The sequence below is a fragment of the Delftia sp. RIT313 genome (genome assembly GCF_000632165.1).
In the GTDB taxonomy this organism is placed as follows: Bacteria; Pseudomonadota; Gammaproteobacteria; order Burkholderiales; family Burkholderiaceae_C; genus Comamonas; species Comamonas acidovorans.
The window spans coordinates 1-56,483 of sequence record NZ_JFYT01000047.1; the positions used below are offsets into that span (position 1 = coordinate 1).

The following is a 56,483-nucleotide window of genomic DNA, read 5'->3' on the forward strand; positions in this document are numbered from 1 at the left end:
GATCGATGTGCATGGAGGGCCGCGAGGAAGGAGGCGGAGGATTCCGCAGGTTTCGGGGCCCATTCAGGCAATGCATCAAGAGATTTGCGGATTTGTTTAGGAAAGACCCTCTACAACAAAGGTTTAATGCATCGGCAAGTGACGGAATCGCGGGGTGTAAGACCGTTTCCCGCCCTGGCGTCATTCGATGGCAGATGAGGGCTTTGGATAACCGTGCGTGGTTAAACTCTTCCGCCTGAAGATCCGCTGTAACGCCCAACCCGGGCGGGCAGCGCCCCCAGTACACAGCACGGTCAAAGAGTCCACCCATGCAAATCAAGAAATGCATTTCCGTCCTGCTGGCCAGCAGCTTCATCCTGCCGGTTCTGCCTGCGCATGCAGGCGAAGAGACGGTGCAGCTCATGTCCAATGGCCGCTACCAGACCTACAGCCTGCCCGACGATGCGCAGCAGGTGCAACTGGTCGAGACCTTGGCTGGCAACTGCAGCTACAACCAGAACTGGGGCTATGACCTGGGCCGCCGGGAGATGTGGGTCAAGGGCGGCTGCGGCGGGCGTTTTCGCATCCTGACCGGCCTGCCCCAGGGCGCGCAGGGCCAGGAAGGCGGGAGCGACAACACGGGCGCATGGATCGCCGGTGCCGCCGTGGCAGCCATTGCCGGCGCCGCCATTTTGGCGAACAAGCGCGACAAGGACCGCGAACGTGACCGCGACGAGCAATGGAACGATGACCGCTATCCGGGCCAGCAGCCCGGCTATCCCTCGTGGGGAGGGCGGGAGGTGCGGGGCCAGAACGGCCTGTGCCTGGATATATCCGGAGGCCTTCGCCCAGGCAATGGGCTCATCGTCTACCACTGCAGCGGCGGTGAGAATCAGCGCTTCACGTTGACGCGTGATGGCGAGATGCGCGTGGGCGACCTGTGCCTGGACGTGGCCGATGGCAACACCCGCAATGGTGCGCGGGTGATTGCATGGCAATGCCGCAACCAGCCCAACCAGAAATGGGACTGGAGCCGTGGCCAGATCCGCAGCCGCTTTGCCAACAAGTGCCTGGACATCGAAGGCGGCAATGCCCGGCCGGGCCAGCCCGTGATCGTGTGGTCCTGCGCCGGCGGCCCGAACCAGCGCTGGAACTGAGGGCGCTTGTTGCACAAGCTCTCTCCCGCGCCCGGGCCAGTGCCCGGACGCAACGCCGTTGCGGGCTTCCGGCGGCTGGGGCCCTTGCAGTGGCTGGGCCTGATCACTGGCGCCGTGCTGCTGGGCGATGCCGTGGTGCTGATGGCGCGCGGCATGTTCAATCTGGGCGTGACGCTGCCAGCGGTGCTGGGCGTGCTGTTCATGGCCTGCAGCTTCTGGCGCTTGGCCATTGCGCGCAGGCTGCGCGCCAGTGCATGGCTGCGGCGCGCCTGGTGGCTGGGCTGGGCGGTGTTGGCGATGTGGCTGGTCAGCCTGTTGGTGTTCTGGGCGCACCTGCTGTCCGCCTCGTCCGGGTTGCCACCGGAACAGCCGGTGCAGGCCATCGTGGTGCTGGGCAGTGCCACGCGTGACGGCCAGCCGTCGCTCACGCTGGCCCAGCGGCTGGACCGCGCTGCCGAACTGGCCGCCCGCCAACCCAAGGCGCTGGTGCTCACCAGCGGCGGGGTGGATTTTGGGGAAAGCGAGAGCGAGGGCGCCATCATGGCGCGCTATCTGCAGCAGCGCCACGGCCTGCCGCCCGAGCGGCTGCTGATGGAGGAACGCAGCACCAGCACGGCGCTGAACCTGGCCTGGAGCCTGCCCCTGCTGCAGGCACGCGGGGTGGAGCCGCAGGCGGCAATCGCCATCGTCACCAGCGACTTCCACACCCTGCGCGCCGGCTGGATAGCCGAGCGCAGCGGCTACGGCCAGGCCTTCACCGTGGGTGCGCCCACGCCCGTGACCATCCGCGCCAACGCTTGGCTGCGCGAGTACTTTGCGGTGATCAGCGGATGGGTGCTGGGGGAGTTCTAAGCTGCCTGTGCGATGGGCTGCGACCTTGCGGATTGGCTCCACAATGTGATTCTTCATAAATCAACAGGAGTGAGACAGTGGCAAGCGAACAGCGTCCTTTCCGGGTTCTGGGCATACAGCAGGTGGCCATCGGCGGCACCGACAAGCAGCGCATGAAGCGCCTGTGGGTGGACATGCTGGGCCTGACCCAGACCGGCACATTCCAGAGCGAGCGCGAGAACGTGGACGAAGACATCCTGGCCATGGGCCAAGGCGCGCACAAGGTCGAGGTGGACATCATGCAGCCGCTGGACATCGACAAGAAGCCCGCCGTCCACACCACGCCGCTGAACCATATCGGCCTGTGGATCGACGACCTGCCGCTGGCCGTGCAGTGGCTGACGGAGCAGGGCGTGCGCTTTGCGCCCGGCGGCATCCGCAAGGGCGCGGCCGGCTACGACATCTGCTTTCTGCACCCCAAGAGCAATGACGAGTTTCCGATCGCTGGCGAGGGCGTGCTGATCGAGCTGGTACAGGCGCCGGCCGAGGTGATTGCCGCCCTGGGCTGAGACGCCTTCAGGCGAAAGGCTGGACGCGCCGCTCGGCATGCTCCAGCAGCCACAGCCTTTTTCGGGCGCGCGTCATGGCCACGTACAGGCGGTTGCGCTCCAGAAAGGCCAGCGCGTGCGGGGCCGATGCCGGAAAGCGGCCAGGCTCCATGAAGGGCAGGGCGACATGCTCGTATTCCTTGCCCTTGGCTTCCTCGATGGTGCTCAGATGAAAGTCGAAGCCGCGCTCGGCCCGCACGGTTCGTTCGAAGCGCGTAGCCATGGCGGCCACCTGGGCCAGCATGTCGGGCACGGCCATGCCCGCCACCGAATCCATGAAGGCCTTCACGCGCTGACGCATGGCCGCCGCCTGGGCCTGCGACAGGGCCACGCCCGCAAAAAGGCCCCAGACATCGGCCTGCTCCAGCAGGCTGCGTGCGTCTGACTGAAGCGCCAGGGGCAGTTGCAAGAAGCTGCCAAAGGCCTGGAAGTTGCGTTGCCCGCCCTGCAGGCTGGACTGGTTGCCCAGGAATCGCCAGATGATCTGCGGGTTGTGCTGCATCTCGCCCGCCATGCGCTGGGCCAGTGTATGGCGGCTTGATGGATCGGCCATGTCGGCACCATCCACGCTGCCCTTGCCGTAGAAAAGCGCACCTTCCACAAAGGCCGCCAGGATCTCGCTGCCCAGCACGCTGGTCTCAGCCTTCCATGACAGCGCCTGCATGCCATGTGCGTAGCAAAGGCCCAGCAGCAGGGCAATCTCGCGCTGCAGGTAAAAGCGCTTGAAGCCGTAGAAGCTGGCGGACTTGCCGGCGCGGTGGATGGCCCATTCCAGCGCGCAGGCATCTTGCTCATGGCGCAGGATCACGATCAGCGAGGGATTGCGCGCGCCGGGCGACGGGGGCTCACCCGGCGCCGCCGTTGGCGTGCCGCGCGCCAGACCGGCCTGGATCTGCAGCAGCTGGTCAATGCACTGGCTGTCATCGGTGTGCTGCAGTTGCTGCACGGTGCTGAAGCGCGTGGGCGCTGCAGTCAGGCCAACGTTGAACAGCGCATTGACCGCCTTGGCGATCTGCGGGCCAAAGCGCCGCGACTGGGTCAGCGCCAGCGTGGCCGTGGCCTGTGGCAGGAAGTCATCGAGCTGGTGGAGCTTGTCGCGGAACACGGACCAGGCCTGCGCCTCGATGTGCTGGTTGAAGTCGCCTGCGCCCAGGAAGGCGCAGCCGCTGGTTCCGACCAGGGCGCGCAGCAGTTGCAGCGAGGCCGGATCCAGGTCATGCATCTCGTCGAACACCACCAGGTCGTAGCGCGGCAGGTCCAGCGCCTGGCCCTGCAGGGCGTCGCTGGCCAGTGCATGGCTGCAGTCGCCTTCCGCGTAGTACAGCGGGTCGCCGCAGTGGTCGATGCGGCGGCGCTCGTACTCGAAGAACAGGCCGGCCATGCGGTAGTCGAGCAAATACTCCTCGCAGAAACTCGCCAGTCCCATGCCTTCCTCGGCCAGGCGCTGGGGCAGCAACGACTTCTTGGCGCTGAGGTTGAAGTCCCAGAAGGCGTCCAGATCCAGGTCGCCGGGCTGCTCGAACAAAGGGTCGGGCTGCCAGGCCAGCCGCTCGCACAGGGCGGCATGTGCCTCGCGCACACGGGCCTGCAGTGCCACGCGGTCGGCCAGAAAGCGGGCCGCAGGGTCGCGGCGGCGGATCTGCTGGGCCGCCCAGCGCTCCACCGTGGTGATCTGTACCTGGGGCGGCACTTCGCGCACCAGTTGCTTGAGCCGGTGGTGAAAGGCCGCCACGCCGGAGCGCGAATAGGCCAGCACCAGGATGCGCTGGGCCTGGCCGCTGCGGCAGGCCTGAACCACCTTGCAGGCCAGCGTGGTCGTCTTGCCTACGCCCGCCAGCGCCGCCACGATGGCCGAACGTCCCTCATGCGCCAGGATGGCTTGCTGCTCTCGCGACAGCAGCAGCGGTTGGCCGTGATCGGTGGGAAATTCCAGGGAGCGCAGGGACATCGGAGCGAATCGGGGGAAAGTGGTGGAAAGCGGGTGGAAGCACGGGCCGTGGCAATGAAAACCGCCGTAGCGACGACGGCGGGCACCCATTGTGGTCGTTTTGGAGAGGCATCTGGCAGGTATTGGGAATCAAGGCCGGCGCACGCTTGCACATCTTTTTCGGCCTGCATCGGACAATTGAGCGATGTTGGCCGCCAATGGCTGCGTGCTTGCAGCATGAAGCATGCATGCAGAAAAACTTCCGCCAAAACGCAGCGAACTTCGCTCAAAAATAAGCGAAGTTCGCTCTTTTTGCAGGCCATGAAAATGGGGCAACTATTTTTGCCAAGGAGCCGGCTTTTTCATTCCCAAGGCTTTTTTTGCTCATCAGAATGAAAAAAGCAGACCCACAGAGGAGTTTTTGATGACCGCCTGCAGCACCGCCCCGACGAATTCCGCCACCTCCGCACAGCCTGCGGCCGGCAGCCCATTGCAATGGCACGCACGCCCCTCCAAAAGCGACACGCTGCCGTTTGACGGCGCCTGGAGCGTGCAGGCCATCCAGGAACTGCTGGACAAGCCCTTCATGGACCTGATGTTCCAGGCCCAGAGCGTGCACCGCGAGCACTGGCCCGCGGGCGACATCGAGCTGGCCACGCTGCTGTCGGTCAAGACGGGCGGATGCCCGGAGAACTGCGGCTACTGCCCGCAGGCGGCCGAGTTCGATACCGGCGTCAAGGCGGAAAAGCTCATGAGCGTGGACGAAGTCACGCGGGCCGCCCAGGCCGCCAAGGACGCGGGCGCCACACGCTTTTGCATGGGCGCAGCCTGGCGCGCGCCCAAGGACCGCGACATCGAGAAGATGAACGAGCTGATCGGCGCCGTGAAGGGTCTGGGCATGCAGACCTGCGCCACGCTGGGCATGCTCCAGCCGCACCAGGCGCAGTCGCTGCGCGAAGCGGGCCTGGACTACTACAACCACAACCTGGACACCGCGCCCGAGTACTACCAGGACGTGGTCAGCACGCGCCAGTACCAGGATCGCCTGGACACGCTCAAGGCCGTGCGCGGCGCGGGCATCAGCGTGTGCTGCGGCGGCATCATCGGCATGGGCGAGGCGCCTGTGCACCGCGCGGGCCTGATCGCCCAGCTGGCCAATCTCAACCCCCATCCCGAATCCGTGCCCATCAACAGCCTGGTGCGCGTTCCCGGCACGCCGCTGGCGGACAGCGAGCCAGTCGATCCGCTGGACTTCGTGCGCGTGATCGCGGTGGCGCGCATCACCATGCCCACGGCGCGCGTGCGCCTGTCGGCAGGCCGGCAGCAGCTAGGCGACGCCGTGCAGGCCCTGTGCTTCATGGCTGGCGCCAACTCCATCTTCTACGGGGACAAGCTGCTGGTCACCGGCAACCCCGATGTGGAAGCCGACACCACGCTGCTGCGCAAGCTGGGCCTGAGCGGCACGCGGACCTCGGTACAGGAGTGAGCTTTTTGAGCTTTTGAGCTCTTTTGAGCCAGCGGCTCAGGACTGCGGACCGCCGCTGCCTTGCGCGGCGGCGGCCGCATCGTCTTCGCCGGCATCGAGCAGCCGGGCCGCACGGTTGCTCAACGCGGAATCCGCACGGAAATAGCCCAGCACCGTATTGACGCTGCTGTGCCCCGTCAGCGCCATGGTGTCGGGCAGGGGCACGTTCTGGCGCCCGGCCTCGGTCACAAAGCCCGAGCGCAGGGAATGCGCCGAGAAATCCCCCTCCACGCCCGCCAGCGCACAGCGCTGCTTCACGATGTCGCGCACGGCCGCTGGCGACAGGGGCTCGCCCACATGGCCGCCTTTGCGGATGCGCCGGAAGATCGGCCCTTCCTGTATGGCGGCGGCACGCAGCCAATCGGCCAGCGCCTGGGCCGCGCGCCCGGTCACGGGCTTGTGGTTCTCGGGCACATCCCGCCCGGACTGGTTGGTCTTGGAGTGGGCTAGCGTGTAGATGAATTCCTGCGGCCCCACGGCGCGCAGGTGGCGCATGTCGGCCCCGGCCACCTCCGAGCGGCGGCGCCCGCCGCTGGACCAGGCGAACAGCAGCAGGGCGCGGTCACGGCGGCCGCGCAGGCTGTCATCGCAGGTCTGCAGCAATTGCTCCAGCAAGTCGCGCGTCAGCGCATCCTTTTTGGCGGGCTGCTCGCCGCGGCGCGCATAGGCCTTGCGCGTGCGCGACATCAGCTCGCGCACCGCGCCGTCCTGGCAGGGGTTGGCCAGCCCATGCACCTGATGCGCCTTGGACAGCACCGCCATGCGGTGCACCAGCGTGTTGTGCGACAGGGGGCCTTCGCGGGCCTTGTATCCGGCCTCGACCAGGGCGCGGTCCATGTGCGCCGGCATTTCACTGGCCAGGCCCGCGCCGGTCTGCCGCTGGGCGTGGTCGATGATGAATTGCAGCACGCAGGGCACATTCAGCGGCAGCTGCATCTGCTGCTCAAAACGCAGCGCATGCCAGGCGGCCCAGTAGCGCATCGCACTCTGGTAGCTGTTTCTGGTGTTGGTGGATTCGCCCTCGCGCAGCAACTCGCGCACGGCCTGCTGGGCGGCAGACTCCAGCCCCGCAGAGGGCAGGGTGCTGCCTTGCTGTGTGTCTTCCGGAGGCGGGGCTTGGGGAATCAGCGAAAAGGGGCCGTTGCGCATCCGTGGATTGTCGCCCGACGCAGCAGGACCGCCCGCCACGGAGCCTGCGGCCATGCAGGCCATGCAAAGTTCAGTTTCCAAGCTTTCCAGAGGCTGCAGCGGCTTTTTGCCTGGGCAAAGCCGTGTAATGTGCATATCCATACTGTATGAAAATTTCATATGTAATATTTAATACATGTCACATATGATGTATTACGTATCATTAAAATAACTCACGATAACAATCACTTATCGTTGGTAATCTGGAAAATAGTTCACGATATGCAGAAAACATCCACCCGCGGCGTGCAGGAAGCCGATGTCTGGGCCGCGGCAGACGCCTTGATCGCCCAGGGCCTGCGGCCGACCATCGAGCGCGTGCGCCAGCAAATCGGCCGAGGCTCGCCAAATACCGTCAGCCCGATGCTGGAGACCTGGTTTGCCACCCTGGGCCAGCGCCTGGGCGTGGCGGCAGGGCAGGGCGAGCTGCTGCCCTCGTCCGTGCCCGATCCCGTTCAGCGCCTGGCGCAGCAGCTTTGGGACGCTGCCCAGGAAGCCGCCATGGAGGCCGCCCGCGCCGCGCTGCAATCTCGCGAGGAAGCAGCGCAGGCCACGCAGGCCGAGCTGCAGGAGCAGCAAGAGCAAATGGCGCGGCGCGAGGCGTCCATGCAGGCGCAGAAAGAGGCCATGGACCAGGCCCTGCAAGTGGCCCAGGCGCAGTCGCAGGACTTGTCGCGCCGGCTGGATGAAATGCAGCAGCAGCTGCAGGACCGAGACGAGCGTCTGGAGGAAATGCGCGATGCGCTGGCCGAAGCCGCCCGCCAGCGCGAGGCGCTGCAGCAAAAGCATGGCGAGGAAATGCAGTCTGCCGCGCTGGAACGCCAGCGCATGGCCGAGCAATACGCGGGCAATGAGCGCCACATGCTCAACGAAGTGGACCGTGCACGCCAGGAACTGGCGGCTGCGCGCAAGACAGCCACCGAGCAGGAGCGCAAGGCAGCGACCCGCCTTGCAGAGCTGCAAGGCCGCTATGAAAAGAGTGAGGAGGAGCAGCTGAGCCTGCACTCCCAGCTGCAGACCGCCCAGAATGCGGCCGCCCTGGCGCAGGAGCGTGCGGCGGACCTGCGCAGCCTGCTGGAGGCGCAGCAGCGATTGGCCGCTGGCGGTGCCTTGCCGGATGCCGGCGTGGGGCTTTCGCTGGGCCGGCGCGGCAGCCTGTCCGCAGCGCGCCGCTCCATGACGCGCCTCAAGGACAGGAGAGGCTAGGGCGTATCGCCCAGGCCAAGGTCAGGCCTTGGCGCGCGATTTGACTTGGGGCGGCCGATGTCTGCGCATGGCCTGCGTGATGCTGTCTACCGTTCCACGCACATGCGCGCGCACTTCGCGCTCCATGCGATCCGGGTCACCGGCCTGCAGGCTGGCCACCAGTTGCTGGTGGTGCTCCTGCAACCTAGGCGAGGGCTCGTTGTTTTCCAGCCAGATCCGCATCAGCGGCTCGACCACCGAATGCAGGGCCGAGATCTGCTCGCACAGGCGCGGGGCTGCGCTGATGCGGCAAAAGCGCTCGTGAAAGCGCCGGTGCACCGTGATCCATTCCGACTGGTCACTCTCGCAGCGCTTCATTTTCAAAAGCAGGTCCTGCAGATCGTCCACATCCGCCTGGGTGCAGCGCCTGGCGGCCATGGCTGCGGCCAGGCCTTCGAGCACGGCACGCATCTCGAAAACCTCGATGACCTCGCTCTCGGAAAGCTCCCGCACGATCGCGCCCCGGTTCGGCGGCATGACCAACAGGCCTTCCGCAGTCAGCCGGCGCAAGGCCTCGCGGACCGGCATGCGGCTCATGCCGATGGCGTTGGCGATGTCATCCGCCACCAGCCTGTCGCCCGGCTTCAGCAGCCCCATGCGAATGCCATGAGAGAGGTGTTGGTAGGCCTCTTCGTGGGCACTGGTCTGTGCCGCATCGGGCGAGGGGGTGGCAAGTGGCGGCATGGTGATGGTTCTGGGGTGGGCGGAGCCCGGTCGTCATTTTAGGTTTCGCTGTCAGGGGCCAGGGCGCACTCTGATGGTGCATTGTGTACGGCCAATCCAGGCATGGTGATTGCTTGGGTATCTTTGGAAAAATTGGATACAAAGATATCAGGATACGGTAATCTCGAGGCTGCCATCGCGCCCTGCGTCGATGGCGGTTCGCTGCAAGCAGCGTTGGCAGACCGGCCCCCCATTGATTGCCCGAAATCCAAGTCCCAGCAACACAAGGAAGAAGAACCGTTATGCGTAATTTCCAGAATCCTGGCCGTTCCGTCGTCATGTCCACGCACGGCATGGCGGCAACCTCACACCCGGCCGCCACCCAGGCCGCTGTTCGCATCCTTGAGGCCGGCGGCACCGCCATGGATGCCGCCGTCGCGGCCTGTGCGGTCCAGTGCGTGGTGGAGCCTGGCTCCACCGGCATTGGAGGAGACTGCTTTGCGCTGTACAGCGAAAAGGGCTCCGATCAGATCACGGCGTACAACGGCGCCGGCTGGGCGCCCCAGGCCACCTCCCTGAAGGCCGTTCTTGCCTCGGGCGAGGAAAAGCAATTGCGCCGCCAGTCGCCCTACGTGGTCACGGTGCCTGGCGCCGTGGACGCCTGGGTCGCCTTGACGGAGCGGTTCGGCCGGCTGCCCATGGGTCGCCTTCTGGAAGATGCCATCCGCTTCGCCGAGCAGGGCTATGCCGTGGCGCCGCGCGCCGGCGCCGACTGGGCCATGCACACGCAACTGCTGGCCGCCACCACTGCGCGCGACATCATGCTGGTCGATGGTCAGGCACCGGCCATCGGATCGGTTCACCGCCAGCCACAGTTGGGCGCCACCTTGCGCAAAATCGCCGAGCAGGGCCGCGCCGGCTTCTACGAGGGGGAGGTCGCGCACGACATCGTCTCCTATCTGCGCAGCCTCGGTGGCGTGCACACGCTTGAGGATTTCGCCACCTATCGTGGCGAGTTCGTGCAACCGGTCAAGAGCAGGTTCCGAGACCATGTGGTGCACGAGTGCCCCCCTCCGGGCCAAGGCATCATTGCCCTGCTGCTGCTGAACATTCTGCAGGGCCTGGAGCCGGGCACGGACCCGCTCTCGCCCGAGCGGCTGAAGGCCGAGATCGATGCCACGCGCATGGCCTACCGGGTGCGGGATGCGCTGCTGGCCGATCCACGCTTTGCCGATGTGGACGTCGACTATCTGCTGTCGCAGGAGCTGGCCGCCCAGCTGCGCAACGGCGAGTTCCCAGAGCATTTCAAGACCCCGGCGACCAATGCGGCAGCGGAGCACAAGGACACGGTCTACATCTCGGTGGTGGACAAGGATCGCAACTGCGCCAGCTTCATCAACTCGATCTTCCACCCCTTCGGCTCCGGCCTGATGGCGCCCAAATCAGGCGTGCTGCTGCACAACCGGGGCCAGAGCTTTGAACTGGCTGAGGGCCACCCCAATTGCATCGGGCCCGGCAAGCGGCCCCTGCACACCATCATCCCCGGCATGACCACGAAGGATGGCCGCGTGGAGCTGGTGTTCGGCGTGATGGGCGGCCACTACCAGGCCATGGGCCATGCGCACTTTCTGTCCAAGGTGATTGACTACGGCTGCGATATCCAGGCCGCCAGCGATCTGCCACGGCTGTTCCCCATTCCCGGCACCGACAAGGTGGAGGTCGAAAGCACCTTGCCGCAGCATGTCGCGCTGGCGTTGGAGCAGCAGGGCTACCAGTTGGTGGCGCCCGGCTATCCTGCCATCGGCGGCGCCCAGGCCATTCGGGTGGATTGGGACAACGGTGTGCTGCACGGCGCATCCGACCACCGCAAGGACGGCTGCGCCATGGGCGCCAACCTTTCCTGACGGACGGCAACCTGCGCGCTGGCTCCAGGCTGTCGTGACAGCGAAGGGGCCGGCGCGGCTTTCAGTGCGGATTTCAGTCGGCCTGGTTCGCCTGGAGAATGCCTGGAAGCGTGCGCAGGATGTGGGCGCGCATCAGGGCCTCCACCTTTGCGCCATCCCTGGCCTTCAATGCGCCTATGAGTTCTTCGTGCCTGTCGTGCACGTAGTCCGTCGATGGCTTGCCCTCCAGCCACACCCGCATCAGGGGCTCGGAGACCGAGTGCAGGGACGCGATCTGCCGCATCAGCTGGGGAGCGTCGGCAATGGTGCACAGGCGCTCGTGGAACTGACGGTGCGCCGTGATCCATTCCGATGCATTCAGGCCGCTGCGGTGCATGCGCTGCAGCAATTGCTCCAGATCGTGGATGTCATTGGTGGTCACGTTCTCGGCCGCCAGGGTGGCTGCCAGGCCCTCCAGCACCGAACGCATGGCGAACACCTCGCGCACCTCTTTTTCGGTCAGCACCCGGACCACCGAGCCACGGTTGGGGCGGTTGACGATCAGCCCTTCCGTGGCAAGGCGGTTCAGCGCCTCGCGCACGGGCATGCGGCTGGTGCCAATTTCGGCCGCGATGTCATCCGGTGCCAGCCGCATGCCCGGGCGCAGTTCGCCCGTGCGTATGCCGCGCTTGATGTGTTGGTAGGCCTCTTCCTGTGCCGTGGCATGGACAGTGTCAAACGAGGCGCGTCGGTCGGTCAGCATGGTTTATCCGGTGTCTTTCGCCCAGGGCAGGGGCCCGCCGATTCTACGGGGACCTGCCTGCGCCTCTCGGCACCCCGTTGTGCCGGTTTCCACGCAGCCATGCCTGTGCAGGTGATGACAAGAGGCGGTTTTCCCTAGAGCTGGTTCGATTATTGCTTGCTAGTCTTCTGCATGATTGGATACAAATATCTAAATATCTATGCATTTTCCCCATGGCAACCGGAACCTGTTCCTTCGCCATGCCTGCTCTCCAACCTGATGAAGACCATGCCTCTCCAAACGCTCCGCACTCCCCTGGCCACGGCCCTGCTGTCTGCCCTGGCCCTTGTCGCATCCGCTCAAGCCTCTGCCCAGGGGGCCGGCGCTTGGCCCAGCAAGCCCATACGCATCGTCGTCCCCTTTCAGGCCGGGTCCGCCACGGATCTTTTGAGCCGGCAGGTTGGCGCCGGACTGAGCACTTCATTGGGGCAGCCCGTGCTGGTGGAAAACAAGCCGGGTGCCGCCGCCATGATCGGCAGCGACACCGCCGCCCGGGCCCCGGGCGACGGCTACACCCTGCTGATGAGCGGGCCGGCCTCCATGGTCACCAACCGTTTTCTGTACAAGAAGCTGAGCTACAACCCGGACGCCTTCGAGAAGGTGGCCATCGTGGCGGTCACGCCCAATGTGCTGCTGGCGAACCCGTCCCTGCCGTTCAGTACGCTGGCTGAGATGGTGGCCTATGCCAAGGCAAACCCCGGCAAGCTGACCTATGCCTCCTTCGGGGCCGGCACGACCTCGCACATGGCTGGCGAGTTCCTGCGCCAGGCCGCCGGCATTGACATAGTGCATGTGCCCTACAAGGGTGCGGCCGAGGCCATTCCGGCCTTGATATCGGGCCAGGTCTCCCTGTACTTCGACACCATCATGACCGCCTTGCCCCAGGTGAAGGCCGGCAAGCTGCGCGCCCTGGGCGTATCGACTGCAAGCCGCGCCGCCATGGCCCCGGACATCCCGACGATTGCCGAACAAGGCTATCCAGGCTTTGACATCGCCCCGTGGTACGGCATCGTGGCCAGCCACGGCACGCCGCCGGCCGTGGTCTCCCGGCTCAACACCGAGATCAACAAGCTGCTGAACACCCCTGAGTTCCGCGAGCGCCTGGTGGCCACCGGCGCCGAAGCCCGTGGCGGCAGCGTTGCCGACTTCGAGGCCTTCGTCAAAACCGAGGTCCCCCGCACGGAGAAGCTGGTGCGGCAGGCCGCAATCGCGCTGCAGTAACCGGACCGGCGCCGCCGGGGCAGGGCGGTGGGGCACGGCGGTGGGTTGCCTGCCGTGCGGCGCCGATTTCACCTATGCAGGGCGATGCTTCTGGACCGGGATGATTCGCTGTCCAGCCGAAAGCCTGCCACCACGTCCGCCAGTTGCGCGGCCTGCTGCTGCAGCGACTGCGCCGCGGCCGTGGCCTCTTCGACCAGGGCCGCGTTCTGCTGGGTGGACTGGTCCATCTGGCTGACGGCGGTCCCGATCTCGGCAATGCCCGTGCTCTGTTCCTGGCTGGCATTGCTGATCTCGGTGACGATGGCGGTCACGCGCTGCACGCTTTCCACCACCTTGCCCATGGTGGCGCCCGCGTCCTGCACCAAGCGGCTGCCGGCATCGACCTGGCCCACGGAGTCATCGATCAGCGCCTTGATTTCCTTGGCGGCCGTGGCGCTGCGCTGGGCCAGGGTGCGCACCTCGGAGGCCACCACGGCAAAGCCCCGGCCCTGCTCACCGGCACGGGCCGCTTCCACGGCGGCGTTCAGCGCCAGGATGTTGGTCTGGAAGGCAATGGAGTCGATCACGCCGATGATGTCGGCGATGCGGTGCGAGGACTGCTCGATGCCGCCCATGGTGCGGACCACCTGGTCCACCACGGTGCCGCCATGCGTGGCGATGTCCGAGGCGCTGCTGGCCAGTTGCCGCGCCTGGCGCGCATTCTCGGCGTTGTGCTGCACGGTGGCCGTGAGCTGCTCCATGGCGGCAGCCGTTTCCTCCAGCGAGCTGGCCTGCTGCTCGGTGCGTGCCGACAGGTCCTGGTTGCCGCTGGCGATTTCGGTGGAGGCATGGCGCACGGTCTCGGACGATTCCCGGATGCGCACCAGCACCGAGGCGATCTTGTCGGTGAAGTGGTTGAACGCGCGTGCGATCTGCGTCAGTTCGTCGTTGCCTTGCACCGACAGGCGGCGCGTGAGATCGCCGTCACCCGAGGCGATGTCTTCCAGCGCATCGCGCACCACGGCCAGCCGGCGCGTGACGCGGGCGATGACGGCGCCCAGCAGCGCAATCGCCAGGATCAGCGAAATGGCAACGATGGCGCCCGACACCTTGAGCAGCGAACCCAGCGCGGACAGCGCCTCGTCGCGCTGCACAGCCACCACCAGTTGCCAGTTCGTGCCGGGCACGCCCTGGCCGTAAAGCAGGAAGTCCTTGCCGCCGACGGCCGTGCGCATGCCGGAGTCCGCCTTGGGCAGGGCCTGGATGGCGTCGGCACGCAACTGGGGCGAGAGCGCGGAGACGGGCTTGAGCGTGAGTGCCGGATCGGGATGGGTGACGATGGCGCCTGCCTCATCCACCAAGAAGGCAAAGCTGCCCGGCGTGGGCCGGATGGCGCCCACGGTGCGCACCACCGTGGTCAGCAGCACGTCGGTGCCGACCACGGCGACAGGATTGCCGGCCGGGCCCACGGGCTCGGCAAAGGTCACGCCCACTTCGGGTGGAGAGACAAACAGATAGGGCGCCGTCACGATGGGGCGGCCTTCCTTCAACGCCTGCCTGAACCAGGGGCGGGCCGTCACGTCGTAGTCGGCAGCCATCTCGTTGAGGAAGAACATGCGCTTGTCGGTGTAGCCGAAGTAGGCATCCGAGAAGCCGCCGCCATCGCGCAGCGCCTGGACCACGGCACGCGGGTCCGGCGTATCGACCGCCTGCGCCAGGGTATGGGTCAGCAGGCGCTTGGTCGCCACCCATTCGCCCAGCACCTGGGCCTGGGCGTTCACGAGCTGGCGGCTCTGGTCGTCGAGGGTGGACAGCACATGGCGCTGCACCGTGAGGAAGTTGGCAATGGCCAGGGCCAGCATGGCCACGGTGACGATGGCCACGCTGAGCGCGATGAGTCGCGCACGCAGGGACTGGAACATAGAAGAATTACTTATTGCAAGAAGATGCTACATACGTTAGCAAATTTTCTTGACAATACGCATTCTTGCAGGCGGTGCCCCCTGGCCGCCGAAGCCTATGCGGGAAATTCGCGCCCCTTCAGCGCTTCAGCACTGTCAGCGTTCCCCCGCCAGCAGCCGGCCCAGCGCCTCGTAGGCCGGCAGCGAGGTCGGGTCATTGGCCGCATTGCCAGCCACCGGGTGGGAGGCAAAGCGCGCAATCACCATCTGTGCCTTGGGATCGATGTAGACGGTCTGGCCATGCACGCCGCGCGCCGCGAAGGCGCCATGGGCGTTGTGCGTGACCCACCACATGTTGCGGTAGGTCCAGCCCGGCAGCAGCTTGTAGCCGGCCTTGGCAAAGGCCGCCGCATCGCCGCCCCGGCGGATATCGTCCACGGCGGCTGCGGGAACGATCTGCTGGCCGTTGAACTGGCCCCGGTTGCGCAGCATCTCGCCAAAGCGCGCCAGATCCCGCAGGCCTAGGTTCAGGCCGCCGCCTGCAAAGGGCGTGCCCGTGGAGTCCACCGACATGTAGGCATCCTGCTCGGCGCCCAGGCGGCTCCAGATGCGCTCGGACAGCAGTTCGGCCACGGACTGGCCGCTCACGCGCGCCAGCACCCAGCCCAGGGCATCGGTGTTGGCCGTGCGATAGCCGAAGGCCTTGCCGTGCACGCCTTCGGGCTTCACGGTCTGCAGGAATTCGTAGTAGCTGCGCGGGCCGGTGTAGTCCTTGGCCTTGGGCAGCGGGTTGCCGGCCGCTGCATGCGCCCAGACCTCGGCCTGGGGGTCCGCATAGTCTTCGCTGAAGCGTATGCCCGTGGTCATGTCCATGAGTTGGCGCACCGTGGCATTGCCGAAGGCCGAGGCCGCCAGCTCGGGCACGTACTCCGACACGCGGCGCGAGGGGTCGAGCTGCCCCTCGGCAGCCAGCATGGCCGCCAGCGTGCCGACGAAGGACTTGGTCACCGACATGGCGCCGTGCTGGCCTTCGGGTTTGAGCACGCCGAAGTAGCGCTCATAGATCACGCGGCCCTTGTGCAGCACCACGATGCCATCGGTGTAGTTGGCCTTGAGCGAATCGCGCCAAGTCATGGGCTGGCTGGCACCCAGGGGTGTGAAGCGCAGCTCGTCGATGTCTTCGCGCAGCGCCTGGGCCAGCGGCGCCGCAGGCGCCAGGCCGCGCGACACATTCACCGTTGGCATGAGCTGGCGAAAGTGCGAGACGCTCCAGCGCATGGCGGGAAACTGGAAATAGGAGCCATCGTCGAAGCGCAGCATCCGGTCCGGCGGTGGCGGCGAGCCCACCATCCAGCCCAGCTTTGCGGGGTCGCTGGCATCGGCATCGGGATAGGAGGGGGTCTTGGCTGCGGTGACCCCTGCCGTGGCTGTGGCGAACACAAGGCTGCCAGCCAGGGCACCGGCGAAATGTTTGAGCTGCATGGCGGCAACCATACTACGGTTGCCGCGGCGCCAAGATCCGCTGCCAAAGGATGGAAGCCGGCTTCCATCCCAGGCCGTGCGCCCAGTTGGCGCAAGCACGACAAATGGCTTTCTCGTTGGACTAAGCTTCAAATAGTTTTTGAAAATCAAAGCCTGGCGAATGCCCATGAAAAGCCTGCAAGACCTGGATATCTTCGTGCGCACCGCAGACAGCGGCAGCCTGTCGGCCACTGCGCGTGCCCTGGACCTGACCCCGGCTGCGGCCAGCGCAGCGCTCAAGCGGCTGGAGGCAGAGCTGGGCGTGACCCTGTTCGTGCGCTCCACGCGCAGCCTGCGGCTCACGCAGGAGGGCGAGCTGTTTCTGGAGCACTGCCGCCCCGCGCTGGCCGGCCTGCGCCAGGTGCGCGACCAGTTGGCTGGCGGCCAGGCCGCTTTGCGCGGCACGCTGCAACTGGCCGCCCCCTCCGACCTGGGCCGCAACGTGCTTATGCCCTGGCTGGACGAGTTCCAGAGCCAGCATGCAGGCGTGGATCTGCGCCTGCACCTGTCCGACCGCGCTGCCAATGTCTACAGCGAGCCTGTGGATGCGGCTTTTCGCTATGGCAGGCCGCAGGATTCCAGCTTGGTGGCCTTGCCGCTGTCGGACACGCACCGCCGCGTGCTTTGCGCCGCGCCCTCCTATCTGCAGCAGCGCGGCGCTCCCGCCACCCCCCACGACCTGGCCGGACATGACTGCCTGTGCTTCATGCTGGGCGAGGAAGTGCACGACCGCTGGAGCTTCTGGCCGGCAGGGCAGGGGACTGCCGTACCTGAGCCGGTCCATGTGCGGGTGCGCGGCCGCAATGTGGCCAATGACGGAGATGCCGTGCGGCGCTGGGCCGTGGCCGGGCGGGGGATTGCCTACAAATCGTATTTCGACGTGGCCGAGGACCTGGCCCAGGGCCGCCTTCTTGCGCTGTGCACCGACTGGACGACCGAGTGCGTGCCGCTGTTCCTGGTCGCCCCCAGCCGCAGGCAGTTCACGCCGCTGGTGCGTGCGTTGCGGGATTTTGTGGCGGTGAGGCTGGCGGAGCTGGAGACGGCGCAGCCCTGAGACATCACGAAGCCCGCGTCCCCAGCTCCACAGGCCCGTGCACATGGTGCTCCGCGCAGACCTGCCGCGAGAGCACATGGGTTTCGATCACTTCGGCGGCATTCTCGGCCGTGAGCCGCCCGTACCAGACGCCGTCCGGATAGACGATGGCCAGCGGGCCATGGTTGCAGGGGTACTGGCAGCTGGTCTGCCGCAGGCGCAGCCTGGCACGCAGTTCGCTGCTGGCCTGCACGGCCTCGCCCAGGCTTTGCCAGACGGCCACGGCGCCCAGGGCGGTGCAGCGCGGTCCCGTGCAGACCAGGGCGTGGTGCTGGTGGTCCGGCACCTGGGACCAGGCCTGGGGATCGTGCTGCCATTGGTCGCCAGCGGTCTCGGCAATGTCGGGGGCCTGAAGGGCCTGCGCCATCTGAGACAGCAGCAGCGCGGGCATGGCGGGGGCGCCCAGCAGATGGTCGGCAAACCGCACCTGCACGCCCTGGTCCGGCAACTGCGAGCGCCAGCGCATGGCCAGCTTGTGCAGCCAGCGCAGCAAGGCAGGCTCGTCGGGCGCGAACAGGGGCAGCACGACGATGGAGCGGGCCGGCAGGCATTGCTGCAGCGCCTCGGGCAGCGAGGGTGCGGCCTTGTCCACGAAGGATGTGACGACCTTGCAGGCCGGCTCCAGCGTCTGGCGCAAGGCATCGGCCAGTTCGATGAGGCTTTGGCGCGAGGCTGCGCCCGTGCCGCCACGGCCCAGCACGATCACGGCGTCGGGCCCGGGCGGGAGGGATGTGTCAGAGGAGTTCATCGGGAATGAAGCTGATGCGCAGCCGGCCGGTGGCGGCATGGATGTCCACCTCGGCAGCCACGCCGTAGACCTGGCCGATGGTGGCCGGGGTCAGTACCTGGGCCGGTGTGCCATGGGCAACGATGCGGCCTTGTTCCATGAGATAGAGACGGTCGCAGTAGTGGGCGGCGATGTTGAGGTCGTGCAGGGCGACGATGCTGCTGATCTGCAGGCGCCGGACCAGTGACATCAACTCCAGTTGATGGCGTATGTCCAGGTGGTTGGTCGGCTCGTCCAGCAGCATCAGCCGTGGCTGCTGGGCCAGCGCCCGGGCCACGAGCACGCGCTGCTTCTCGCCGCCGGACAGGCTGGAGAAACGCCGCTCCTCCAGCGCCAGGGCATTCACCTGGGCCAGCGCCTGCCGCATGCAGGCGAGGTCCTCGGCGCTGTCGCGCGCCCAGGGGGACTGGTGGGGGATGCGGCCCATCATCACGGCTTCGCGCACGGTGAAGTCAAAGCTCTGCGGCGCCTCCTGCGCCAGGACCGAGACCTGGGCCGCGAACTCGCGCGCCGTCATGTCCCGGATGTCGCGCTGGTTCAGCAGCACGCAGCCTGCGTCGGGCCGCAACACGCGGTAGAGCATGCGCAGCAGGGTGGATTTGCCGCTGCCGTTGGGGCCGATGAGCCCCACGCATTCGCCGCTGTGCAGGGCGAGGCTGGCCTGGTCCACGATGCGCCGGGCGTCGGCACGCCGGGCATCGGCACTCCAGCACAGGTCCTGGGCTTGCAGCTTCATGGGCCGCGCCCTCCCTGCACCGGCTGGCGCACCAGCATCCAGACGAAGAAGGGTCCGCCGATCAGCGAGGTGATCACGCCCACGGGCAGTTCCATGGGCGCAAAGGCCGTGCGCGCGACAAGATCCACCAGCACCAGCAGCAGGGCGCCGGCAAGGGCGGCCACGGGCAGCACGCGCCGGTGGTCCGTGCCCACCAGCATGCGCGCGGCGTGCGGCACGATCAGCCCCACAAAGCCGATGGCGCCGCTGACCGCCACCATGGTGCCCGTGAGCAGCGACACCGCCAGGAACAGTGCGCGCCGCAGCCGTGCCGTGTCCACGCCCAGCGTGGCGGCGGCCTCGTCACCGGCCAGCAGGGCGTTGAGCGGGCGCGTCTGCAGCCCCAGCCAGAGCATTCCCGCAGCCAGCACGGCGGCGGGAATGCCCAGTTCCTCCCACTGCGTGCCGGCCAGGCTGCCCAGCGTCCAGGTCAGCAGGGCATTGGCCAGGTCACGCTGGCCCGATGACAGGGTGATCAGGCTGGTCACGCCTGCCAGCACATAGCCGATGGCCACACCACCCAGGATCAGCCGCGTGGCATGAATGCGGCCCTGGGAGCGCGCCAGCAGGTAGACGGCGACGGTGGCCGCCAGCGCCCCGGCAAAGGCCCCGGCCGTGAGGGCGTACATGCCGGCCGAGGCCAGCGCACCGAAGGCCAGCACGGCCACGGCGCCCACCGACGCACCAGAGGACACGCCCAGCAGATAGGGATCGGCCAGCGGATTGCGCACCATGGCCTGCATGATGGTGCCCACCACGGCAAGCCCCGCGCCCACCAGGGCCGCCAGCAGCACGCGCGGCATGCGGATCAGCCAAACGATCTGCTGGTGCTGCGGCGTGATGCCCTCCAGTGGCGGCGGCTGCATGCCCAGCACCTGCAGCAGCCGGCTCCAGGCAATGCGCCAGACCGTGCTGGCCGGCATGTCCACGGGCCCCCAGGTGATGGCCAGCGTCATCACCAGCAACAGGGCCGCGAACAGCAGCAGGCACCAGAGGCGGGCGGCGCCAGGGCGCCTGGGCCAGCGAGAATCAGTTGGCCGCATGGCTGGGCGCCGGCATGCGGTCGGGGTGCAGGGCCTGCGCCAGGGCGCGGGTCCGCGCAATGTTGCGCGGGCCGGGCGTGGCCTCGGCATAGGTCATCACGAAGAACCGCTTTTCGCGGATGGCATCGACGCCGGCCAGCTCGGGCTTGGCCAGCAGGAAGTCGATCTTGCCCTGGGCATGGGGCTGGCCGTAGTCGATGATGACGATCCACTGCGGGTTGCGCTGCACCACGTCCTCCCAGTTGCCTGCAGGCCAGTTGCTGGGAATGTCGTCGAAGATGTTGCGCCCGCCCGCTTCCTCGATCATGGCCTGCGGCATGCCGTAGCGGCCCACGGTCACGGGGATGTCCTGGCCGCTGTCGTAGACGAAGACCGAAGGCCGCTGCCGCACGCCCTGCATGCGCTCGCGCAGGTCCTTCAGGTCGCGCTCCAGCCCCTGCGCCAGTTGCTCGGCATGGGCGTCGATGCGGAAGATGCGGCCCAGGTTGCGCAGGTCGGTCAGGCCGTCTTCCAGCGCCACCTGGCTGCGCGGCCCCACGCGGATGCACGATTCGGACAGCACATACGAGGCAATGCCGTGGCGCTGCAGCACCTCGGGCGTGACCTGGCCCTGGCGAAAACCGTAGCTCCAGCCTCCGAAGACGAAGTCGGCCGAGGCGCCCAGGATGGCCTCCAGGTTCATCTCGCGCTCGGCCAGCCGCGGCACGCGGGCCAGCTGGGCCTGGAAGGCCGGGTCGATCTGCTTGGCCTGCGTGATACCGCTGTAGCCCACCAGCCGGTCGCCCAGGCCCAGAAAGAGGAACATCTCGGTGATGTTCACGTCATGGGTCACGGCGCGCAGCGGTGCGCTGGCGTAGGTCACGGGGCTGCCGCAGACATTGACGGTCACGGCCGCCTGCGGTGCGGCAGCCGGTGCCGGCAGTTCACTGGTGGTGCCGGAATCGCTGCGCGAGCAGCCGGCCAGCAGCAGGGTGGCCGCCAGGGCGCCAGCGCACAGGCCGTGGAGACCGTGGAGGCTTTTGGAGCGCGCCATGGCCATCAGAACCGGATATGGGCCGCGATCTCGAAGCGGCGGCCTTGCCCGACCAGGAACTGGCTGCCGTAGCTCGATCCCACATAGACCCTGTCGGCCAGGTTGCGGCCGATCAGGCTCAGGGTGGTGCGCGGGTCCACCTGCCAGCTCAGCGCGGCGTCGGCCACGGTGTAGGCGGGCAGGTTCACGGTATTGGCGTTGTTGCCAAAGCGGTCACCCACGTAGCGCAGGCCCAGCGAGGCTTGCCAGGCGCCCACGCGGTAGTGGCCCCAGAGGTTGGCCGTGGTCTTGGCCACGTTCTGCGGACGGTTGCCTGCGCGGTTGCCGCCAGCCTCGATGAGCTTGTCGAACTGGGCGTCCACATAGGACAGATTGCCCTCCACGCGCAGGGCGGGCGTGGCCTGGAAGGTGGCGGTGACCTCGGCCCCGCGCGAGGACTGGCTGCCGCCCTGGATGGAGATGGCCGGGCGGTCGGGGTCGCGCGTGATGATGTCGTCCTTCTTGATGTCGAACACAGCCAGCGTCCATTCGCCGCGCCCGCCAGCCACTTGCTGCTTGATGCCGATCTCGGCCTGGCGGCCCTTGCTCAGCTTGTAAGCCGTGTTGGCCAGGTTCAGCGACACCAGGCTGTTGACGGGATCGTGTCCCGAGTTGATCTGCCCATAGACATGGGTGTTGCGGGCTAACTCATAGGTCAGGCCCAGGCGCCAGGAGGTGGCGGCCAGCGTCTTGTTGAAATCCGTGCCGCCCACCAGCGAGTGGCTGGCAAAGTCGTAGACATCGCGGCGCAGGCCGGCCATGGCCAGCCAGCGGTTGCTGATGCGCCAGGCATCTTCCAGGTACAGGGCATGCTGGGTCACGCCGGTTTCTGTCTTGGCGGCGGTGAGATCGGGGCTGGCCCAGCTGCCATGCACGGGATCCCAGGCCGAGACCGTGGACGAGCCGCCATAGGGCGAATTGTTGGACAGCCGCAGGTTGATGCGCGCGGCCTCCCAGCCCATGGCGATCTTGTGCGAGCCCCGGTCCACGTTCAGGCCCAGGCGGTTGCCGGTCTGCTCCAGGTCGTGCAGGATTTCCAGGTAGTCGGAGCGGCCCACGGTCCAGGTGGCGGGGTTGAGCGCGTAGGCCTCGATGTTGCGCCAGTGGCGGTCGGACTTCACGTGGTACAGCTCGTTGCGCACCGTCAGCCAGTCATTGGCCTTCCATTGCACCTTGGCGCGCAGGCGCTCGTCGGCATAGCGCAGCACGCTGTCTTCGGCGTTGTAGTTGCGGTCGCGCAGCGACTCCACCACCTTGCCGTCCAGGCCCGGCGTGCCCCAGTAGCGGCTGGGCTTTTGCACGCTGCGGTCGGCAATCAGGTCGATCTGCAGGTCGCTCGTGGGCTCCAAGCGCAGCGTGCTCATGAACTTGCCGTTGCGCGACTGGTCCAGATCGCGCTCGCCCGCGCTGCGCGCGGTGTAGCTGTCGATGCGGTAGCTGGCATAGGCGCCCAGGGCGCCGGTCACGCCCAGGCCCAGGCGCAGCGTGTCGTCCGTGCCCGCACCCACCAGCACCTCGGCCGAGCTGGTGCGGCTGGGCTGCTTGCGGATGGCGTTGACCGTGGCGCCCATGGTGCCGCTGCCATACATCAGCGAGGCCGGTCCACGCAGCACGTCGATGCGCTCGTAGCCCCAGCTGTCACCCGGATAGGCCGTGGTGCCGGCGGCCACGCCCAGCACCATGCCGTCTTCGGCCACGCCCACGGAATTGACACCCGCAAAGCCGCGGCTGCTGAAGGACAGGCCGCCGTTGCCCGGCGTGCTGCTGGAGGTCAGGCCCACGGTGCGCGTGACGGCGTCCACCAGGGCGTAGTCGCCGCGCTCCTGCATCTGCTCGGCAGAGACGCCGTCCACGCTGGCCGGCACTTCCTGGTTGGAGACGCCGGTATGGCTGGCAGAGCGCGCAGGCTGGGCCAGTTGCTGGCCGATGCGTTCGGCCTGGCCGGTGACCTGGACCTCGGGCAGGGCGGTTGATGGGGGCGTTGGCGTGGGCGTGGGCGTTTGGGTTTGAGCCTGCGCCGGCAGGCAGATGAAGGCGCAGGCCAGGGCCAGCGGGCTCAGCCGCACGGAAAGGGACTGGGCAGCGCGAGCGCTGGAAACCCTGGAAAAGGAAGAATGCATTTCGAACATCGGTCTTCGACCGTCTGATGCGAAAGCAAGGCACTGCCACCTCTCCAGCCAGCGTGGGAGGAAAGGGCGCAGGACGTTGCCATCCGCACCCCGCAGACAGTCAAGAAAACGCCTGCACAGCAGGCGCGAAACGCAGCAGGCCGGTCTCCGGGCTCACAAGCGGCGCAAGGACATGCCTTCCGCCCAGCGCCCCGTCTTCCCAATCCACCCGCGAAAAGCTGCATGTTGCAGACCACGCCATGAACCAGTGACAGCCTGTCATCGCCCCTCCGCAGGGTTGCGGAGACTGGCGGGACAGGCATGGAGCGCCTTGACTTGTTTACCGTTGCGGGGGCAGCCAAGGCCTGTGCCGGCAGCGCAAAAAGCATTTGCTGGCAGTCACCTTGTTCCCGTTTCATCCCCATGGCTGGCATGCGGACACCTGTTGCACGGATGCCTTTGCAGGCGCGGCATTATAGCCAGCGGTCTGTTTTCATAGCCTTTGGCGCCTGGGGCACGTCGTGCAAAAGCAGCTCCAGACCCAGCCACTCGCCACGGTGAACGCGGCTGATGGCATGCCGCAGATGCACGCGGTAAAAGCCCGCCGCACCGCGCACCGGGCGCGGCCCCGTGGCGATGATGGCCGCATCCCCCAGGCCCAGCGGCAGCACCATGGGGCGCGATTGCATGCGCGGGCGCTGCTCGGTCATCACGAATTCGCCGCCCTCGAAATCCTGGCCCGGCCGGGACAGCAGCAGCACCAGCTGCAGCGGAAACACCGCCGCACCTTCGCTGTATGAACGCAGAGGGGCATGGCCCGCTTGCGGCACGCGCAGCAGATGTGGCTGTGGCTGCGTTTGGCCTGCTTGTCGGCCCGGACGCATGAAATCCTCGAAGCAGCCTGGCAACTCAGGCTGCAAGCCCATGTGTTCGCGCCAGCGGTTGGCCAGGGCCAGCAGATGCCCGTACAGCACCGGGCGCCATGCCTGCACGCAGGGCGGCAGGCCAGACGCGGCTGCCGCCTCGCGGGCCACGGCGCGGCTTTCATCCGCAGTCAGCAGCTGCGGCAGCAGGGCATGGCCTTCGGCATCGAGCTCAGCGGCAATCCGCGCCCAATCCAGGCGGGCGAAGCGATCCTGGCTGTTGAGCCTGTCCATTTCAGACCGTCCAACCATTCAGCCCGCCTTGCGAAAAGTGAGATTGATGCGCCGCCCGCCCAGCAGCGGGTGGGGCTGGTCCTTGAGCGGCAACACGCCGTGGTGGCGCAGCCGATCCACGCCGCCCCAGACCACCACGTCGCCATGCTGCAGCGGCACCCTGGCCGTGCTGTCCGCGCGCGCCAGTCCTCCAAACAGAAACGTGGCCGGCATGCCCAGGGACACCGAGACAATGGGCGCGCCCAGGTCGCGTTCGTCGCGGTCCTGGTGCAGGGAAAGCCGGGTGCCGGGCAGGTACTGGTTGATGAGGCAGGCATCGGGCACAAAGCCTTCGAACCCCGCCGCAGCGGCCGCCTCGCCCGCCAGCCGGACAAACACGACCGGCATGGCGGGCCAGGGCTGGCCGCTGAGTGGGTCGATGGCGCTGTAGCGGTAGCCGCGCCTGTCGCTGGTCCAGCCCAGCGCGCCGCAGTTGGTCATGGCCACCGACATGGTGAAGCCGCCCGGCGTGACCAGATGGCGCAGCGGCGCCTGCGCCGCAATGCCTTCGACCGCATCCAGCAACTGCGCGGCATGGGGCAGGGCATGGCCGCGCAGCACCACGGATTGCGGACCTATGGATTCGGCCCCGTTGGGCTGTTCATCGGCGAAAAGATCCAGCGTGCTCATACCGGCCATCCATCAAAGTGCGTCATGAAAGATCAGCCCCACGGTATGGCGATGGCCGCTGTGGATGCGGCTGACCCCATGGCGCATTGCCACGCGGCGGTAGCCGGTGCGCCGCCCGGGCACGGGCCGGTGGCGCACGGCCAGGACCAGCGCATCGCCCTGGTCCAGTGCCATCACATCGGCCCGCTGCCGGTCGCCATCGGCCTGGGTGATGACGAACTCGCCACCCGTGAAGTCCCGCCCGGGCCGCGACAGCAGCAGCACCACCTGCAGCGGAAACACATGCTCTCCATAGACGTCCTGGTGCAGGCAGTTGTAGTCGCCCGCACCGTATTGAAGGATGAGCGGCGTGGGCCGCAACTGGCCCTGCGCGTGGCAGCGCGCCAGGAAGTCCTGCAGCCGGTCCGGATAGCGCACCTCCAGCCCCATGCGCTGGTTCCAGAGATTGGCCACCGGCGCCAGGCGCAGATACAGCTGCTCGCGCAGGCGTTGCAGCAGCGGTGGCAAGGGGTAGTCGAAATATTGGTACTCGCCGCGCCCGAAACCGTGGCGTGCCATGACGATGCGGGAGCGAAAGCCGTCCTCCCTTGCGTAAAGAGCGGCCAGGTCGCGGCACTGCTGCGCATCCAGCAGGCCGGGCAGGCGCGCACAGCCTTGCTCATCGAGCTGGTGCTCCATCTGCGTCCAGTGGCAGGGCGGGGCGGATTCGCAAGCTTCGTTGTCGAAAAGACCGAGGTTGAGCATGGCGGGCGGGGTTGGCGGTATGGGCGCGGTTGGCAATATGGGCGCTGTGGGCAATTGCCGCAGTCTAGGGCGCCGCCGCAGCGCCTGCATCCCGCTTCTTGCAGTGGACAGAATGTCAACCGGTGGAAGCACCTGCCAGCCGCGTGCTGGACAGGCCTGGGAGGGCCGGCTGGCGGCTGCAATTGAACAATCGAGGCATTCCTGCAAACGCCTCAGGCCCGCCATGTCCAGCAACGTCCATCACCTCTATCTTTTCTTCGATACGCCCCTGCAGCTGCGCCGCGTGCAACTGATCTGCCAGTACCTGGCCCGGCAGTCCTGGGAGCAGGCCGAGCGCTGGATCCATGAGCTGGACCCCGCCCTGGACCGGTCCGCGCTGTGGGATGACGACTGGGCCAATGCCAGCGCCCTGGGCCACCCCCAGCACCTGGAACTGGGCTTCGACACCCGCACCACGGCCGGCATGCCCTGGCGATTGCTGGAGACGCTGTTCCAGCACGGCCTGCAGGCGGCGGTGCTGCATGTCTTCTACGACCAGGTGGGCGAGAGCGAGCGCTACCACTTCGATGCCGGCCAATGGGTCAGCCACCACGCCTGGCTGTCCCGATACCCGGAGCGCCAGGTGCTGGTCGATACGGATGGCGAGGTCTATCCGCAGCCCGGCCAGGAAGAGGGCGCCGACGGCACCGCTCTCACCAATCCGGCCCAGCCCATGACCATCACCCGGCTGCGCGAGCGGGACCAGGAGCGTGACCGCCAGGCCCAGGAATCCGTGCAGGCCCTGCTGGACACCATGGCCAGCCTGCGCAAGAGCGGCGTATCGCCCGTGCAGGGCATCGTGGGGCTGTTCATGCTGCGGGCCGGCTTTCGCGGGCTGTGCGAGGCCGTGGCCTTCACCGTGATTGCGGCCCTGGCCTTCAGAGGCAAGGGACTGTGGCTCTGGCCGGCTTTGGGATTGGTGCTGGCGGTGGTGCTGCCTCTGTACCGCATGGCCGGCGCGCGACGGGAGTTTGCGGGGCAGGGTGGCGGCGATGCCGCATCCTGAGACAATCCGCGCTCGGCAAAATGAAACAAATTGCACAAGACCAGCTGAATCCCAGGAGAGGGTGAACAGGATGAGGATACGGACCATGGCCCCGGCAGGGTGGATCTGCGCCAGCAGGCGCTGTTTTCCTGAGCGGAGCCGTCGCTGATGCAGCCCACCGCCATTGAACAGGGTGCTGCCGTGGCACCAGGCGTTCACGAGGATTTCGGCCATTTGCTGGGGCTGTACATGCGCCGCATCCGCGCCAGCGCCTCGGGCGTGGCCACCGAGATCGGGCTGAGCCGGGAAGCCGTCAACAACTGGAGGAATGGGGTTTCCCTGCCCAATCCGCGCTCGCGCGACCGGCTGGCCGCCTGCGCCCAGTACCTGCGCCTGACGGAGGCGGAGACCAATCGCCTGTTCTCCGCCGCTGGCTTTGCCACGGAGTTTCCGCTGCAGGCCGCCGCCGCTGGCGCCCAGCCTTTTGCAGGCTTCATGGACCGGCTTTTCGCCCAGCTGGCCCAGGCCCGGCCCTATGCCATCACCATGCTGCTGTCGCCCGCGCACTGGGGGCAGCCCCCGTTTCGCCAGGAACTGCTGCTGCGCGCCCGCGCCCAGTATGGCGCCGAGGCGGTGTTGCACATCCAGCCGCCCTACAGCGTGAGCACGGCTGCGGCCGACTATTTTGCGGCCCTGGGCCGGCAATGCGGGCTGGGCGAAGTGGGCTCGGACTACGAATTCGAGGCCCTGCTGGAAAAGCGCCTGCTGGCCGGCGGCCGGCTGTTCTGCCTGGTCAGCCGCTTCGAGCAGGGCACGGCGCAGCTGCGCGAGACACTGGCCGGCATTCTGCGCAGCCTCAGCGAAATGCACAGCGGCCGCCTGCACTTGCTGCTGTGCGGCAGCGAGGCCCTGGCCGACCTCAAGTACCGCAGCGGTGACCTGTCGCTGCTCAACATCGGCCAGGTGGCCCACTGGCCCGATCCCACGCTGGAAGACCTGGCCCTGATGGCGCGCCAGCGCTGGCCCGGCACGGCCTGGCCGGCCGAGGTCATCGAGGCATTGCAGGCGCTGACGGGCGGGCATCCCGCGCTTTTCGAGGAAGCGCTGCAATGGCTGGTGGAGCAGGGCGTGGGCGTCGCTTCCGTGCACTCGCCCCTGCTGCGCGCCCATCTGGTGGCCAGTGCGCGCCTGTGGCAGACCTTGCTGCCCCTGGCGCAGGAACCTGCCACGCGCGAGCAACTGCGCGGGCTGGTGGATGCGGCATCGCTGGGCCGTGCACGCCCCTATCTGCAGGATGCCGTGCTGCGGCGCCTGTTCTGGGGCAATCTGCTGCAGGTGCGCGGAGCAGGTGAGGGCGCCCATCTGCACTGGCGCTGCGACATTGCCCGCGAAGCCGCCGTGGCGGTGCTGCAGGCATGAGCGGCCTGGGCCGGCTTGTGCAACTGCCCAGATCCTGGTGGCGCGCCGCGCTGCTCGCCTTGGTCACGCTGTTCATCGGCACGGCCATCCTGCTGCCCCGCTACAACCCCGTCACCCGCAGCAGCCTGCAGGGCGCGGAAAGCTCGGGCCGGGTCTGGAACGAAATCATCCTGTGGCGCCTGGCCCTGATGGACTATGTGCGCCAGCATGAAAGCTGGCCGCAGGACCTGGCCAGCGTGGCGCCGGACATTGCCGAACCGCGCGTGCGCATGAGCTCGCCCAGGCCCTTCGTGCTGCAGGCGGACGTGGTGCGCGACAGCCAGATGGGCGTGCTCGCCGGAACCCAGGTCCTGCTGCAACTGGACAGGCAACGCTGGGACTGGAGCTGCCAGGGCGGCCTGCCTCCGACTCCGCCGCGCTACCTGCCGCTGAACTGCAGCCCCTCGCCGGGCCAGCCCGAGCATGAACCCTTTGGATGGCTGCGCAGCGTTATCTGGACCAGCGCACTGGTCTTTGGCTGCCTGGCCCTGCTGTGGATGGTGCGCCATCCGCTGATAGGCCCGGCACAGCTCAAGCCCGAGCGCCTGCGCCGCAAGCCCTACCAGCATCTGCCCCAGCTGGACCGGCTGCTGCGGCTCACCGGCCGCCGTTCCGCCGTCCTGCGCGCTGCAGGCATACGCCCGCCGGACTGGCAGCGCGCCCTGCGCCTTGCCGGCGCAAGCCCAGGCGCCCGCGTGCGGGCCCTGGCCGAACGCCTGTCCGCCGTCTGCAAACCGGCGCAAGGCGAGTGGCCCGTGCCCGGCGACATGTTCGAGTGGACGCTGCCACCCGAGCTGCCCATCGCCCTGGGCCGCTGCCTGGTCTATGCGCCCCCGGCGGAGCTGGAAGAGGGCGAACTCGTGCGCCAGCTGCGCCTGCTGCAAACCGGCGGCGATGTGGTGCTCATCGTGAGCCCGCACCATCCACAGTCGCCCATGCCGCTGCTGCAGCGCCATGCCCAGGACCGCGCCAACCTGCACGTGCTGCTGGACAGCCCGGGACAGACCGAATGGCTGCTGGGCGGCGCTCCAGACCAGGTGCTGCTGCGGCTGCTGGCCACGCAGTTGCAGGTCACACGCATATCGCCCTACCAGACGCGCGGCGGCGTGACGCGCGAGGACGTTTTCTTTGGCCGCGAGCGCCTGCTGGCCCGCGTGCTCAACCGCGAACCGGCCAACTACCTGGTCGTGGGAGGACGCCAGCTCGGCAAAAGCAGCCTGCTCAAGGCCGTGCAGCGGCGGCTGCAGGAGCATCCGGCCATCGCCTGCCACTACATCTCGCTGCGCGACCACCGCCTCACGCCGCGCCTGGCCACGCAGTTCGGCCTTCCCGTGGAAACACCGCTGGAGGCCATCATCGAACACCTGCAAAAGCAGTCGCAGGGCAGGCGGCTGTACCTGCTGATCGACGAGGCCGACCTGTTCTTCCGCGACGAAGCCCGCAATGGCTACCCCCAGCTCAGCGCCTTGCGCGCGCTGAGCGAGGAGGGCCGTTGCTGGTTCATGCTGGCGGGATTCTGGGATCTGTACGCGGCAGCGCTGCTCGACTACCAGTCGCCGCTGCGCAACTTCGGCGAAATCCTGGCCATTGGGGGATTGGAGCCAGCGGCATGCCACGCCCTGGCCACCGAACCGCTGCGCAGGCTGCGCCTGGGCTTTGCCAACGACGCTCTGGCCGAGCGGCTGATAGAGGCCAGCGGCAGGCGCGCCAACCTGGTCGCCATCCTCTGCCAGGAATGCCTGGAAGCCCTGGGACCCGACGAACGCGTCATCGAAGAACGCCACCTGCGCCAGGCCATGGCATCCCAGCCCGTGCAGGACGCGCTGGTGGGATGGGGCCGCTTGAGCACCGACGAACAGGCCTGCCGCCTGGACCGCATCGCCGTCTATCACACGGCCCAGCAAGGACAGACCAGCCTGACCGCACTCGACGCCCTGGTCCAGTCCCACGGCGCCACCGGCCAGGCCCAGGCCTTGCGCCGGTCCCTGGCGCGCCTGCAACTGGCCTACGTCCTGCGCCGCGATGAAACGCACGGCGTGCACGATGCATGCTACGTCTTCACCATCCCGCTGCTGCAGCGCCAGTTCGAGCCACAGGAAACCGCGCTTTTGCTGAAGCAGGAGCTTGAAGGCCTGGAAACCGTCTTGAACAGCTGAAAACGAAGCAGGCAAGGCACTGGAGGAGTGCCTTGCCTTGGTTTTCAGGCCGTCATTTGCGTTTGTGATTTAACATAATATACATCGTATCGAATTAAACAGAAGCTGCGGCTGCGGCGTCACGACCCCGACACCCGCGCCCAGCTTGCCTTGCGCTTCAAGGCCATGTACCAGAGCCTCGGCCTGGATCTGCCCGGCTGCGCGCAGCTTCTTCACGTCTCCGAGCGCACTTTGCATAACTGGGCCTGCGGCAAGCACGACATCCCGTACGCCACGTACCGGCTGCTGCGGCTGCTCAACCGCATGGAACTGCCTGGCCAGACCTGGCAAGGCTGGAGCTTTCATGGCCACAAGCTGATCTCGCCTGAGGGACACGTTTTTGTGGGCACCGACAGCGCTTGGTGGGGATTGCTCGTGCGTCGAGCTGCCATGTTCGGCAAACACCGTCGGGTCGAAGGTGCTGCGCGCATGGACACCACGACAAAGGCGGAGCCTGGCGTGGTGGCCGTGGGCGAAGCGCCTCGCCCCTCGGCCGTGGCCGGGGGGCGGCGCGAAGCGCCGGCCCTAGATTTATCCCTAAGACACTTTGGAACACATCCATGAATCGCCAGCAACGTCGGGGAAGCAAGACCCATCCCAGAGCTTCAACGCAGGCTCAGTTCCGCTCCTACACATCGCACTCTGCTCAGCTCGAACAGGTCGAGGGGCGAAAGCATGCTGCGGTCATGGAGGGCGTGGCAGAGATTGAGTCAGGCTCCAAGCGAGCTCGCAACAGCAAGGGACGGTTTGTGACGCCACCGCCTCCGCCACCACCGATGCCAACCGTGGTGATTGAGACAAGGCAGCAGCGTAGGCATGCGGCCAAGCTGGCCGCGAAAAGGCTTGCGCAGGGGGTCGATGAGGATGGGGCATGAGCCCCCTACTCCATGCATCTGCGGCCACTGTGGCCGTTCTGATGGCTCTGTGGGGCAATCCTGCCTCGACAGAGCCTGCCCGCCCCGTTGGGGCATTCAAGGCGGGGATGCCGGGTGCTGAGAACACCCGGAACCCCTAACCAAAACCAGTCGTCAGGAGGACTGAACAATGGCTACCGAAAATTCTAACGTCGACGCCTCTACGGCACATTCTCAGATTGAAAAGGCTGCGTTTGCCTCCCTGTCAGAGGGCGATCTTGAGTTCACCGGAGCTGCATGCTGGTGGGTGGCGCGCCTGGCCAAGCTCCGCCTGGATCAAGGCAAGGATCTGTCCTCGATCGCCAGCTTCGTTGCTTGGCTGGACACCATTGAGACTGGATGCCGGTCGGAGTTGCGCAGCCGGGGGCTCATGCCTGGGGCTGAGGGCTACCAGTGAGCTTGGGGGTATCGGGGGCGTAGCCCCTGATGTAGCTCCCGACAGGGAGCGAAGCCCAGCGGCCTACCCTCGCCCGCTGGGCTATTACGCGTGGCGCGCCGTTGGATCACGGCCAATGGCATTACGCGCCCTGGAAAGCAACATTCTTGGATGAAAGATTATGTGGATAAGCTAATTGATCTGCATTCATCCACTAATGAAGATTATTATCTTGAGGCGAGGGATTAATGCCTTATACATCGTATCAATCAAATGGCGGCCAGAAAAGTGAGCTTTAAAGAGACTCACATCGGTAGCATTCACCAACTATGCGGACGTTATGTTCAGAAGTTTCTTCGTTGACTCCAGCGCTACGCTTTCAGAACACCTGATGAGGATTGCGCAAACCACTCCAGACCAGGCTCCACCAGAACCACGCACGACAGACGGCCTTTGACATCGCCGCACGAGCAAAGCTCGACAAAATGCACGGCTGCCCCCGTTTCGTTGAGCTCGTGCGCAGGCCTTTCCTGGCCCTCGAGCTACGCTCATATGGCGATTCGTTGCCGCGGAAACAGGCGTGCGTGTCATGGCCGCTTCAATGGGTATTGCGGCAGTTTCGGATGAAAGGATCTGGGCGGTAGGCGGTGCTGGGCGCCTTGGGAGCAGCTGCGGCTGCAGGCGCGCGATCACTGGCTGGTACTGCCGCAGCTTCGGGCGCATGGCCTGCCACATCCTCCTTGCCACCAGAACCTGCCGCAGGAATCTGCAGCTGCACGGCCTGCGGTGAGGCCCCGCCCTCCCCGGCCTCATCCTTGCGTTTTTGCCGCAGGACCAATCTGCCTTGCATGGGTGCCGGATACTTGTTCTCGTGCGAAAACACCTTGGCCAACGGAAATCGCAATCAGCGCATGATGAGCCCGCCATCCACCGAGATGGATTGGCCGGTCACATAGCTGGAAGCCGAACTGCACAGCCACAGCACGGCGTCGGCAATCTCTTCGGCGCGTCCGTGCCGCTGCATGGGGATACCGGGGAGCATGGCATCGAGTGCTTCCTTCTGGCCGGTGGCCACCATTTGTTCGGCCATCGGGGTCCAGATCAAGCCTGGGCACACGGCATTGACGCGGATGTTGCGCGTGGCGTATTCCAACGCCGCGCTCTTGGTCAGCCCGAGCACGCCGTGCTTTGCCGCATGGTAGGTGCCACGCTCGGCACCGCCCACGAGCCCGCCCAGCGACGAGCAATTGACGATGGCGCCGTTTCCTTGCTGGCGCATGTGCTGCAGTTCGTACTTCATGCACGCCCAGATGCCGCGCAGATTGACCGAGTTCACACGGTCGAAGTCCTCGACCGTGGCGTCGGCGGTCTCCGCGAGCGCGTTCTGGATGCCGGCGTTGTTGAAGGCCACGTCCAGGCGGCCGAAGGCAGAGACGGTTTCCTTGACCATCGCCTCGACCTCGCCCAGATCGGCCACGTCGCAGCGGATGCCCATGGCCTTGTACCCGGCCGCCACCAGCTCGTCGGCAGCGGCACGTGCGCCGTCGCCGTTAACATCCGCCAGCGCAACGGACGCACCGGCCTGCGCGAAGGCCTTGGCGGTCGCCAAACCGATACCCGACGCTGCGCCGGTGACAAGTGCCACTTGGTTTTCGAAGGAGATTTTCATGATGTCAGTTCCTCTGTTGGAGATGTGTTCTGGATAAAGATGGGGCGACGAAATGGGTCCGGTACCTGGGTGCGATGCGTTTGCGGCTGCTCCCGGGAGCCTCGTCCCTGGGCCTACGTGCTTGGAGATTTCCCGGGCTGCGCAAGCGGCACACGCATGCGATAGACCTTCGCGGCCGTGCCGAGAAACAGCGCAGCCTTCTCATCGGCCGAAGCCGAGCGGCGCGCGTGTCCGCCAGGTAGTCATCGATCATGTAGCGCAGCCCGGGCCGGTCGACCAGGTGGTGGTGCGCGTCGATGATGGGGATATCGGGCTCCAGGATGGGTTCGTCGCGCCCCACCTGCATCTGGCGATAGTCGCCGGACGACAGCGTTTGAGCGCGTGCCACGGAGAAGGCCACGGGGCTGGCAAGCGCGAGTGCCAGCAGGTTCCGGCGCTTCATGTCATCGCCTCAGCGACAGTCGCAACAATCGGTCCTTCGAGGGACCCTCCCCTCTCGGCGACCGGTTCGTCGTGAACACGTAGAGGTCGCGCCCGACCGGCAGCACGCGGGCCTCGCGCCACACGGTGCCGGTCGCGTCCTGCACCAGGGCCGCCGGGGCGGCACACACCGACAGCGCCTGGATGCACAGGGCGATGAGCAATGGCCTCATGTCAGTGATTCCCCATCGAACATTCAGCAATCAGCCTTGGACCTGCTTTTGCTGCGCCGCCGGATACCGATCACCCACGATCTGAATCTTGGAGACGGCGGCCTCCAGCTCCTGCACTTCGGCCGGAGTCAGCATTACCTCGGCGGTGTGCAGGTTCTCGTCCAGATGGGCCAGCTTGGTGGTGCCGGGGATCGGCACGATCCACGGGGCCTTGGCCATCATCCAGGCCAGTGCCACCTGCGCGGAGGTAAGCCCCCGGGTTCTGCCGAACGTGTTGAGCACTTCCACCACTGCCAGATTCGCCCGGATGGCTTGCGGCGTGAAACGTGGCAGCGTGTTGCGGTTGTCATTGCCGGAATCAAAGGGCGTGTACTCGGTGATGCTGCCGCCAAGGAATCCTCGGTTGAGCGGGCTGTAAGGCACGAAGCCGATCCCCAATTCCTGGAGCACCGGAAACACCTCTTTTTCCTGGCCGCGCCACATCAGGTGGTATTCGCTCTGCACAGCGGTCACCGGCTGCGCGGCATGGGCGCGGCGGATCGTCTGCGCATTGACCTCGCAAAGCCCAAAGCGCCTGACCTTGCCTTCCCGGATCAAATCCTTGACGGTGCCCGCGACGTCCTCGATCGGCACAGCGGGGTCGAGTCGGTGCTGATAGAACAGCTCGATGGTCTCGACCCGCAGGCGCTTGAGCGATTCCTCTGCGACACGCCGGATGTTCTTGGGCGTACTGTCCAACTCGCCCTCGAAGTACTTGCCGTCAACGATGCGGTGGCCGAACTTGGTGGTCACGTTCACCTTGCCCCGGAACGGGTACAGCCCTTCACCGGCAAGCTCTTCGTTGATGAGCTGACCATAGACTTGGGCGGTGTCGAACAGCGTGACACCGCGCTCGGCCGCCTGATGCAGCAACTCGATCATGGCCTTGCGATCAGGGTGGTAGCCGCGGTTGTAGTTCATGCCCATGACACCGAAGCCCAAGGCGGAGACCTCCATGCGGAAGTCGCCTGAACCAAGGGTTCGCTGCTTGGTGATGTGGGGTAGTTCCATGGCATTGCTCCCCGATGAAGTCGTTGTGGCTTGCTGTGCGACGGCCGTTCCCATCATGAGAGGCGTGGCATATACGGCTGCGCCGACCGTTGCGCTTGCCTTCAGCAGGTCGCGCCGGCTGGAGGAAATTTTCTCGTTCATCGGATCTGCTCCTTCACTATTGAGAGGACAAAAAGCGCCGTATAGCGACGCGACGATCCAGCCTGCACCAAGCGTTCCCAATTCGGCCGATCGTGACGTTCAGAGCCATGCTGACGCTCATCCGAATCATTCAATCGGGCAACCCATGCGAGAGGCCCATGACGGCTGGGGCGGATGCTTGTGCGGAGCCTCAGTGCTCGCTTGCAGGGCTTGGCTTTTTGGGCAGGATGCCTGCTCTTCTTGGCTGATACTGAACTTTAGGTCTCGTGCCCGACATTGAATAGACGGCAGAATCCGCATACCCCCATAAGCTGAACTCATGAATGGAGGCATCAAACACAGTCGGTTTTCGAGCGAAGTCAGACGACGCCTGTAAAATGCAGCCCGTCCTATAAAGGAAGTTCATCAATGTCGCGCGACAACTTCAGCGACCTGCTGGCCTTCATCGCCGTAGCGCGCGCTCGCAGCTTCACTCGCGCGGCAGCCCAGCTTCGGGTCACACAGCCCGCCCTGAGCTACACCATCCGGACGTTGGAGGAGAAGCTGGGCGTTCGCCTTCTCACGCGCAGCACGCGGGGCGTGTCTCCTACCGAGGCGGGCCAGCGGCTGCTGGATCGCCTCGCACCGGAGTTCGACGAAATCGAGGCCGAAATCCAGTCGCTCGGCGAGCTTCGGGACGAGCCCATGGGAACGATCCGCATCACTGCCATCGACTACGCCATCCGAAGCACGCTATGGCCCAAGCTGGCGAAGTTCCTGCCGAAGTACCCCAAGATCAAGGTCGAGCTGGTCAACGAGTACGAGAGCGTCGATATCGTTGCGCGCGGCTACGACGCCGGCGTGAGGTTCGGCCAGGAACTGGCCCAGGACATGATTTCAGTGCGGATCGGCCCGGACGTCCGCAACATGGTGGTGGGATCGAAGTCCTATTTCGCAGGGTGCCGGCCACCCAAGACACCGCGCGACCTCACCGGTCACGTTTGCATCAACCTGCGCACGTCCACGTACGGAGGCCTCTACGAATGGGAGTTCGCCAAGGGCAAGCGCACCGTTAATGCACGGGTGGACGGAGCGGTCACCTTCAATAACGCCTATGACATTTTCGAGGCGGTCAAGGCTGGCTTCGGACTGGCTTACCTGCCGGAAGACATGGTTCGTCCCTTGGTGTCAAAGGGGCAACTTGTCTCGGTACTGGAGGACTGGTGCCCGGTGTGGCCCGGGTTCCATCTCTACTATCCGAACCGGCGCCAGCCTTCACGCGCAATGACCTTGCTGGTCGACGCCTTGCGCTACAGGCCATAGCTGCGGAGTACTTGTATGTCTGGGGAGAACTTTCGCGACATCCTGGCCTTTCTCGCGGTTGCGCGCGAGCGCAGCTTCACCCGCGCGGCGGCCCAGTTGGGCGTATCGCAATCTGCACTCAGCCATACCATTCGCGCGTTGGAAGCGCGGCTCGGGCTGCGTTTGCTGACCCGCACGACCCGCAGCGTATCGCCGACGGAGGCAGGCGAACGGCTGATCCAGCGAGTGGCCCCCCGATACGAGGCGATCGCCGACGAACTGGCCGCATTCGAGGAGCTTCGCGACAAGCCCGCGGGAACCGTACGCATCACCGCGTCTGATTTCGCGGCGAACACCATCCTCTGGCCCAAGCTCTCCAAGCTCCAACCGAAGTATCCCGACGTCAAGATCGAGATCGCGACCGAGCCGGGACTGACCGACATCGTGGCGGAGCGCTTCGACGCCGGTGTTCGTTTCGGCGATCAGATCACCAACGACATGACGGCGGTTCGGATTTCGAAAGATATTCGCATGGTGATCGTGGGGGCGCCGTCCTATCTGGAAGGACGACCCTTACCCAAGGCCCCATCGGACCTGACCGAACATGAGTGCATCAGAATGCGCTTCTCCATGCGTGGCGGGGTGTATGCCTGGGAACTCAGGAAGGGCCAACGACACCTGCAGGTACGGGTCGAGGGTTCGTGGACATTCAATGGCATCTACCCGGTTATCGACGCCGCGCTGGCGGGATTCGGCCTAGCGTACATGCCAGAAGAACTGGCACGCCCACATATCAAGAGCGGCCGACTTCAAACCGTGCTCAAGGACTGGTGCCCGACCTTTCCTGGGCTCCACATCTTCTTCGTCAGCCGGCGCCAATCGTCGCCCGCACTGTCGCTGATCGTCGAGGCATTGCGCTACCGCCGCTAGGCTGCTCCGATTGCGGGCGGAGCGATGGGATTCATGAGTGCCATTTATAGCCGCATGTAGTTTCTGGCGCCTACTCGCGCGAAGTTGTTCCAACTAAATTCGATAGGAACGCTCATTCGATTGAATGAGCGCTCGCAACGTCCTTTCGTCAATCCCGCGCCTCCAGACGCCCCTGTCAGGTGTTACTGGCAAGCGACTCGCCCAAGGGGCTCAGCGGCGTGTCACCTGCAAGGATCGATGCGCCGGCCCATGCGGTCGGCCCAGCGAGAGGGGACGGCGATAGGCCTGTCTCTACAAGGAAAGTTCCTTTATGCGAATCCCATTCTTCAAAGTTTTCTTGACCGCCGTCGCGCTACAGGCCGCGACCGCTGCTGTTGCCGCCCCCCAGGCCGAGAGCGCCTCATCGGCGCCCGCCCAGCAGGAGAGCGTGCTTGCGGGAAGCCAAGCCTCGATCTCCGGTCCTGCCGAGACCTTCACCGGCCGGGCGCGGATTGACCCGCTGTGGCCGGCCAACAAGAACATCAACGCCAGCGGCGCGATGGTCACCTTTGAGCCCGGTGCCCGCTCGGCCTGGCACACCCACCCCTACGGACAGCGCCTGGTGGTGAGTTCGGGTGTCGGGCTCGTCCAGGAATGGGGCAAGCCCCTTCAGATGGTTCGCCCCGGCGATGCGATCTGGTGCCCGCCAGGCGTCAAACACTGGCACGGCGCTGCGCCGAAGACCGCCGTGACTTACCTGACGGTCACGGGCACCGTGGATGGCAAGAATGTGGACTGGATGGAGAAAGTCACGGATGACCAATACGAGGGCAAGCATGCGCGATGAAAGGCGCCCTATGGCCAGGGCAATGGCCATCATCGTCGTGGGCATGGCGACAGTGCTTTGCCAAGCCGCCCCGAACACGCAGGAGTCCAGAGATATGGTCAGTGCATCCACTGCATCCGCAACCCTGTCGGCCCGGCAGCAGGCCATTGCTCCCATCGGAGCCTTCGCTGCGGCAGGTGACATCGCCAAACTGAATACGGCTCTGAATCAAGGGCTGGACGCAGGCCTGACGGTCAGTGACACCAAGGAAATCCTTGTGCAGCTTTACGCATACGCGGGCTTCCCGCGCAGCCTCAATGCGCTGGGCGAACTGATGAAGGTACTGGAAGCGCGCAAGCAGCGCGGCATCCAGGACGCCCCCGGTCATCCGCCCAGCCGCGCCATTCCGAAGGGTGACGCGCTGCTGGCCGCGGGCACGGCCAACCAGACCAAGCTGGCGGGCGCCCCGGTCAAGGGACCGCTGTTCGACTTCGCTCCCGCCATCGATGACTACCTCAAGACGCATCTCTTCGGGGACATCTTCGAGCGCGACAACCTAGACTGGCAAAGCCGCGAGCTGGCCACTGTGAGCATGCTGTCTGCACTGCCTGGCGCCGAGTCTCAACTGCAGTCCCACATGGGCATCAGCTTGAACACGGGCCTCACGGCTGATCAGTTGCGCCAACTCAGCCAGGTGCTGGCCGATCGCGTCGACGCCGACACGGCACGGCGCGCGCAAGAAGCGCTGAATCGGCAACTTGCCAGCAGATCAGGAGGCAAATGATGAAAGCGACGTTGCTCTATGGGCCGCACGACATTCGTTTCGAGGATCGTCCCGACCCGCAAATCACTCGCCCGCCGATGGGCTCGGAGTCTATGCCCGCATGAATCTGCGCTTGTGATGGAGTCTGGCGCCGGCATTTCTCGAAAATATTTTTGCATGGGGTGCATCCAAACGATGCGATGGCGGGTAGTACCAGCAGCAGCCCAAAAAATGCGCTGCTTCAGTCCCCTTCACAAAACCGTTTGGAGAATTGCAATGTTGACCTCTCGTTCCGCATCCCGCACCGCCGCCGTTTCTTTCGCTGTAGCCACAGCGGCCCTGCTCACTGCCTGTGGCTCGATGCACAAGCCGGCCAGCACTTTCTCCCAGGCATCGCTGCCCGCCCCCATCCAGGTTCCTGCAGGGAACAAGGTCGCGTGGGAAACCGTAGGCAGCGGTGACATCACCTACGAATGCCGCGACAAGGCCAACGCGCCTGGCCAGACGGAATGGGTCTTTGTGGGACCCGATGCTGTGCTGAAGGACCGCATGGGCAAACAAGTGGGCCGCTACTACGGCCCCCCCGCAACCTGGGAGGCCAACGACGGCTCCAAACTCACCGCCACCCAGCTGGCTGTGGCGCCGTCCGGCGCAGGCAATCTGCCTTACCAGCTGGTGAAGGCAAACCCGGCCATGGGCAGCGGCGCGCTGGAGGGTGTGAGCTACATCCAGCGCGTGGCGCTCCAGGGCGGAGTGGCGCCGGCTGACAAGCCCTGCATGGCTGCCAACAAGGGCCAGAAGACCACCGTGAAGTACCAGGCCGACTACATCTTCTGGAAGCCCATGTAAGAGCCGGCAGCGGCGCGGATACACTGGACGAAGGATTTCCCGCAACGCCCCCTTCGCTCCATTTCGTGCCGCCCGCTGCCTCCCAGAACAACGAAGCTTTCGACCATGACGCAGCATTGCATGCATGTGCACGCGGCGAACGAGATGCTTTGCAGCGGATTTATGAAGCCGAGGCGCGCTTTCTCCTCGGCGTGGCACTGCGCATCGTCCGCGATCGCGCCGCTGCGGAAGACGTGCTTCACGATGCGTTTGTCTCCATCTGGAACCGCTCATCCACCTTCGACGGCAATCGCGGAAGTGGTCGAGGGTGGATCTACAGCGTGGTGCGGCACGCCGCCCTCAACCGTGTACGGGATGGCGCACGCGAAACCGTGCTGGATGAAACGGCCCATGAAGCGCATGACGCCCAGGCCGCACTTTCGGCATGGAAGGAAGGCGGCAGTGAATGGGAGCGGCAGGCGACGCTGGGTCGTCTTGGCGACTGCCTCGACCGGCTGGACCCTGAACGCCGCGCCTGCCTGTTGCACGCCTACGTGGACGGCTGCAGCCACAGCGAAATTGCGGCGCGTGTGCAGGCGCCGCTTGGTACGGTCAAGGCCTGGGTTCAACGCGGACTGCGTGCCCTGAGAGAGTGCATGCAATGAGCGGCGACACCCACCCCAATCCCTCAGAGTCGACGGATGGCGGCTCCCCGGACGATCTCCAGATGCAGGCCGGCGAGTACGTATTGGGCACCCTCAATGCAGCCCAGCGCCGCTCCATCGAATCCCGTCTGCCCTACGAGCCTGCGTTGCGCACGGCCGTGCAGGCATGGGAGCAACGGCTCCTGCCGCTGGTTCAGCTGGCTCCCCCCATCGAGCCCTCCGCAACGCTGTGGCAGCGCATCGCGGCCAGCGTCAAGCCGGCCAGGCCAGCGGTCCGCGCACAGCGTGGTGCCTGGTGGCACTGGGATAGCCTCGCCCTTTGGCGCGGCTTGGCGGGTGGCGGCTTTGCAGCTGCAGCACTGCTCGCGGCTGTGCTGGTGGTGCGAGAGGCACCACCGCCGGCTGCCCCGCGCTATTTCGTCGTGCTGGCAGCGCCGCAGAATCAGGCCCCCGGGTGGGTGGTCCAGGCCCAGTCTGAAGGCCGTCTGCGCCTTGTGCCACTGGGCAAGGATGCCATTCCGGCAGAAAAATCCCTGCAGTTCTGGACCAAGGCCGACGGCTGGAAAGCGCCGGTGTCCCTGGGTCTGGTCAAACCGGGCGAAGCCATCGAAGTGCCGGTAGACCAGTTGCCGCCTCTGCAGCCGAACCAGCTTTTCGAGCTCACCCTGGAGCCAGAAGGCGGCTCCCCGAGCGGACGCCCGACAGGGCCCATTCAGTTCATCGGCCGCGCTGTACAGATCTAGAGCGAGGTGTGCACTTTCAAGTGCCCGCGTCGGCTCTCCGCGCTGGTGATCACACGCTCCAGGCGTCGCATTGGATGCGGCCGGCCTGGCCTTCGGTTTCAGAACGAGTGGCGCAGGCCCAGCATCAGGCCGGTCTGCGACGCGCCCGCCAGCGGGCTGCCGCCGGCTGCGGCCGAGCTGACCGAGATGGCCAGGCGCTGTCCGTTGTCAATGCGCGCGGCCTGGGCATAGACCGCCGTGCGCTTGGAGAACCTGTAGGTGGCGCGCAGGGCCAGCAGGGTGGAGCGGTCGCCGCCCTGGGCATAGCGCAGTTGCTGCAGCTGGCCATCGACCACGACGGCGGCGCTGGGGGACCAGGACAGGCCGCCCCAGGTCAGGGTGCTGCGCGGCGTGGCGCCGTTGCTGGCCGAGGCCGCCTGGGCCGCGTCGTTGTCGCGGCGCATGAGGCCGGCGCCCAGCTTGATGGTGGGTGACAGTGCGGCATAGCCGTTGAGCATGATGCGGCGGTCCTTCAGGTCCGAGCGCGTCAGCCCTGCAAATGCGCCGGCGCCGCCGCGCATCTCGTCCACGGCCAGCGCAAAGCCCCAGGGCGCGGTGTCGTACTTCAGCATGGCGGACCACTGGCGGCAGGCCTGCCTGTCCATGGCCGATTCGCCGGCGCAGTTGGTGCCGGCCGGGCTGGGGCCGGCGTTGACGGCATCGCGTCCCAGGCTGTAGGCGGCGCCCAGGCTCCAGGCGCCGAAGCGTCCCCGGTAGGCCAGGGAGTTGTCGGTGCGCGTGTTGGGGATGTAGCTGTCCAGGCTGCTCAGGCCGAAGGCGTTGGGGCCGAGCAGGTCGGCATCGAACAATGCCCAGTACAGCATGGTGTAGTTGCGCCCCAGCGAGACGCTGCCCCAGCCGCCGGACAGTCCCACCCAGGCCTGGCGCCCGAAACCCCGCCCGCCCTGATTGAAGGTGCCGGCATCCGGGCCAAAGCCTGACTCCAGCGCAAAGACGGCGCTCAGGCCGCCGCCCAGATCCTCGCTGCCGCGCAGCCCCCAGCGCGACGGTGCCGTTCCCGTGAGGCCGGGCATGCGCGTCAGCGATCCGCCGCCTTGCACATTCGTCAGGTGCTCGATCCCGGTGTCCAGATGGCCGTACAGCGTCACCGATGAGCCGGTCTGGGCCTGGGCGCCGCCTGCTGCTGCCAGCATGGCGAGCGAGGCGAGGCGGGCCAGACAAGCCCGCAGTGGGCGCCTGGCTGGGGGTTGGGGAATGCTTTTGAGAGTGCGTTTCATGCTTTTGTCTCCTGTTGTTGTCGTTGCGGAATCAGCACGCCGCAACGCTGCGCCTTGGGAAAGGCGAGAGTGGCGGGCGCGGGGGAATGGGAGAAAGCGGCTGGGCGCCCTGCTCTTCAGGCGCCCCGGGGGGCCCGGGACATGACGAAGCGCGCCACGCGGCGCGTGATCAGCCAACGGCCTTCGGGACTGCGGCCAAAGGTGTCATCGAACTCGCCAACGAGCTGGCGCGGTTGGGCCGGGCGGCCGTGCGGCGTGATGGCATCGGCCTCGTCGCAGGACCACAGCAGCACCTGGCTGCGCGCGCTGGCGCGGTCCGGGCCCTGCAGTTCCACCAGCGTGTTGGTGACCAGATGCCGGGTCATGCGGCCCGCAGGACGCCGGGAGTACGCGGCGGCGATGGCCGTGCGCCCGCCCAGTACCTCGCCGCCGGGCCGTTGCAGCTGGCCGTCTTCGGCAAACAGCTGCGCCAGGGCCTGGGCATCACCGGCATCCGCAAAGGCAGCAGCGCGCAGCACCAGGTCCAGGCAGGCCTGGCGGGCCAGCAGCCGGTCGATTTCATGGTTCATGTTTCTTGTCTCCCCGGAATTCGCAGCCTGCGATGGGCTGTCTTGATCCAGGCCCCAAGCATTCCACGCCGGCATCGATCCGGCCAATGCCGGAGCCCCGGCCATCAATGCGTTTTTCTTATGGGACAATCAAAAAACGGTTTTCCAACGTGCCGTTCAGCGCCTTTCCATGAACCTTTACCTTGCCCCCTGGACCGGCCCAGCCACCAGCAATCCCTCGCGTTTTCCCGAGCTGGCAGGCCATTTGCGGGCCATGCGCGCCATGCTGGGCGTGGTGCGCCACGGCAGCACCACGCGGGCCGCCCAGGCTATGCATCTTTCTCAGCCAGCCGTGGCGCGCTCGGTGCTGCAACTGGAAGAGGCCTGTGGCCTGCCGCTGTTCATGCGGGGGGCGCGCGGCATGATGCCGACCCCGCTGGGCAGCCAGCTGGCCGCCCGCATCGAAGCCATGCTCCAGCACCTGGGCAGCGGCGCGGCCGACGCCCAGGCCGCCGCCACGCTGGCGGCCAGGCGCCCTCCCCTGCCCGAGCGTTTTGCCGAGACCGTGCCTGCGGGCCAGCTGCGCGCCCTCATGGCCATTGCCGACTGCGGCAGCGAATCCCTGGCCGCGCAGTGGCTGGGCCTGACGCAGCCCGCCGTGCATGCGGCGCTGCAGGGGCTGGAAACCAGTCTGGGCATGCAGCTGTTCTACAAGCTGGCCTTCGGCACGCGGCTGACGCCGTCCGGCGAAGCGCTGCTGCGCCGTGTCAAGCTGGCCCTGGCCGAGGTGCGCGGCATGGACAGCGATATTTCCGCCTGGCGCGGCGAGATCCGGGGGCGCGTGGTGGTCGGCGTGCTGCCGCTGTCGGTTGGAATCTTCCTGCCGCGCGCGGTCGACAGCCTGGCCGCCAGCCACCCGGACATCGAGGTCAGCATCGTGGACGGCACCTACGAGAGCCTGGTGCAGCACCTGCTGAGCGCCGACATCGACGCCATCGCCGGCGCCCTGCGCGCCGACATGCCCTCCGATGAGGTACGCCAGCTGCACCTGTTCGACGATGACCTGGTCGTGGTGGCACCGGCCGGCCATGCCTGCCTGGACCGCGGCCAGCTGGTTCTGGAGGACTTGCTGCAATGGCCCTGGGTGTCCCCCCTGCCCGGCACGCCGGCCGACCGCGCCATGGTCCAGCTGTTCCGCAGCCAGGGCCTGGAGCCGCCGCGCGCCAGCCTGCGCGCCAGCAGCCCGACCATGACGCTGGCCTTTGTGCTGCAGACGGGCCGGCTGGCCCTGGCCTCGCGCGGACAGGCCCTGCAGGATGACCACGGCGGCCAGTTGTCCATCGTGCCCGTGGACCTGCCTTCCACACGCAGGCGCATCGGGCTGGCCACGCGTGCGCTGAGCACGGCATCGCAGGACCTGGAGCTGTTCATGCAGGCCTGCCGGCGGGCCGTGGGCGATCCGCCGGCCTAGCCTGAGCGCAGCGCTCGCTCAGCGCCCCATCCAGTCGAGCAGTGCCCGCGACACCTGCTGCGGCTGCTCCATGGTGCTCATGTGGCCGCTGTCCTCGATCACCACCAGCTCGGCGCCCGGGCACAGGGCCTGCATGCGCTCATGGCGTGACAGCGGGCTCCAGGCATCCTGGCGGCCGCAGGCCAGCAGGGTCGGGCAGCGCAGTTGCCGGAGCACATGGCCCGCATCGGGGCGGTTCAGCAAGGCATTGATCTGCGCAGCAAACACCTCGGGCGTGAAGCGCGCCACCATGTCGAGCACCTCGCCAAACAGTGGCGTATCAAGCCGGTCGGGATGCACCATGCCGCGCGCCCATTGCAGGCCCATCTCGCGCATGCCGCTGTGCCGGGCGATCTGCAAGAGCGCCATGCGCTTGGCGCGTTCGCTCTCGCCGGCCTCGCCCGGGGCGATGGGGTCCATGCCGGTGTCCAGCAAGGCCAGCCGTTCCACGCGCTGGGGCGCCATGCCGGCAATGGCCAGGGCTACGCGCCCGCCCATGGAATGGCCCGCCAGCGAAAACCGCTCGGCCGCCACGCAGTCCAGCACAAGGCGCGCCATGTCTTCGATGGTGGCCGCCGCGCCATAGGACGGAACAATGCACTCGGCAGCACCGGCAAAGGACAGGGCCGCCTGCTGCTCGTGCCAGACCGTCTTGTCGCACAGCAGGCCCGGCAGAAGTACCACGCAAGGCCGGCTCATGCTGCGTTCTCCAGGATGAGGTGTCCGACGGCCGTGTTCGACGCGGGCACATGGTAGAAGCGGTGGTTGACCTTGGGCAGCGGCGCGGGGCCATCCACATCGGCCATGGCACCGCGCGCGATCAGCCACATCACCAGCTCGATGCCTTCGGAGCCAGCCTCGCGCACGTAGTCGATATGCGGCATCTTCGCCAGGCCGGCCGGGTTCTCGATCAGCAGGTCCAGGAAGCGGTTGTCCCACTCCTTGTTGATCAGGCCCGCACGCGCGCCCTGCAGCTGGTGGCTCATGCCGCCCGTGCCCCAGATCTGCACGTTCAGGTCTTCGTCGAAGCTTTCCACGGCGCGGCGGATGGCGCGGCCCAGGTTGAAGCAGCGCTGGCCCGACGGCACGGGGTACTGCACCACGTTCACGGCAAACGGAATCACCGGGCAGGGCCAGGCGCCTGTGCGCGCGTCCTGCTCGCCGCACATCAGCGACAGCGGCACGGTCAGGCCGTGGTCCACGTCCATCTTGTTGACGATGGTCAGGTCGAAGTCCTGCTGGATCACCGACTGCGCGATGTGGCTGGCCAGCTCCGGATGGCCGACGACCTTGGGCACGGGGCGCGGGCCCCAGCCTTCGTCGGCGGGCTGGTATTCAGCGGCCGTGCCGATGGCGAACGTCGGGATGAAGTCCAGGCTGAACGCGGTCGCGTGGTCGTTGTAGACCAGGAAGATCACGTCGGGCTTGTTGTCCTTGAGCCATTGGCGCGAGTGCTCGAAGCCTTTGAACAGCGGCTGCCAATAGGGGTCGCCCGCCTTGCCCAGGTCCATGGCCGCGCCGATGGCGGGCACATGCGAGGTGTAGACGGATGCGGTGATGCGTGCCATCAGATGCCTTTTTCCTGTCGTTCCTGCTCATGCAGGTAGCGGTTTCCTTCGATGCTGCGTCCGCCGCCCAGCATCATCTGGCGGTAGTCCTCCTCGTTCATGCCACTCATGGTCGAGACCATGTTCTGCACGCTGACGCCGTCGGTGGCGCCGATCTTCACGAGGAAGTAGATGTTTCCGCCCAGCGCAATGCAGCGGTTCAGGTCGCGGTCCAGCACGGCCTGTCTTTGCTCGGCCGTCATGGCCCATTCGCCCAGATAGGCGCGCTCGTCAGCCCGAAAGCGCTCGCGGTTCTCGGCCTTCATCAGCGACATGCAAAACTGGTTGAGCCAGTAGCCCTGGCGGGATTGCTCGGCGTCGAAGACCGTGGTTCCCGGTACGTCGAGATAGGGTTTGTCCAATGCCATGGAAGTGTTTCTCCTGCGCTTGGGCACTTGGGCGCTTGGGCGCTCGGGCGCGTGCTCACGGATAGGGGCTCAAGGATCAAGCACCAGGCGCTCGCAGCGCGCCACCCCCCGGCGCCAGGGCGCGGCCGGCGCCCGTGGCCCACACGGCCAGCGCAGCGGCAATCAGCGGCAAGGCAAAGACGTAGTACAGCGAGGCAGGCTGCCAGCCACCGTCCAGCAGCAGGCCGGCCATGGTGGGCGCCACGATGGCGCCTATGCGCCCAATGCCTATGGCCCAGCCCATGCCGGTGGCGCGCACCTGGGCCGGATAGGTGGCCGGCACCAGCCCGTACAGCCCGGCCATGGAGGCGAACAGGAACACGCCCACGCCCACCGCTGCGGCGAACGCCCAGCCCAGGCTGGCCGAGGCCAGGCCGAACAGCGCGGTGAACAAGGCATTCAGCAGCAGGCTGCCCATGGCCAGATGCCGCAGCTTGGCCTTGACCGCCAGCAGGCCGAACAGGCTGCCGCCGGCAATGCCGCCCAGGTTGAGCAGCACGCCGCCCGTCACGCCCTGCTGTGCCGACAGGCCGGCCTGCACAAGAAGCTTGGGCGTCCAGCTCAGCGAAAAATAGACGCTGAACATCAGCAGGAAGAAGCCGGCCCAGAGCATGAGCGTGGGGCGCGCCAGGCCGTTCCTGAACAGGGCGGCCACGGTATTGCCCTGCTGGACGTCACCGCCGGCTTGCGCGGGCAACTGCAGCATCGCGGGGTGCCCCATGAGTGCCATCAGGCGGTTGAGCTTTTCCAGCGCACGCGCCGGGCGACGGCCCATCAGGAAATCCACCGACTCCGGCAGGCGCCACAGCACGATGGGCACCATCAGCGCCGTGGCCAGGCCGCCGAACACAAAGACCGAGCGCCAACCATGGTGTGTCAGCAGCCAGGCGGCCATGAGTCCGCCCAGCGTGGCGCCAATCGGATAGCCCGTGGCCTGCAGCGCAATCGCCGTGCTGCGCCATTTGTTCGATGAATACTCAGAGGTGATCACCCCCACGCTGGCCAGCATGCCGCCAATGCCCACGCCCGTCATGGCGCGCAGGGCTGCCAGCTCGACATGGCTGCGCGCTGCCGCAGACAGCAGCATGCCCACGGACACCAGCACCAGGCACAGCACGATGATGGGTTGCCGGCCGCGGCGGTCGGCCATGGGCGCCAGGAACAGCGAGCCCAGGGCCATGCCGATCAGACCGGCGCTGAACAGCACGCCCAGCTGCGCCCCGTTGAGCTTCCACTCGGCAGCGACGGCCGAGGCAGTGAAGGCCATCACCAGCACATCGAAGCCGTCCAGCATGATGAGCAGGATGCAGATGGCCACGGCCAGCCACTGGAACGGCGCCATGGCGCCCTCGTCCATCGTCTTGCGGATATCTTTCATACAAGTCCTTGTCGGAGCAGGTTGTCTCTTTGCCCTGGCAGGCGCTTTGCGCCCAGGCCAGGTTCTTTTGTGGGAAAACTGGGGGCGGCCTGCATTCGGAGCGCACAGCGCCGACATTCCCCAGTGCAAAAAGTATCTCCACGCCAGCCTTTCCAGGCCAATGCCGACGGACGCGCAAGCTATGCGTTCTATTGATGGGCACATGCAAAAAGGCCGGCCACCCAGAGGTGACCGGCCTTCGTTCATCAAGAATCCTGGGCCTGAGCGGGCTGCCTCAGGTGCAGTCCCCTGTCATGCCAGCCTCCCCAGTCCTGCCAGCAGCTTGTCCAGCGTGATCGGGTAGTCGCGCACCCGCACGCCGGTGGCGTTGTGGATGGCGTTGGCAATGGCTGCGCTCACGCCGCAGATACCCAGCTCGCCCACACCCTTGGCTTTCATGGGCGAGGCCATGGGATCGACCTCGTCCAGAAAGATCACTTCCTGGTGCGGGATGTCGGCATGAACGGGCACCTCGTAGCCTGCCAGGTCATGGTTGACGAAATAGCCCAGTCGCGTGTCCACGGCCAGCTCTTCCATCAGGGCCGCTCCCACGCCCATGGTCATGGCGCCGATGACCTGGCTGCGGGCCGTCTTGGGGTTGAGAATGCGGCCGGCCGCGCAAACGGCCAGCATGCGGCGCACGCGGACTTCGGCGGTGAATGCGTCCACGGCGACCTCCACGAAGTGCGCGCCAAAGGTGGACTGCTGCATCTTCTTGTCGAGCACGCCGAATTCGATGGCATCCTCGGCCGTCAGGTCGGCGTCGCCGGCAGCGCTGGCCAGGGCCCGGCGCTTGCCGCCCGCCTGCACATGCCCATCCGAGAATTCGGCCGTCGCCGGGTCCATGCCCAGCTTGCGCGCCACGGCCTCGCGCAGCTTCAGGCAGGCGGCATAGACGCCGGAGGTGGCACTGGCCGCGCCCCATTGCCCGCCCGAACCGGCCGACACGGGAAAGCCGGAATCGCCCAGCCGCACGCGCACCTGCTGCAGCGGCAGGCCCAGCATCTCGGCCGCCGTCTGGGCAATGATGGTGTAGCTGCCCGTGCCGATGTCGGTCATGTCGGTTTCCACGGTGAGCATGCCCTGCCTGTCCAGGCGCACGCGGGCGGCGGACTTCATGACAGGCGCGCCACGGTAGGCGCCGGCCATGCCCAGGCCGATCAGCCAGCGCCCTTCGCGTCGTTGGGCCGGCTGGGGATTGCGCTGACTCCATCCGAAGCGCTCGGCGCCCGTGCGCAGGCACTGCACGAATTCACGGCGGGAAAACGGCTTGTGCTCCTGGGCAGGGGTGCCCTCCTTCGCCTTGGGTTGCGGCTTCTTGCCGCTGTCCGGCACCACCTGGGTGTCGTTGCGGATGCGCAGTTCCACGGGATCGATGCCGAGCTTTTCCGCCAGCTCGTCCATGGCAACCTCCAGGGCCATGTGCCCCGTGGCCTCGCCGGGGGCGCGCATGGCATTGGCCTCGGGCAGGTCCAGCACGGCCAGGCGCGTGGCGGTCATGCGATGGGTGCCGGCATACATGCGGCGGGTCTGGTCCACGGCACCGTCCGCCGATCCTCCGGGCTGGTCGCCCGACCAGCTTTCGTGGCCGATGGCGGTGATTTTTCCGTCCTGCCCTGCCGCGATGCGCACACGCTGGATGGTGGCCGGGCGGTGCGTGGTGTTGTTGGCCATCAGCGGACGCTGCAGTGCGACCTTGACGGGCCGGCCTGCCGCGCGGGCGCCCAGCGCGGCCAGCAGGGCATCGGCCCGCAGAAACAGCTTGCCGCCAAAACCGCCGCCAATGAATGGCGAGACCAGGCGCACCTTGTCCTTGGGAATGCCCAGCGTCTTTGCCAGCTCGCCCTGACCCCAGGCAATCATCTGGTTCGAGGTCCATACCGTGAGCTGGTCGCCCTTCCATGCGGCCAGCGTGGCATGGGGCTCCATCATGGCGTGCGACTGGTCTGGCGTGGTGTATGTGGCGTCCACCTTCACGGGGGCCGAAGCGAAGGCGCCCTCGAAATCGCCAATGGCCGTATCCGGCGCATCGCCATTGATGCTGTCGGGTGGCACGGCGGAGTCCTTGGCCTTGGCCAGGTCATAGGCGCCAGCCACGGGCTCGTAGTCCACACGGACCAGCTGCGCGGCAGCGCGCGCCTGCTCGAAGGTCTCCGCTACCACCAGGGCCACGGCCTGGTGGTAGTGGGCCACCTGGGGGCCGGCCAGCAACGGCGCGGTATTCATCTTGCCCTGGCCCAGCTTGCCAGCGGTCTGTGCGGTGACGATGGCCAGCACGCCGGGCGCGCGGCTTGCCTGCGCCAGCCCGATGCTGCGGATGCGGCCCTTGGCGATGGCCGAGCCCACCACATAGCCATAGGCCGGGTGCTGGACCACGTCATGCCTTTCATAGGCATACGGCGCCGTGCCGGTGGTCTTGAGCAGGCCGTCGATGCGGTTCATCGGCTGGCCGATGATTTTGAGCTGGTCAATGGGATTGACCGTTGCGGGAGTGTCGAATTTCATGGCGTCAGTTCCTAGCCTGGTCCAGCACGGCGGCAAGCGTGCGCTCGGCCAGCGGGAGTTTGAAGGCGTTGTCGTGCGTGGGCCGGGCGCCTGCCAGCAGGCGGTCGGTGACGGCCTTGGCGCCCTGCGGCATCAACGCTTCGGCAGCCTCCAGACGCCAGGGCTTGTGCGCCACCCCGCCCAGGGCCACTCGCCCGCTGCCGTCGCGCTGCACGATGGCGGCCACCGACACCAGCGCAAAGGCATAGGAGGCACGGTCGCGCACCTTGTGATAGATGTGCGTGCCGCCCGGCGGGGGCGGCAGGGTGACGGAGGTGATCAGTTCGCCGGCCTGCAAGGCCGTCTCTACGTGCGGCGTGCTGCCGGGCAGCCGGTGGAAGTCGGCAATGGGGATGACGCGGGCCTTGCCGTCGGCCTGGATGGTTTCCACCGTGGCGTCCAGCGCGCGCAGCGCCACGGCCATGTCGCTGGGGTGGGTGGCAATGCAGGCCTCGCTGCCCCCGATCACCGCATGCTGGCGGCTCACGCCGGCAATGGCCGAACAGCCGCTGCCTGGTGCGCGCTTGTTGCACGGCATATTGGTGTCGTAGAAATACGGGCAGCGGGTGCGCTGCAGCAGATTGCCGCCCGTGGTCGCCATGTTGCGCAACTGGCCAGAGGCGCCGGCCACCAGGGCGCGGGTCAGCACGCCGTAGTCGCGCCGCACGCGCGCATGGGCGGCCAGGTCGCTGTTGCGCACCAGCGCGCCTATGCGCAAGCCCCCCTGCGCAGTGGGCTCCACGGTGTCCATGCCGGTGCCGTTCACATCGACCAGATGCACGGGGGTTTCTATCTGCAGCTTCATCAGGTCCAGCAGATTCGTGCCCCCGGCGATGAAGCGGGCGCCCGGCCGGGCCGCCACGGCGGCGGCAGCCTGCGCGGGGGACTGGGCGCGTTCGTAGGAGAAGGCAATCATGTCCTGCCCTCCCCCGCCACTTCGGTGATGGCATCGACGATGTTGGAGTACGCCCCGCAGCGGCACAGGTTGCCGCTCATGCGTTCACGCAGTTCATGGGCCGACACCAGGGGCTGGGCCACGATGTCTTCGCTGGCATGGCTGGGCATGCCGCGTTTGATTTCATCGAGCATGCCTACGGCAGAGCAGATCTGCCCCGGCGTGCAGTAGCCGCACTGGAATCCGTCATGCCGCACGAAGGCGGCCTGCATGGCGTGCGGGGATTGCGGCGTGCCCAGGCCTTCGATGGTGGTCACGGCGGCGCCCTGGTTCATCACGGCCAGGCTCAGGCAGGACACCACGCGCCGGCCATTCACCAGCACCGTGCAGGCCCCGCACTGGCCATGGTCGCAGCCTTTCTTGGTGCCGGTCAGGTGCAGATGCTCGCGCAGGGCGTCGAGCAGCGTGGTGCGGGTGTCCAGGTCCAGGCGGTGTTCCTTGCCGTTCACCTGCAGGGTGACGGGCAGTTGGACCCCTTCAGGGATGGAGGGAGGCTGCACTTGCGCGCCGGCCGATCGAGGCACGGCCGTTGCCGCTGCCGTGGAGGCACCTGCGATCAGCAGGTCCCTGCGGGAGACGGAAAGCTGGGGGTTGTGTTCCATGGGGCGTCCATCGTGTTGGCTTGTTCGTGGGACGTGCACGCCGTGGCGGACACGCTGCCCCAGCATCGGCGCCTGAGCTGGGTCAGGCTGTAGGTGAGGGACCCATGTCCGGGACATCGAGGTTTGCGATGTCGGCTCAGCCAAGGACCGCAACGGCCAAGCCATCGACAAGGAAAAATCCGGCCACCGCATCCCTATAATTGCGACCGATTCTTATTTCCGACCTTCATCTCCACAGGCCTTCGGGGCTGTCTTCCAGAGTTTCCAGACCGTGTCTGCTCCACACTGCGCCACCTCGCACAGCGATGTTGAAGCCATCTACAGGGCGCATCACCCCTGGCTTCTGGGCTGGCTGCGCCGCAAGCTGGGCGGCTCGGACCACGCGTCCGACCTGGCGCATGACACCTTCGTTCGCCTGCTGTCCACCCAGACAGCACGCGGCGATCTGCAGATGCGCGAGCCGCGCGCCTACCTCACCACGGTGGCGCGCAACCTGCTGATCAACCACGTGCAGCGCCAATCGCTGGAGCGAGCCTGGCTGGACACCCTGGCGCAAATGCCCGAGCCCATGGCGCCCTCGCCCGAGGAGCGGCTGCTGATCCTGCAGACGCTGCACCAGATCGACGCCATGCTCGACGGCCTGCCGCCCAAGGTGCGCGAGGCCTTCCTGCTGTCGCAACTGGACGGACTGACCTACGCCCAGGCGGCGGAGCGCCTGGGGGTGACCGAACGCACCATCAAGCGCTTCATGGCCCAGGCCTTTGCGCAGTGCATCGTGCTGGTCTGCTGATGGGCGCTTCGTCCACCTCCAGCGCCATCGATGCGCGCGCCGCGCGCGAAGCAGCCGAATGGCTGGTGCGCATTCAATGCGAGCCGCAAGATGCGGGCCAGGCACAGGCGCTGGCCCGCTGGCGCGCAGCCGATCCGCAGCACGAAGCCGCCTGGCAACGCGCCGAGCTGGTGATGGGACGCGTGGGCACGGCCACAGCGCCATCCGGCAACGGCGCGGCCCTGGGCCCGCTGGGGGCGGCGGCCCTGAGGGATGCAGGGAGCGCCCGGCGCCGCGCCACCACGCAGCTGCTGGCCGCGCTGATCGTGGCCGGGCCTGCAGGCTATCTGGCCTGGCGCGCCGGACCGTGGTCGGCCTGGTCTGCCGACGTGCGCACGGCCACGGGCGAGCGCCGCGAACTGCAGCTGCCAGACGACAGCCGCATGCAGCTGGATACCGGCAGCGCCGTGGACATTGCCTTCACCGCCATGGAGCGCCGCCTGGTACTGCGCGCGGGCGCCGTGTGGATACAGACCGCTGCCGATGCGGCCGGCCGCCCGTTTCTTGTGCAGACGCCGCAGGGCACGGCGCTGGCCCTGGGCACACGCTATGCGGCGCGCATTCTGGACGATGAGAGCACCCTGGTCGTCGTGCGCGAAGGTGCGGTGCAGCTGCGCCCGGCACGGGGCGGCGAGCCCGTGCGCGTGTCGGCGGGCCAGCAGGCGCGCATGGGCAGCGGCGCGGCAGAGCCTGTGCAGCCCGCTGGCCTGGCCTCGGACGGCTGGACGCAGGGCGTGCTCTATGCCGAGAAAACGCCGCTGGGCGAATTCGTGGCCGAACTGTCGCGCTACCGGCCCGGCATTCTGCGCTGCGACCCGGCCGTGGCCCGTCTGCCCGTGAGCGGCGCCTTCCAGCTGCGCGACACGGACCAGGCCCTGCTGGCGCTGGCCGCTTCGCTGCCGGTGCGCATCCACCAGCGCACGCGCTACTGGGTGCAGATTTCGGGCTTGGCCGCGCCCTGAGCCTGCGGCATGTCCCCTTTTGCGGGATCGGCGGTCATACAGGAAGACAGCTTCAACGGCGCGTCCCAGGCTGGCTGGGCACCGCTTCCCTCGTCTTCCAAAGGACAGTTCTTCATGGCGCAGCGTATTTCCCTGGCCGCCACGGCCCCCTTCCCTCTTTCGGCGCTTGCCGCCTCGGTCCACCAGCGCCTTTCGCACCGACTTGTGCGCCGGCCCGTTCAGGCTGCCCTGCTCGGGCTGATGCTGGGCGCCGCCGGTGCGGCAGCCGCACAGGCCATCCCAAGCGCCCCGGCCGCGCAGACAGCACGCGAGTACGACATTCCCGCTGGTTCGCTGAGCCATGCACTGTCGCGTCTGGCCGGCGAGTCGGGCGTGACGCTGTCGGCCGACCCGCGCCTGACGCAGGGCCTGCAGTCCGCCGGCCTCAAGGGACGCTTCGAGCTGACGGGCGGGCTTGCGCAGCTGCTGCGCGGCACGGGGCTGGAGGCGGTGCAGGCCGGCCAGGGCGTCTACGTGCTGCGCAAGAGCGCGGCCCATCCCGTGGTCACGCCGCCTGCGGCCGCCGCGGCGTCTTTCACCCTGGGCGAGGTGCGGGTGAACGCCCGGGCCGAGCACTCCACCGCCACCGAGGACACCGGCGCCTACACGGCCAGGGTGGTAACGCTGGGCAAGAGCGTGCAAAGCCTGCGCGAGATTCCGCAATCCGTGTCCGTGGTCACACGCCAGATGCTGGAAGACCAGAACATCCAGAGCCTGGACGATGCCATGCGCACCCTGGCCGGCGTCACCGTGGAGCCCGGCAGCACGGGCGGCAACCATGGCAACTTCTATCTGCGCGGCTATGCCGTGGATACGGTGCAGACCGATGGCGTGAACATGCCGGCCAGCACCGGCAATGACCTGTCCACCGGCTTCGGCATGGCCATGTACGACCGCATCGAGCTGCTGCGCGGCCCGGCCGGGCTGTTCCAGGGCGCGGGCGATCCGGGCGGCTCCATCAACCTGGTGCGCAAGCGCCCCAAGGCGCAGGCCGAGTTCAACACGCAGTTCTCGGCAGGCTCGTGGCAGCGCTACTACGCAGAGGCCGACATGACCGGCCCGCTGTCCCGCGACGGCCGCGTACGCGGCCGGCTGGTCACGGCCTACCAGGACCAGCAATCCTTCGTGGACCATGTGTACTCGCGCAAGCCCCTGGTCTACGGCGTGGTCGAGGTGGACCTGGCCTCGTCCACCACGCTCACGGCCGGCGGCAGCTACCAACAGTACAAGGGCCGCCCGGCCTTCGGGCTGCCGGCCCTGCCCGATGGGCAGTTGCTGGACATTCCTCGCTCCAGCTACCTGGACCCCATCTGGAACCACATCACGGAAAAGAACACGGAGTACTTTGCCGAGCTGCTGCACCGACTGGACAACGGTGGGCGCATCAGGCTCAACGCCATGTACCGCGAGCAGGACGAGCCCTCGCGCATGTTCGGCTGGTCGGACTGCGCCGCCGACCCGGCCACGGGCGACAGCTGCCTGGTCAGCTGGGCCTATCGCAGCCACTGGAAGACGCATGGCCTGGACGCCTCCGCCAGCCTGCCCTTCAGCGCCTTCGGCAGCACCCGCAACGAGCTGGCCGTGGGCGCCGACTACCGCAAGATCCGCAAGAACTTCCAGTACGGCGGCGGCGACAACGCGCCCATCAACATCTACCAGCCCGACAACAACGTGCCGTTGCCGACCAATTACAGCTTCTCCAACGGCAACGACAACCGCACCGAGCAGTTCGGCCTGTATGGGCGCGCCAATCTGCGCCCCGTGGACCGCCTGCTCATCAGCGTGGGCGGGCGCATGACCTGGTGGCAGAACCACGCCATCAACCGCAATGCCTACTTCAACCAGTTCTCGGAAACCGACAACCGCATCAACGGCAAGTTCACGCCCTATGCCGGTCTGGTGCTGGACCTGAATGACCAGGTGTCGGCCTATGCCAGCTACACGCGCATCTTTGCGCCGCAGACCACCAGCGACGCCGCGGGCAACACCCTGCGCCCACGCGTGGGCCAGCAGTACGAGGCGGGACTCAAGGGCGAGTGGATGGACGGCCAGCTCAACGCGCGCACCGCCATCTTCCGCATGGAGGACACCAACCGCGCCATGACCGATCCGGCCAATCCGCTGTTCTCGGTGGCATCCGGCAAGATGCGCAGCCAGGGCGTGGAAGCCGAGATCGGCGGGCGCATTGCGCCCGGATGGAATGTGTCGGCCGGCTACGCCTACACACAGACCAAGACACTGGAGGGCACGCCCGACCAGAAGGCCCAGCTGTACACCTTCATCGCCCCGCGCCACAGCTTCAACCTGTGGACGCGCTACCAGTTCGGCACCGGCGCGCTGGAGGGCTTCAGCCTGGGCGGCGGCCTGCGCAGCGTCAGCCGCATGTACCGGCTCAACGGCGATGTGAAGTTCT

At 66.7% G+C, this 56,483-nt stretch carries 50 protein-coding genes, 1 pseudogene and 1 riboswitch (1 of these 52 running past the window's edge); of the genes and pseudogenes, 24 read left to right on the forward strand and 27 right to left on the reverse strand.

Going from position 1 to position 56,483, the window contains the following annotated elements; all coding sequences use genetic code 11:
- The first annotated feature begins 308 nt into the window (after positions 1-308).
- The 3 genes from BW39_RS13840 (at position 309) to BW39_RS13850 (ending at position 2,536) form a co-directional block, all read left to right on the forward strand.
- Complete coding sequence (locus BW39_RS13840; RefSeq protein WP_043822366.1) at positions 309-1,136, forward strand: lectin; 828 nt, start codon at positions 309-311, stop codon at positions 1,134-1,136.
- A 9-nt stretch (positions 1,137-1,145) separates the two neighbouring features.
- Positions 1,146-1,988 (forward strand): YdcF family protein, encoded by an 843-nt coding sequence (locus BW39_RS13845; RefSeq protein WP_043822368.1) that lies wholly within the window; start codon positions 1,146-1,148, stop codon positions 1,986-1,988.
- Positions 1,989-2,065: 77 nt separating this feature from the next.
- Positions 2,066-2,536 carry a VOC family protein gene (locus tag BW39_RS13850; protein WP_013802423.1) on the forward strand — a complete coding sequence of 157 codons (471 nt, stop codon included), beginning with the start codon at positions 2,066-2,068 and terminating at the stop codon, positions 2,534-2,536.
- 7 nt (positions 2,537-2,543) lie between these two features.
- Here BW39_RS13850 and BW39_RS13855 read toward each other — a convergent pair whose 3' ends face one another.
- Positions 2,544-4,523 (reverse strand): UvrD-helicase domain-containing protein, encoded by a 1,980-nt coding sequence (locus tag BW39_RS13855; protein WP_043822371.1) that lies wholly within the window; start codon positions 4,521-4,523, stop codon positions 2,544-2,546.
- 403 nt (positions 4,524-4,926) lie between these two features.
- On the opposite strand from BW39_RS13855, the gene bioB reads away from it, so the two are divergent.
- Positions 4,927-5,988 (forward strand): biotin synthase BioB, encoded by a 1,062-nt coding sequence (gene bioB, locus BW39_RS13860; protein WP_043822374.1) that lies wholly within the window; start codon positions 4,927-4,929, stop codon positions 5,986-5,988.
- Positions 5,989-6,024: 36 nt separating this feature from the next.
- On the opposite strand, the gene BW39_RS13865 is transcribed toward bioB, so the two are convergent.
- Positions 6,025-7,176, reverse strand: coding sequence for a site-specific integrase (locus tag BW39_RS13865; protein ID WP_043822468.1), 1,152 nt, complete (start codon positions 7,174-7,176; stop codon positions 6,025-6,027).
- 261 nt (positions 7,177-7,437) lie between these two features.
- Between BW39_RS13865 and BW39_RS13870 the strand changes: the two genes are divergently transcribed.
- On the forward strand, positions 7,438-8,421 hold the full coding sequence (locus BW39_RS13870; RefSeq protein ID WP_043822376.1) for a DNA-binding protein: 984 nt from the start codon (positions 7,438-7,440) through the stop codon (positions 8,419-8,421).
- 21 nt (positions 8,422-8,442) lie between these two features.
- Here the strand turns inward: BW39_RS13870 and BW39_RS13875 are convergent, their stop codons facing one another.
- Positions 8,443-9,144 carry a GntR family transcriptional regulator gene (locus BW39_RS13875; protein ID WP_043822379.1) on the reverse strand — a complete coding sequence of 234 codons (702 nt, stop codon included), beginning with the start codon at positions 9,142-9,144 and terminating at the stop codon, positions 8,443-8,445.
- A 281-nt stretch (positions 9,145-9,425) separates the two neighbouring features.
- Between BW39_RS13875 and BW39_RS13880 the strand changes: the two genes are divergently transcribed.
- Positions 9,426-11,027, forward strand: a complete 1,602-nt coding sequence (locus tag BW39_RS13880; protein ID WP_043822381.1) for a gamma-glutamyltransferase family protein — start codon at positions 9,426-9,428, stop codon at positions 11,025-11,027.
- Positions 11,028-11,100: 73 nt separating this feature from the next.
- Here the strand turns inward: BW39_RS13880 and BW39_RS13885 are convergent, their stop codons facing one another.
- The gene (locus BW39_RS13885) at positions 11,101-11,769 is read right to left on the reverse strand and encodes a GntR family transcriptional regulator (RefSeq protein WP_012205610.1); all 669 of its coding nucleotides are present in this window, start codon (positions 11,767-11,769) and stop codon (positions 11,101-11,103) included.
- Between the two features lie 267 nt (positions 11,770-12,036).
- Between BW39_RS13885 and BW39_RS13890 the strand changes: the two genes are divergently transcribed.
- Positions 12,037-13,029 carry a Bug family tripartite tricarboxylate transporter substrate binding protein gene (locus BW39_RS13890; protein ID WP_043783529.1) on the forward strand — a complete coding sequence of 331 codons (993 nt, stop codon included), beginning with the start codon at positions 12,037-12,039 and terminating at the stop codon, positions 13,027-13,029.
- Between the two features lie 68 nt (positions 13,030-13,097).
- Here BW39_RS13890 and BW39_RS13895 read toward each other — a convergent pair whose 3' ends face one another.
- Entirely contained in the window at positions 13,098-14,930 is a 1,833-nt protein-coding gene (locus tag BW39_RS13895; protein WP_043822383.1) for a methyl-accepting chemotaxis protein, read from the reverse strand.
- Between the two features lie 135 nt (positions 14,931-15,065).
- Positions 15,066-16,391 carry a serine hydrolase domain-containing protein gene (locus BW39_RS13900; RefSeq protein WP_180319546.1) on the reverse strand — a complete coding sequence of 442 codons (1,326 nt, stop codon included), beginning with the start codon at positions 16,389-16,391 and terminating at the stop codon, positions 15,066-15,068.
- A 166-nt stretch (positions 16,392-16,557) separates the two neighbouring features.
- Between BW39_RS13900 and BW39_RS13905 the strand changes: the two genes are divergently transcribed.
- A complete protein-coding gene (locus BW39_RS13905; RefSeq protein WP_200871515.1) occupies positions 16,558-17,484 on the forward strand; it encodes a LysR family transcriptional regulator in 927 nt (308 codons plus the stop codon).
- Between the two features lie 4 nt (positions 17,485-17,488).
- On the opposite strand, the gene BW39_RS13910 is transcribed toward BW39_RS13905, so the two are convergent.
- The 8 genes from BW39_RS13910 to BW39_RS13945 form a co-directional block, all read right to left on the reverse strand.
- The gene (locus tag BW39_RS13910; RefSeq protein ID WP_235264203.1) at positions 17,489-18,271 is read right to left on the reverse strand and encodes a (2Fe-2S) ferredoxin domain-containing protein; all 783 of its coding nucleotides are present in this window, start codon (positions 18,269-18,271) and stop codon (positions 17,489-17,491) included.
- Positions 18,258-19,046 (reverse strand): ABC transporter ATP-binding protein, encoded by a 789-nt coding sequence (locus BW39_RS13915; RefSeq protein WP_043822390.1) that lies wholly within the window; start codon positions 19,044-19,046, stop codon positions 18,258-18,260. The genes BW39_RS13910 and BW39_RS13915 overlap by 14 nt, the downstream gene beginning before the upstream one ends.
- Positions 19,043-20,128: a FecCD family ABC transporter permease gene (locus BW39_RS13920; protein WP_043822392.1), complete on the reverse strand. Its 1,086-nt coding sequence runs from the start codon at positions 20,126-20,128 to the stop codon at positions 19,043-19,045. Before BW39_RS13920 ends, BW39_RS13915 begins: the two co-directional genes overlap by 4 nt.
- On the reverse strand, positions 20,115-21,167 hold the full coding sequence (locus BW39_RS13925; RefSeq protein ID WP_043822394.1) for an ABC transporter substrate-binding protein: 1,053 nt from the start codon (positions 21,165-21,167) through the stop codon (positions 20,115-20,117). Before BW39_RS13925 ends, BW39_RS13920 begins: the two co-directional genes overlap by 14 nt.
- Positions 21,167-23,329 carry a TonB-dependent receptor gene (locus tag BW39_RS13930; protein WP_043822396.1) on the reverse strand — a complete coding sequence of 721 codons (2,163 nt, stop codon included), beginning with the start codon at positions 23,327-23,329 and terminating at the stop codon, positions 21,167-21,169. The genes BW39_RS13925 and BW39_RS13930 overlap by 1 nt, the downstream gene beginning before the upstream one ends.
- 121 nt (positions 23,330-23,450) lie before the next feature.
- Positions 23,451-23,769: riboswitch (cobalamin riboswitch) on the reverse strand.
- A gap of 12 nt (positions 23,770-23,781) precedes the next feature.
- On the reverse strand, positions 23,782-24,465 hold the full coding sequence (locus BW39_RS13935) for a 2OG-Fe(II) oxygenase (protein WP_043822398.1): 684 nt from the start codon (positions 24,463-24,465) through the stop codon (positions 23,782-23,784).
- An 18-nt stretch (positions 24,466-24,483) separates the two neighbouring features.
- Positions 24,484-25,134: a DNA oxidative demethylase AlkB gene (alkB, locus tag BW39_RS13940; protein ID WP_043822399.1), complete on the reverse strand. Its 651-nt coding sequence runs from the start codon at positions 25,132-25,134 to the stop codon at positions 24,484-24,486.
- Between the two features lie 12 nt (positions 25,135-25,146).
- Positions 25,147-25,878: a 2OG-Fe(II) oxygenase gene (locus BW39_RS13945; protein WP_043822401.1), complete on the reverse strand. Its 732-nt coding sequence runs from the start codon at positions 25,876-25,878 to the stop codon at positions 25,147-25,149.
- A gap of 223 nt (positions 25,879-26,101) precedes the next feature.
- On the opposite strand from BW39_RS13945, the gene BW39_RS13950 reads away from it, so the two are divergent.
- The 5 genes from BW39_RS13950 to BW39_RS13970 all read left to right on the forward strand — a co-directional run bounded on the left by BW39_RS13950 (position 26,102) and on the right by BW39_RS13970 (position 31,866).
- Positions 26,102-26,923: a hypothetical protein gene (locus BW39_RS13950; protein WP_043822404.1), complete on the forward strand. Its 822-nt coding sequence runs from the start codon at positions 26,102-26,104 to the stop codon at positions 26,921-26,923.
- A 180-nt stretch (positions 26,924-27,103) separates the two neighbouring features.
- On the forward strand, positions 27,104-28,321 hold the full coding sequence (locus BW39_RS13955) for a hypothetical protein (protein WP_230355429.1): 1,218 nt from the start codon (positions 27,104-27,106) through the stop codon (positions 28,319-28,321).
- Positions 28,318-30,516 (forward strand): AAA family ATPase, encoded by a 2,199-nt coding sequence (locus tag BW39_RS13960; RefSeq protein ID WP_043822407.1) that lies wholly within the window; start codon positions 28,318-28,320, stop codon positions 30,514-30,516. The genes BW39_RS13955 and BW39_RS13960 overlap by 4 nt, the downstream gene beginning before the upstream one ends.
- 150 nt (positions 30,517-30,666) lie before the next feature.
- Positions 30,667-31,119 carry a VC1465 family Xer recombination activation factor gene (locus BW39_RS29815; RefSeq protein ID WP_161786990.1) on the forward strand — a complete coding sequence of 151 codons (453 nt, stop codon included), beginning with the start codon at positions 30,667-30,669 and terminating at the stop codon, positions 31,117-31,119.
- A gap of 480 nt (positions 31,120-31,599) precedes the next feature.
- A complete protein-coding gene (locus tag BW39_RS13970) occupies positions 31,600-31,866 on the forward strand; it encodes a hypothetical protein (RefSeq protein WP_043822410.1) in 267 nt (88 codons plus the stop codon).
- Positions 31,867-32,749: 883 nt separating this feature from the next.
- Here BW39_RS13970 and BW39_RS13980 read toward each other — a convergent pair.
- From BW39_RS13980 to BW39_RS13995, 4 genes and pseudogenes are all read right to left on the reverse strand, one after another.
- On the reverse strand, positions 32,750-33,514 hold the full coding sequence (locus tag BW39_RS13980) for an SDR family NAD(P)-dependent oxidoreductase (protein ID WP_043822413.1): 765 nt from the start codon (positions 33,512-33,514) through the stop codon (positions 32,750-32,752).
- A gap of 220 nt (positions 33,515-33,734) precedes the next feature.
- Positions 33,735-33,956 (reverse strand): annotated as a pseudogene (locus tag BW39_RS31985) (amidohydrolase family protein); the annotation flags it as partial.
- Between the two features lies 1 nt (position 33,957).
- Positions 33,958-34,167, reverse strand: coding sequence for a hypothetical protein (locus BW39_RS31690; RefSeq protein ID WP_043822418.1), 210 nt, complete (start codon positions 34,165-34,167; stop codon positions 33,958-33,960).
- 30 nt (positions 34,168-34,197) lie between these two features.
- On the reverse strand, positions 34,198-35,358 hold the full coding sequence (locus BW39_RS13995; protein ID WP_043822420.1) for an aldo/keto reductase: 1,161 nt from the start codon (positions 35,356-35,358) through the stop codon (positions 34,198-34,200).
- Positions 35,359-35,766: 408 nt separating this feature from the next.
- On the opposite strand from BW39_RS13995, the gene BW39_RS14000 reads away from it, so the two are divergent.
- From BW39_RS14000 to BW39_RS14030, 7 genes are all read left to right on the forward strand, one after another.
- Positions 35,767-36,660, forward strand: coding sequence for a LysR family transcriptional regulator (locus tag BW39_RS14000; RefSeq protein WP_043822422.1), 894 nt, complete (start codon positions 35,767-35,769; stop codon positions 36,658-36,660).
- 15 nt (positions 36,661-36,675) lie between these two features.
- Positions 36,676-37,569 (forward strand): LysR family transcriptional regulator, encoded by an 894-nt coding sequence (locus BW39_RS14005; RefSeq protein WP_043822425.1) that lies wholly within the window; start codon positions 36,676-36,678, stop codon positions 37,567-37,569.
- 310 nt (positions 37,570-37,879) lie between these two features.
- Positions 37,880-38,395, forward strand: a complete 516-nt coding sequence (locus BW39_RS14010) for a (R)-mandelonitrile lyase (RefSeq protein ID WP_043822428.1) — start codon at positions 37,880-37,882, stop codon at positions 38,393-38,395.
- Between the two features lie 94 nt (positions 38,396-38,489).
- The gene (locus tag BW39_RS14015) at positions 38,490-39,158 is read left to right on the forward strand and encodes a carboxymuconolactone decarboxylase family protein (protein WP_043822429.1); all 669 of its coding nucleotides are present in this window, start codon (positions 38,490-38,492) and stop codon (positions 39,156-39,158) included.
- Positions 39,159-39,413: 255 nt separating this feature from the next.
- A complete protein-coding gene (locus BW39_RS14020) occupies positions 39,414-39,986 on the forward strand; it encodes a DUF3455 domain-containing protein (protein ID WP_043822431.1) in 573 nt (190 codons plus the stop codon).
- 65 nt (positions 39,987-40,051) lie between these two features.
- Positions 40,052-40,630: a sigma-70 family RNA polymerase sigma factor gene (locus BW39_RS14025; RefSeq protein WP_043822433.1), complete on the forward strand. Its 579-nt coding sequence runs from the start codon at positions 40,052-40,054 to the stop codon at positions 40,628-40,630.
- A complete protein-coding gene (locus BW39_RS14030) occupies positions 40,627-41,373 on the forward strand; it encodes an anti-sigma factor (protein ID WP_043822434.1) in 747 nt (248 codons plus the stop codon). The genes BW39_RS14025 and BW39_RS14030 overlap by 4 nt, the downstream gene beginning before the upstream one ends.
- A gap of 98 nt (positions 41,374-41,471) precedes the next feature.
- On the opposite strand, the gene BW39_RS14035 is transcribed toward BW39_RS14030, so the two are convergent.
- A complete protein-coding gene (locus BW39_RS14035; RefSeq protein ID WP_043822436.1) occupies positions 41,472-42,650 on the reverse strand; it encodes a porin in 1,179 nt (392 codons plus the stop codon).
- Between the two features lie 116 nt (positions 42,651-42,766).
- Complete coding sequence (locus tag BW39_RS14040; protein WP_043822438.1) at positions 42,767-43,219, reverse strand: nuclear transport factor 2 family protein; 453 nt, start codon at positions 43,217-43,219, stop codon at positions 42,767-42,769.
- Positions 43,220-43,388: 169 nt separating this feature from the next.
- On the opposite strand from BW39_RS14040, the gene BW39_RS14045 reads away from it, so the two are divergent.
- Positions 43,389-44,669, forward strand: a complete 1,281-nt coding sequence (locus tag BW39_RS14045) for a LysR family transcriptional regulator (protein WP_043822440.1) — start codon at positions 43,389-43,391, stop codon at positions 44,667-44,669.
- A gap of 18 nt (positions 44,670-44,687) precedes the next feature.
- Here the strand turns inward: BW39_RS14045 and BW39_RS14050 are convergent, their stop codons facing one another.
- From BW39_RS14050 to paoA, 7 genes are all read right to left on the reverse strand, one after another.
- Positions 44,688-45,407 (reverse strand): alpha/beta fold hydrolase, encoded by a 720-nt coding sequence (locus tag BW39_RS14050; protein WP_043822442.1) that lies wholly within the window; start codon positions 45,405-45,407, stop codon positions 44,688-44,690.
- Complete coding sequence (locus BW39_RS14055) at positions 45,404-46,276, reverse strand: class III extradiol dioxygenase subunit beta (protein ID WP_043822444.1); 873 nt, start codon at positions 46,274-46,276, stop codon at positions 45,404-45,406. Before BW39_RS14055 ends, BW39_RS14050 begins: the two co-directional genes overlap by 4 nt.
- Positions 46,276-46,683, reverse strand: coding sequence for a protocatechuate 4,5-dioxygenase subunit alpha (ligA, locus tag BW39_RS14060; protein WP_013802391.1), 408 nt, complete (start codon positions 46,681-46,683; stop codon positions 46,276-46,278). The genes BW39_RS14055 and ligA overlap by 1 nt, the downstream gene beginning before the upstream one ends.
- Positions 46,684-46,759: 76 nt before the next feature.
- Complete coding sequence (locus BW39_RS14065; protein WP_043822447.1) at positions 46,760-48,100, reverse strand: MFS transporter; 1,341 nt, start codon at positions 48,098-48,100, stop codon at positions 46,760-46,762.
- 291 nt (positions 48,101-48,391) lie between these two features.
- Positions 48,392-50,644 carry an aldehyde oxidoreductase molybdenum-binding subunit PaoC gene (gene paoC, locus BW39_RS14070; RefSeq protein ID WP_043822448.1) on the reverse strand — a complete coding sequence of 751 codons (2,253 nt, stop codon included), beginning with the start codon at positions 50,642-50,644 and terminating at the stop codon, positions 48,392-48,394.
- Positions 50,645-50,648: 4 nt separating this feature from the next.
- Positions 50,649-51,599, reverse strand: a complete 951-nt coding sequence (locus BW39_RS14075) for an FAD binding domain-containing protein (RefSeq protein ID WP_043822450.1) — start codon at positions 51,597-51,599, stop codon at positions 50,649-50,651.
- Entirely contained in the window at positions 51,596-52,240 is a 645-nt protein-coding gene (gene paoA / locus BW39_RS14080) for an aldehyde dehydrogenase iron-sulfur subunit PaoA (RefSeq protein ID WP_043822451.1), read from the reverse strand. Before paoA ends, BW39_RS14075 begins: the two co-directional genes overlap by 4 nt.
- A 271-nt stretch (positions 52,241-52,511) precedes the next feature.
- Here paoA and BW39_RS14085 point away from each other — a divergent pair, with 271 nt between their 5' ends.
- From BW39_RS14085 to BW39_RS14095, 3 genes are all read left to right on the forward strand, one after another.
- Positions 52,512-53,030, forward strand: a complete 519-nt coding sequence (locus BW39_RS14085; protein ID WP_043822453.1) for a sigma-70 family RNA polymerase sigma factor — start codon at positions 52,512-52,514, stop codon at positions 53,028-53,030.
- Positions 53,030-54,031 (forward strand): FecR domain-containing protein, encoded by a 1,002-nt coding sequence (locus BW39_RS14090; RefSeq protein WP_043822454.1) that lies wholly within the window; start codon positions 53,030-53,032, stop codon positions 54,029-54,031. The genes BW39_RS14085 and BW39_RS14090 overlap by 1 nt, the downstream gene beginning before the upstream one ends.
- A 114-nt stretch (positions 54,032-54,145) precedes the next feature.
- On the forward strand, positions 54,146-56,483 hold the 5' portion of the coding sequence (locus BW39_RS14095) for a TonB-dependent siderophore receptor (RefSeq protein WP_235264205.1). 185 nt of this gene lie beyond the right edge of the window; 2,338 of the gene's 2,523 nt are visible here — the first part of the coding sequence; the start codon lies at positions 54,146-54,148; its stop codon lies off the right edge, out of view.

Bases quoted from the DNA above. Each gene is read 5' to 3' on its own strand.
- paoA (WP_043822451.1), bottom strand. From the start codon at position 52,240: ATGGAACACAACCCCCAGCTTTCCGTCTCCCGCAGGGACCTGCTGATC.
- ligA (WP_013802391.1), bottom strand. From the start codon at position 46,683: ATGGCATTGGACAAACCCTATCTCGACGTACCGGGAACCACGGTCTTC.
- bioB (WP_043822374.1), top strand. From the start codon at position 4,927: ATGACCGCCTGCAGCACCGCCCCGACGAATTCCGCCACCTCCGCACAG.
- BW39_RS13895 (WP_043822383.1), bottom strand. From the start codon at position 14,930: ATGTTCCAGTCCCTGCGTGCGCGACTCATCGCGCTCAGCGTGGCCATC.
- BW39_RS14015 (WP_043822429.1), top strand. From the start codon at position 38,490: ATGGTCAGTGCATCCACTGCATCCGCAACCCTGTCGGCCCGGCAGCAG.
- BW39_RS14045 (WP_043822440.1), top strand. From the start codon at position 43,389: ATGAACCTTTACCTTGCCCCCTGGACCGGCCCAGCCACCAGCAATCCC.
- BW39_RS14005 (WP_043822425.1), top strand. From the start codon at position 36,676: ATGTCTGGGGAGAACTTTCGCGACATCCTGGCCTTTCTCGCGGTTGCG.
- BW39_RS13935 (WP_043822398.1), bottom strand. From the start codon at position 24,465: ATGGACAGGCTCAACAGCCAGGATCGCTTCGCCCGCCTGGATTGGGCG.
- BW39_RS14000 (WP_043822422.1), top strand. From the start codon at position 35,767: ATGTCGCGCGACAACTTCAGCGACCTGCTGGCCTTCATCGCCGTAGCG.
- BW39_RS13925 (WP_043822394.1), bottom strand. From the start codon at position 21,167: ATGGCCATGGCGCGCTCCAAAAGCCTCCACGGTCTCCACGGCCTGTGC.
- BW39_RS13930 (WP_043822396.1), bottom strand. From the start codon at position 23,329: ATGTTCGAAATGCATTCTTCCTTTTCCAGGGTTTCCAGCGCTCGCGCT.
- BW39_RS13900 (WP_180319546.1), bottom strand. From the start codon at position 16,391: ATGCAGCTCAAACATTTCGCCGGTGCCCTGGCTGGCAGCCTTGTGTTC.
- BW39_RS14050 (WP_043822442.1), bottom strand. From the start codon at position 45,407: ATGAGCCGGCCTTGCGTGGTACTTCTGCCGGGCCTGCTGTGCGACAAG.
- BW39_RS13970 (WP_043822410.1), top strand. From the start codon at position 31,600: ATGGCTACCGAAAATTCTAACGTCGACGCCTCTACGGCACATTCTCAG.
- BW39_RS14075 (WP_043822450.1), bottom strand. From the start codon at position 51,599: ATGATTGCCTTCTCCTACGAACGCGCCCAGTCCCCCGCGCAGGCTGCC.
- BW39_RS14055 (WP_043822444.1), bottom strand. From the start codon at position 46,276: ATGGCACGCATCACCGCATCCGTCTACACCTCGCATGTGCCCGCCATC.
- BW39_RS13920 (WP_043822392.1), bottom strand. From the start codon at position 20,128: ATGCGGCCAACTGATTCTCGCTGGCCCAGGCGCCCTGGCGCCGCCCGC.
- BW39_RS13945 (WP_043822401.1), bottom strand. From the start codon at position 25,878: ATGCTCAACCTCGGTCTTTTCGACAACGAAGCTTGCGAATCCGCCCCG.
- BW39_RS13960 (WP_043822407.1), top strand. From the start codon at position 28,318: ATGAGCGGCCTGGGCCGGCTTGTGCAACTGCCCAGATCCTGGTGGCGC.
- BW39_RS13890 (WP_043783529.1), top strand. From the start codon at position 12,037: ATGCCTCTCCAAACGCTCCGCACTCCCCTGGCCACGGCCCTGCTGTCT.
- BW39_RS14040 (WP_043822438.1), bottom strand. From the start codon at position 43,219: ATGAACCATGAAATCGACCGGCTGCTGGCCCGCCAGGCCTGCCTGGAC.
- BW39_RS13855 (WP_043822371.1), bottom strand. From the start codon at position 4,523: ATGTCCCTGCGCTCCCTGGAATTTCCCACCGATCACGGCCAACCGCTG.
- BW39_RS13980 (WP_043822413.1), bottom strand. From the start codon at position 33,514: ATGAAAATCTCCTTCGAAAACCAAGTGGCACTTGTCACCGGCGCAGCG.
- BW39_RS13885 (WP_012205610.1), bottom strand. From the start codon at position 11,769: ATGCTGACCGACCGACGCGCCTCGTTTGACACTGTCCATGCCACGGCA.
- alkB (WP_043822399.1), bottom strand. From the start codon at position 25,134: ATGAGCACGCTGGATCTTTTCGCCGATGAACAGCCCAACGGGGCCGAA.
- BW39_RS14020 (WP_043822431.1), top strand. From the start codon at position 39,414: ATGTTGACCTCTCGTTCCGCATCCCGCACCGCCGCCGTTTCTTTCGCT.
- BW39_RS13880 (WP_043822381.1), top strand. From the start codon at position 9,426: ATGCGTAATTTCCAGAATCCTGGCCGTTCCGTCGTCATGTCCACGCAC.
- BW39_RS14090 (WP_043822454.1), top strand. From the start codon at position 53,030: ATGGGCGCTTCGTCCACCTCCAGCGCCATCGATGCGCGCGCCGCGCGC.
- BW39_RS31690 (WP_043822418.1), bottom strand. From the start codon at position 34,167: ATGAGGCCATTGCTCATCGCCCTGTGCATCCAGGCGCTGTCGGTGTGT.
- BW39_RS13865 (WP_043822468.1), bottom strand. From the start codon at position 7,176: ATGCGCAACGGCCCCTTTTCGCTGATTCCCCAAGCCCCGCCTCCGGAA.
- BW39_RS13910 (WP_235264203.1), bottom strand. From the start codon at position 18,271: ATGAACTCCTCTGACACATCCCTCCCGCCCGGGCCCGACGCCGTGATC.
- BW39_RS13905 (WP_200871515.1), top strand. From the start codon at position 16,558: ATGAAAAGCCTGCAAGACCTGGATATCTTCGTGCGCACCGCAGACAGC.
- BW39_RS13870 (WP_043822376.1), top strand. From the start codon at position 7,438: ATGCAGAAAACATCCACCCGCGGCGTGCAGGAAGCCGATGTCTGGGCC.
- paoC (WP_043822448.1), bottom strand. From the start codon at position 50,644: ATGAAATTCGACACTCCCGCAACGGTCAATCCCATTGACCAGCTCAAA.
- BW39_RS14065 (WP_043822447.1), bottom strand. From the start codon at position 48,100: ATGAAAGATATCCGCAAGACGATGGACGAGGGCGCCATGGCGCCGTTC.
- BW39_RS13950 (WP_043822404.1), top strand. From the start codon at position 26,102: ATGTCCAGCAACGTCCATCACCTCTATCTTTTCTTCGATACGCCCCTG.
- BW39_RS14030 (WP_043822434.1), top strand. From the start codon at position 40,627: ATGAGCGGCGACACCCACCCCAATCCCTCAGAGTCGACGGATGGCGGC.
- BW39_RS13875 (WP_043822379.1), bottom strand. From the start codon at position 9,144: ATGCCGCCACTTGCCACCCCCTCGCCCGATGCGGCACAGACCAGTGCC.
- BW39_RS14035 (WP_043822436.1), bottom strand. From the start codon at position 42,650: ATGAAACGCACTCTCAAAAGCATTCCCCAACCCCCAGCCAGGCGCCCA.
- BW39_RS13840 (WP_043822366.1), top strand. From the start codon at position 309: ATGCAAATCAAGAAATGCATTTCCGTCCTGCTGGCCAGCAGCTTCATC.
- BW39_RS13915 (WP_043822390.1), bottom strand. From the start codon at position 19,046: ATGAAGCTGCAAGCCCAGGACCTGTGCTGGAGTGCCGATGCCCGGCGT.
- BW39_RS13995 (WP_043822420.1), bottom strand. From the start codon at position 35,358: ATGAACGAGAAAATTTCCTCCAGCCGGCGCGACCTGCTGAAGGCAAGC.
- BW39_RS14010 (WP_043822428.1), top strand. From the start codon at position 37,880: ATGCGAATCCCATTCTTCAAAGTTTTCTTGACCGCCGTCGCGCTACAG.